General features: G+C 62.3%; 46 protein-coding genes, 2 tRNA genes, 2 pseudogenes and 1 riboswitch (2 of these 51 running past the window's edge). Of the genes and pseudogenes, 26 read left to right on the top strand and 24 right to left on the bottom strand.

The annotated features are described in order from the left end of the window. Window positions 1-123, bottom strand: the 5' portion of a protein-coding gene (locus PRZ01_RS11615) for an ABC transporter ATP-binding protein (protein ID WP_273597038.1). Its footprint begins 663 nt before the window's first position; 123 of the gene's 786 nt are visible here — the first part of the coding sequence; the start codon lies at window positions 121-123; its stop codon lies off the left edge, out of view. 32 nt (window positions 124-155) lie between these two features. Further along, window positions 156-2,102: an AMP-dependent synthetase/ligase gene (locus tag PRZ01_RS11610; RefSeq protein ID WP_273596952.1), complete on the bottom strand. Its 1,947-nt coding sequence runs from the start codon at window positions 2,100-2,102 to the stop codon at window positions 156-158. A gap of 210 nt (window positions 2,103-2,312) precedes the next feature. On the opposite strand from PRZ01_RS11610, the gene PRZ01_RS11605 reads away from it, so the two are divergent. After that, the gene (locus PRZ01_RS11605) at window positions 2,313-3,077 is read left to right on the top strand and encodes a Crp/Fnr family transcriptional regulator (RefSeq protein ID WP_273596951.1); all 765 of its coding nucleotides are present in this window, start codon (window positions 2,313-2,315) and stop codon (window positions 3,075-3,077) included. A 105-nt stretch (window positions 3,078-3,182) separates the two neighbouring features. After that, complete coding sequence (locus tag PRZ01_RS11600) at window positions 3,183-3,965, top strand: substrate-binding periplasmic protein (protein WP_273596950.1); 783 nt, start codon at window positions 3,183-3,185, stop codon at window positions 3,963-3,965. A 21-nt stretch (window positions 3,966-3,986) separates the two neighbouring features. On the opposite strand, the gene PRZ01_RS11595 is transcribed toward PRZ01_RS11600, so the two are convergent. The 3 genes from PRZ01_RS11595 to PRZ01_RS11585 form a co-directional block, all read right to left on the bottom strand. Continuing rightward, window positions 3,987-4,586 carry a glutathione S-transferase gene (locus PRZ01_RS11595; RefSeq protein ID WP_273596949.1) on the bottom strand — a complete coding sequence of 200 codons (600 nt, stop codon included), beginning with the start codon at window positions 4,584-4,586 and terminating at the stop codon, window positions 3,987-3,989. A 67-nt stretch (window positions 4,587-4,653) separates the two neighbouring features. Beyond that, entirely contained in the window at window positions 4,654-6,015 is a 1,362-nt protein-coding gene (locus PRZ01_RS11590) for a metal-dependent hydrolase family protein (protein ID WP_273596948.1), read from the bottom strand. A 190-nt stretch (window positions 6,016-6,205) separates the two neighbouring features. After that, window positions 6,206-6,793 carry a GNAT family N-acetyltransferase gene (locus tag PRZ01_RS11585; RefSeq protein WP_273596947.1) on the bottom strand — a complete coding sequence of 196 codons (588 nt, stop codon included), beginning with the start codon at window positions 6,791-6,793 and terminating at the stop codon, window positions 6,206-6,208. 237 nt (window positions 6,794-7,030) lie between these two features. Here PRZ01_RS11585 and PRZ01_RS11580 point away from each other — a divergent pair, with 237 nt between their 5' ends. The 4 genes and pseudogenes from PRZ01_RS11580 to PRZ01_RS11565 form a co-directional block, all read left to right on the top strand. Continuing rightward, complete coding sequence (locus tag PRZ01_RS11580) at window positions 7,031-7,918, top strand: recombinase RecA (RefSeq protein ID WP_273596946.1); 888 nt, start codon at window positions 7,031-7,033, stop codon at window positions 7,916-7,918. Further along, window positions 7,875-9,284: a Y-family DNA polymerase gene (locus PRZ01_RS11575; protein ID WP_273596945.1), complete on the top strand. Its 1,410-nt coding sequence runs from the start codon at window positions 7,875-7,877 to the stop codon at window positions 9,282-9,284. The genes PRZ01_RS11580 and PRZ01_RS11575 overlap by 44 nt, the downstream gene beginning before the upstream one ends. A gap of 27 nt (window positions 9,285-9,311) precedes the next feature. After that, entirely contained in the window at window positions 9,312-12,449 is a 3,138-nt protein-coding gene (locus tag PRZ01_RS11570) for an error-prone DNA polymerase (protein WP_273596944.1), read from the top strand. 52 nt (window positions 12,450-12,501) lie between these two features. Next, window positions 12,502-12,665: pseudogene (locus PRZ01_RS11565) on the top strand (IS256 family transposase); the annotation flags it as partial. A gap of 31 nt (window positions 12,666-12,696) precedes the next feature. Here the strand turns inward: PRZ01_RS11565 and PRZ01_RS11560 are convergent. The 3 genes and pseudogenes from PRZ01_RS11560 to PRZ01_RS11550 all read right to left on the bottom strand — a co-directional run. Next, window positions 12,697-12,792: pseudogene (locus PRZ01_RS11560) on the bottom strand (LysR family transcriptional regulator); the annotation flags it as partial. Window positions 12,793-12,814: 22 nt separating this feature from the next. Next, window positions 12,815-14,104, bottom strand: coding sequence for an NAD(P)/FAD-dependent oxidoreductase (locus PRZ01_RS11555; protein ID WP_273596943.1), 1,290 nt, complete (start codon window positions 14,102-14,104; stop codon window positions 12,815-12,817). Between the two features lie 35 nt (window positions 14,105-14,139). Continuing rightward, window positions 14,140-15,498, bottom strand: coding sequence for a glutamine synthetase family protein (locus PRZ01_RS11550; RefSeq protein WP_273596942.1), 1,359 nt, complete (start codon window positions 15,496-15,498; stop codon window positions 14,140-14,142). 155 nt (window positions 15,499-15,653) lie between these two features. On the opposite strand from PRZ01_RS11550, the gene PRZ01_RS11545 reads away from it, so the two are divergent. Beyond that, window positions 15,654-16,370: a TetR/AcrR family transcriptional regulator gene (locus tag PRZ01_RS11545; protein WP_273596941.1), complete on the top strand. Its 717-nt coding sequence runs from the start codon at window positions 15,654-15,656 to the stop codon at window positions 16,368-16,370. Window positions 16,371-16,397: 27 nt separating this feature from the next. Here PRZ01_RS11545 and PRZ01_RS11540 read toward each other — a convergent pair whose 3' ends face one another. The 11 genes from PRZ01_RS11540 to PRZ01_RS11490 form a co-directional block, all read right to left on the bottom strand. Then, window positions 16,398-17,828, bottom strand: a complete 1,431-nt coding sequence (locus tag PRZ01_RS11540) for an amidase (RefSeq protein WP_273596940.1) — start codon at window positions 17,826-17,828, stop codon at window positions 16,398-16,400. A 39-nt stretch (window positions 17,829-17,867) separates the two neighbouring features. Then, window positions 17,868-19,388, bottom strand: coding sequence for an aldehyde dehydrogenase family protein (locus PRZ01_RS11535; RefSeq protein WP_273596939.1), 1,521 nt, complete (start codon window positions 19,386-19,388; stop codon window positions 17,868-17,870). A gap of 155 nt (window positions 19,389-19,543) precedes the next feature. Beyond that, window positions 19,544-21,127 (bottom strand): flavin monoamine oxidase family protein, encoded by a 1,584-nt coding sequence (locus tag PRZ01_RS11530; protein ID WP_273596938.1) that lies wholly within the window; start codon window positions 21,125-21,127, stop codon window positions 19,544-19,546. A gap of 8 nt (window positions 21,128-21,135) precedes the next feature. After that, window positions 21,136-22,500 carry an APC family permease gene (locus PRZ01_RS11525; protein WP_273596937.1) on the bottom strand — a complete coding sequence of 455 codons (1,365 nt, stop codon included), beginning with the start codon at window positions 22,498-22,500 and terminating at the stop codon, window positions 21,136-21,138. A gap of 47 nt (window positions 22,501-22,547) precedes the next feature. Next, window positions 22,548-23,963 carry an amidase gene (locus PRZ01_RS11520; protein WP_273596936.1) on the bottom strand — a complete coding sequence of 472 codons (1,416 nt, stop codon included), beginning with the start codon at window positions 23,961-23,963 and terminating at the stop codon, window positions 22,548-22,550. Window positions 23,964-24,024: 61 nt separating this feature from the next. Beyond that, window positions 24,025-25,002, bottom strand: coding sequence for a YCF48-related protein (locus tag PRZ01_RS11515; protein ID WP_273596935.1), 978 nt, complete (start codon window positions 25,000-25,002; stop codon window positions 24,025-24,027). A 90-nt stretch (window positions 25,003-25,092) separates the two neighbouring features. After that, a complete protein-coding gene (locus tag PRZ01_RS11510) occupies window positions 25,093-27,486 on the bottom strand; it encodes an efflux RND transporter permease subunit (protein WP_273596934.1) in 2,394 nt (797 codons plus the stop codon). A gap of 32 nt (window positions 27,487-27,518) precedes the next feature. Continuing rightward, window positions 27,519-29,150: a DUF1302 domain-containing protein gene (locus tag PRZ01_RS11505; RefSeq protein WP_273596933.1), complete on the bottom strand. Its 1,632-nt coding sequence runs from the start codon at window positions 29,148-29,150 to the stop codon at window positions 27,519-27,521. A gap of 27 nt (window positions 29,151-29,177) precedes the next feature. Further along, the gene (locus PRZ01_RS11500; protein ID WP_273597037.1) at window positions 29,178-30,536 is read right to left on the bottom strand and encodes a DUF1329 domain-containing protein; all 1,359 of its coding nucleotides are present in this window, start codon (window positions 30,534-30,536) and stop codon (window positions 29,178-29,180) included. A 196-nt stretch (window positions 30,537-30,732) separates the two neighbouring features. Next, complete coding sequence (locus PRZ01_RS11495; RefSeq protein WP_273596932.1) at window positions 30,733-32,223, bottom strand: aldehyde dehydrogenase family protein; 1,491 nt, start codon at window positions 32,221-32,223, stop codon at window positions 30,733-30,735. Window positions 32,224-32,240: 17 nt separating this feature from the next. Continuing rightward, the gene (locus PRZ01_RS11490) at window positions 32,241-33,446 is read right to left on the bottom strand and encodes a saccharopine dehydrogenase family protein (protein WP_273596931.1); all 1,206 of its coding nucleotides are present in this window, start codon (window positions 33,444-33,446) and stop codon (window positions 32,241-32,243) included. 596 nt (window positions 33,447-34,042) lie between these two features. Here PRZ01_RS11490 and PRZ01_RS11485 point away from each other — a divergent pair. Further along, window positions 34,043-34,360: a hypothetical protein gene (locus tag PRZ01_RS11485; protein WP_273596930.1), complete on the top strand. Its 318-nt coding sequence runs from the start codon at window positions 34,043-34,045 to the stop codon at window positions 34,358-34,360. Window positions 34,361-34,716: 356 nt separating this feature from the next. Beyond that, entirely contained in the window at window positions 34,717-35,016 is a 300-nt protein-coding gene (locus tag PRZ01_RS19305) for an HNH endonuclease (protein ID WP_409993840.1), read from the top strand. A 382-nt stretch (window positions 35,017-35,398) separates the two neighbouring features. Here the strand turns inward: PRZ01_RS19305 and PRZ01_RS11480 are convergent. After that, window positions 35,399-35,475 (bottom strand) — tRNA-Ile (locus tag PRZ01_RS11480). 94 nt (window positions 35,476-35,569) lie between these two features. After that, a complete protein-coding gene (hrcA, locus tag PRZ01_RS11475) occupies window positions 35,570-36,592 on the bottom strand; it encodes a heat-inducible transcriptional repressor HrcA (RefSeq protein WP_273596929.1) in 1,023 nt (340 codons plus the stop codon). 102 nt (window positions 36,593-36,694) lie between these two features. On the opposite strand from hrcA, the gene PRZ01_RS11470 reads away from it, so the two are divergent. From PRZ01_RS11470 to rapZ, 3 genes are read left to right on the top strand one after another with little or no spacing between them, the layout of a single operon-like run. Next, window positions 36,695-37,570, top strand: coding sequence for an NAD kinase (locus PRZ01_RS11470; RefSeq protein ID WP_273596928.1), 876 nt, complete (start codon window positions 36,695-36,697; stop codon window positions 37,568-37,570). Window positions 37,571-37,572: 2 nt separating this feature from the next. Continuing rightward, window positions 37,573-39,303 carry a DNA repair protein RecN gene (recN, locus tag PRZ01_RS11465; RefSeq protein WP_273596927.1) on the top strand — a complete coding sequence of 577 codons (1,731 nt, stop codon included), beginning with the start codon at window positions 37,573-37,575 and terminating at the stop codon, window positions 39,301-39,303. Continuing rightward, a complete protein-coding gene (rapZ, locus tag PRZ01_RS11460) occupies window positions 39,300-40,313 on the top strand; it encodes an RNase adapter RapZ (RefSeq protein ID WP_458296226.1) in 1,014 nt (337 codons plus the stop codon). Before recN ends, rapZ begins: the two co-directional genes overlap by 4 nt. Window positions 40,314-40,337: 24 nt before the next feature. Here the strand turns inward: rapZ and mutY are convergent, their stop codons facing one another. Both mutY and mutM read right to left on the bottom strand, forming a co-directional pair. Beyond that, the gene (gene mutY / locus PRZ01_RS11455) at window positions 40,338-41,426 is read right to left on the bottom strand and encodes an A/G-specific adenine glycosylase (protein WP_409993839.1); all 1,089 of its coding nucleotides are present in this window, start codon (window positions 41,424-41,426) and stop codon (window positions 40,338-40,340) included. Beyond that, window positions 41,411-42,247: a bifunctional DNA-formamidopyrimidine glycosylase/DNA-(apurinic or apyrimidinic site) lyase gene (gene mutM, locus PRZ01_RS11450; protein ID WP_273596925.1), complete on the bottom strand. Its 837-nt coding sequence runs from the start codon at window positions 42,245-42,247 to the stop codon at window positions 41,411-41,413. Before mutM ends, mutY begins: the two co-directional genes overlap by 16 nt. 96 nt (window positions 42,248-42,343) lie before the next feature. Between mutM and PRZ01_RS11445 the strand changes: the two genes are divergently transcribed. The 6 genes from PRZ01_RS11445 to PRZ01_RS11420 all read left to right on the top strand — a co-directional run bounded on the left by PRZ01_RS11445 (window position 42,344) and on the right by PRZ01_RS11420 (window position 47,809). Next, window positions 42,344-44,191 carry a tetratricopeptide repeat protein gene (locus PRZ01_RS11445; RefSeq protein ID WP_273596924.1) on the top strand — a complete coding sequence of 616 codons (1,848 nt, stop codon included), beginning with the start codon at window positions 42,344-42,346 and terminating at the stop codon, window positions 44,189-44,191. Further along, window positions 44,188-44,796 carry an outer membrane lipoprotein LolB gene (locus tag PRZ01_RS11440; protein ID WP_273596923.1) on the top strand — a complete coding sequence of 203 codons (609 nt, stop codon included), beginning with the start codon at window positions 44,188-44,190 and terminating at the stop codon, window positions 44,794-44,796. The genes PRZ01_RS11445 and PRZ01_RS11440 overlap by 4 nt, the downstream gene beginning before the upstream one ends. 54 nt (window positions 44,797-44,850) lie before the next feature. Next, entirely contained in the window at window positions 44,851-45,858 is a 1,008-nt protein-coding gene (gene ispE / locus PRZ01_RS11435; protein WP_273596922.1) for a 4-(cytidine 5'-diphospho)-2-C-methyl-D-erythritol kinase, read from the top strand. 39 nt (window positions 45,859-45,897) lie between these two features. Next, a tRNA-Gln gene (locus PRZ01_RS11430) sits at window positions 45,898-45,974 on the top strand. A 127-nt stretch (window positions 45,975-46,101) separates the two neighbouring features. Further along, a complete protein-coding gene (locus PRZ01_RS11425; protein WP_273596921.1) occupies window positions 46,102-47,064 on the top strand; it encodes a ribose-phosphate pyrophosphokinase in 963 nt (320 codons plus the stop codon). A gap of 118 nt (window positions 47,065-47,182) precedes the next feature. After that, window positions 47,183-47,809 carry a 50S ribosomal protein L25/general stress protein Ctc gene (locus PRZ01_RS11420; protein WP_273596920.1) on the top strand — a complete coding sequence of 209 codons (627 nt, stop codon included), beginning with the start codon at window positions 47,183-47,185 and terminating at the stop codon, window positions 47,807-47,809. A gap of 135 nt (window positions 47,810-47,944) precedes the next feature. Here PRZ01_RS11420 and PRZ01_RS11415 read toward each other — a convergent pair whose 3' ends face one another. Next, a complete protein-coding gene (locus tag PRZ01_RS11415) occupies window positions 47,945-48,898 on the bottom strand; it encodes a CysB family HTH-type transcriptional regulator (protein ID WP_273596919.1) in 954 nt (317 codons plus the stop codon). Window positions 48,899-49,309: 411 nt separating this feature from the next. On the opposite strand from PRZ01_RS11415, the gene PRZ01_RS11410 reads away from it, so the two are divergent. The 8 genes from PRZ01_RS11410 to PRZ01_RS11375 form a co-directional block, all read left to right on the top strand. Continuing rightward, window positions 49,310-50,416 carry an S-(hydroxymethyl)glutathione dehydrogenase/class III alcohol dehydrogenase gene (locus tag PRZ01_RS11410; RefSeq protein ID WP_273596918.1) on the top strand — a complete coding sequence of 369 codons (1,107 nt, stop codon included), beginning with the start codon at window positions 49,310-49,312 and terminating at the stop codon, window positions 50,414-50,416. Window positions 50,417-50,519: 103 nt separating this feature from the next. Then, on the top strand, window positions 50,520-51,524 hold the full coding sequence (locus PRZ01_RS11405; RefSeq protein WP_273596917.1) for a GlxA family transcriptional regulator: 1,005 nt from the start codon (window positions 50,520-50,522) through the stop codon (window positions 51,522-51,524). Window positions 51,525-51,572: 48 nt separating this feature from the next. Next, window positions 51,573-52,262: an aminoacyl-tRNA hydrolase gene (pth, locus tag PRZ01_RS11400; RefSeq protein WP_273596916.1), complete on the top strand. Its 690-nt coding sequence runs from the start codon at window positions 51,573-51,575 to the stop codon at window positions 52,260-52,262. 164 nt (window positions 52,263-52,426) lie between these two features. Then, window positions 52,427-52,792: a hypothetical protein gene (locus PRZ01_RS11395; RefSeq protein WP_273596915.1), complete on the top strand. Its 366-nt coding sequence runs from the start codon at window positions 52,427-52,429 to the stop codon at window positions 52,790-52,792. 37 nt (window positions 52,793-52,829) lie between these two features. Then, window positions 52,830-53,087: riboswitch (cobalamin riboswitch) on the top strand. 95 nt (window positions 53,088-53,182) lie between these two features. After that, window positions 53,183-55,117 carry a TonB-dependent receptor plug domain-containing protein gene (locus tag PRZ01_RS11390; RefSeq protein ID WP_273596914.1) on the top strand — a complete coding sequence of 645 codons (1,935 nt, stop codon included), beginning with the start codon at window positions 53,183-53,185 and terminating at the stop codon, window positions 55,115-55,117. 71 nt (window positions 55,118-55,188) lie between these two features. Continuing rightward, window positions 55,189-55,752, top strand: coding sequence for a bifunctional adenosylcobinamide kinase/adenosylcobinamide-phosphate guanylyltransferase (gene cobU, locus PRZ01_RS11385; RefSeq protein ID WP_273596913.1), 564 nt, complete (start codon window positions 55,189-55,191; stop codon window positions 55,750-55,752). 37 nt (window positions 55,753-55,789) lie between these two features. Beyond that, window positions 55,790-56,731, top strand: coding sequence for an ABC transporter substrate-binding protein (locus PRZ01_RS11380; protein WP_409993838.1), 942 nt, complete (start codon window positions 55,790-55,792; stop codon window positions 56,729-56,731). Further along, on the top strand, window positions 56,728-57,671 hold the 5' portion of the coding sequence (locus PRZ01_RS11375; protein ID WP_273596912.1) for a FecCD family ABC transporter permease. 76 nt of this gene lie beyond the right edge of the window; 944 of the gene's 1,020 nt are visible here — the first part of the coding sequence; it begins with the start codon at window positions 56,728-56,730; its stop codon lies beyond the right edge, outside the window. Before PRZ01_RS11380 ends, PRZ01_RS11375 begins: the two co-directional genes overlap by 4 nt.

The following is a 57,671-nucleotide window of genomic DNA, read 5'->3' as shown; positions in this document are numbered from 1 at the left end:
GATGGCGCGGATTTCATGTACCCGCACATCGAAGCTGATGTCAGTCAGGGCCTTCACCCCACCAAAGTTCAGGCTGATGTTCTTGATGTCGAGAATGACTTCATCGCTCACGCTTTCTGCCATGCCTTGCTGCCCTTGCTGCTGCGCCGCCTGCATCACGCCGCCCTCCGTGCCGGCTTGTAGCAAGTGGCTTCGCTGATCTTCAGTTCCGCCGAGATGGCGCCCGCGCGGCCATCCTCAAAGCGAACCGCCGTCTCGATGAATTGGCTGCTCTTGCCGCCGTACAGGGCGTCGATCAGCACGCCGTACTTCAGCGCGATGGCACCGCGCCGCACCTTGCGCGTGCGGGTGAGTTCACCGTCGTCAGCGTCCAACTCTTTGTGCAGAATCAGGAAGCGGCTGATCTGGCTGCCCGCCAACATCTCGTCCTGAGCCAGATCGGCGTTGACCTTTTCCACGCATTCGCGGATCAGCGCGCAGACCTCGGGCTTTTGCGCCAGATCGGTATAGCCGGCGTACGGAAAATTGCGCCGCTCCGCCCAGTTGCCCACAGCTTCGAAGTCGATGTTGATGAAGGCGCACACCTTGTCACGCCGATCACCAAAGGCTACGGCCTCCTTGATGAAGGCGAAGAACTTGAGTTTGTTCTCTACGTATTTCGGCGCAAACAGAGCGCCGTCGAAGTCCCCGCCCGCCAGCCGCCCAACATCCTTGGCGCGGTCGATGATCTTCAGATGGCCGTGCCCATCGATGAATCCGGCATCGCCGGTGTGGTACCAGCCTTCCGGCGTCAACACCTCGGCGGTGGCAAGCGGGTTTTTGTAATAGGCGGTGAACAAGCCTGGCGACTTCACCAGGATTTCGCCCACGCTACTGAGCTTGACTTCAACGCCCTCGATGGGCACGCCCACCGTGTCGGCGCGGGCCTCATGGTCGGGCTGCAGGCAGACGAAGACCGCCGTTTCGGTCGACCCGTACAACTGCTTCAGATTGATGCCGATGCTGCGATAAAAGCTGAACAGATCGGGTCCGATGGCCTCGCCTGCGGTGTACGCCACCCGCACCCGCGAAAAGCCCAAGGTATTGCGCAACGGCCCGTAGATGGCCAGATTGCCTAATGCATATTTCAAGCGGGAGAACAGGCTCACCGGCTGGCCATCCATCAACGCCGGCCCTACCCGCCGCGCCAAGGCCATGCAGTGATTGAACAGCCAGCGCTTGGGCGCTGAGGCGTCCTCCATGCGGATCATCACGCTGGTCAACAGCGCCTCGAAAACGCGTGGCGGCGCAAAGTAGTAGGTCGGGCCGATTTCCTTCAAGTCGATGTTGACGGTGCTGGCCGACTCCGGGCAATTCACCACATAGCCGCAGGCCAGCCATTGAGCGTAGCTGAAGATGTTTTGCCCCACCCAGGCAGGCGGCAGATAAGCCAGCACCTCCTCATTGCTCGTCAGCTTGTCAAAACGAGCACCCGCCTGCGCGCGGTCGATCAGGCTGCCATGGGTGTGCACCACGCCCTTGGGGTTGCCGGTGGTGCCAGAGGTGAAAAACAGGGCCGCCACATCGCTGGCTTGTCCCTGCGCCACCTGCTCGTCAAAAAACCCGGGATGCTGCGCCATGTGCTGACGCCCCTGGTCGCACAAGGTGTCCAGAGAGGCCAGGCCTTCATCCGCATAGCTGCGCAATCCCCGGGCGTCGTCAAACCAGATGTATTGAAGCTGCGGACAGGCTTCACGCAGTTCCAGCATCTTGTCGACCTGCTCCTGGTCTTCCACGATCGCATAGGCGATGTCGGCGTTGTTGATCGGAAATACAAACTCCGCCGCAACCGCATCCTGGTACAACGGGACAGGGATCGCCCCCAGCACCTGGGCCGCCAACATGGCGGCCGAGAGACGCGGCCGGTTCTCGCCCACCACCAGCACATGCGCGCCCCGCTGCAAACCTGCGTGTGCCAGGCCGTGCGCCAGTTCGCGAACCAAAACGGCAAGCGCAGCCCAGCTCAGCGTTTGCCAGATGCCGTACTCCTTCTCCCGCAATGCAGCTGCGTCCGGGCGCCGGCGGGCATGTTCTTGCAAGAGCCGAGGGAAAGTAGTACTCACCTTGTCTGTCTCCTTGCGCTCAGTCGGGCTGCCGCAGCCCACACCAGGAGGCTGTGCCGAGCTATCTCGTGGACCCATAGTAGGGCGGACTTTGACGCTTAGTTGTCTTTGTAACGACAATCCCAGGGACTTCCTGGGGCGTATTTTCCCGAGGTCTGCACACCTTCTTTTTTCAGCATGCTGTCACTCTGCGTCCGGGAACTCGTCAGCATGCATGCCCATCCAAGCCCCCCTTCCAGCCTGCGCCAACGCGCGCGCGCCGCCACGCCCACGGAGCTGGATGCCATTCCCTGGCTGGCCGTACTGGATACTGCCCAACAGCGCAAGGTTGCGCAGCAGCTGCAGGTTGCCGACGCCCAGGTGGGCGAGCGCATCTGCCGCATTGGCAAGCAGGCTAACTTCTGGTTTGGTGTGATCGACGGGCTGCTGAAGATGAGCAACGACGACAGCAGTGGGCAGGCCATCACCTTCACCGGGGTACCGCCCGGCGGTTGGTTTGGCGAAGGTACCTTGCTCAAACGCGAGTGCTATCGCTACAACATCCAGGTGCTGCGGCCCAGCATCGTGGCGGGCTTGCCGATCGACAACTTTCATGAGCTGCTGAAAAACAGCCTCGCCTTCAACCACTACATGCTGAACCAGTTGAACGAGCGCCTGAGCCAATTCATTGCCGCGCGTGAGATCGACCGCATCAGCGACCCCGACCTGCGCGTTGCGCGCAATCTCGCGGCGCTCTTTCATCCGCAGCTGTACCCCGGCGTGGGCAGCATGCTGCGCATCACGCAGCAGGAGTTGGGCTATCTGGTGGGCTTGTCGCGCCAGCGGGTGAACCAGGCGCTCAACACGCTGGCGCGCCACCAATTGATTCGCATCGAATACGGTGGCCTGCGAGTGCTGAACCTGCAGAGCTTGCGCTGCTTCCCGCAGGCGGTACCGGCCCAAAACCCTGAGCACGCGAACGGATCGCCGCGATAAAGCGCGCAAGCAACCTGACTGGGAAATGCCACTATCTCTCTCCTCTCCGCGCACAAGGCGACGTATGCTCGGAAAGTTATGTTTTTCGCTGCAGGGAGAATACTCATGCGTGCAGATCGGCGAGTCGCATCCCTCTTCAACGCCGTTGGCGTTTTTGGCGCCTTCAACGTCTTTCGCGCCCTGGCCCTGGCAGTCTTCGCCGCGGGCGCCCATTCAAGCCCGCATGCGCAGCGACTCGTTCTTGTCACCGAGGAGTACCCGCCCTACAACATGAGCGATGCCAACGGGCAGGTGACAGGCATCTCCACCGACATCGTCAAGGCCATGCTGGAAGCTGCGGGCTACGACTATGAGGTGGCCGCGTACCCCTGGGCCCGTGCCATTGCCATGGCACGCACGCAGGTGAACACCTGTGTGTACTCCATGTCGCGCACTCCCGAACGGGAAACCTTGTACAAATGGATCGGCCCACTGGTATACAACGATTGGACCTTGTTTGCACGTGTCGGCTCCAGCCGTCTCAATCAACTGGATGAGGCGATGAACATGCGCATTGGCAGCTACCAGGGAGACGCCATCGTGTCCTACCTGCAAACCCGCGGCCACCAGGTTGACGTGGCGCCGTCTGACGATGTAAACCCCAAAAAACTGCTGGCCGGGCGCATCGACTTCTGGGCCACCGGCCGGCTGATTGGCCAGTACCGCCTTCAGCAGCAGGGCATCAGCAATATCGAGCCGGTGCTGAAGTTCAACCGTACCGAGATGTACTTGGCCTGCCAGAAGCAATTGCCCGACGAACAGGTGCGTCTGCTCAACAACACGCTCGCCGGGCTGGACAAAAAAGGCGTGATCCGCAAAATCTACGCCTCATATGGCTACACGCCCTAACGCCCTAACGCGCTGACTATTTCAGAACGCTGCCGCCTGGAAGAACGGCAATTGCTCCGCCGTGGTGGCCAGGGCCGCCACATGCGGAAAGGCCTCAGGTGCAAACACCCCAGGCAGCTTGGCCTGCGTGAAGGTCCAGGACACAGCAGCCGTCAGGTGGCCTTGGTGAAAGGCACTCTCGGCTTCATCAAATGCCGCCAACGCCGCATCCAACCCCTGATAGGCAGCCTGCAATTGGCCTTGCACACGCGTCAACCAAGGCGCGTGCTGCTTGTCGGTGGGGCGCAGGTTCTGTTCGTAGACGATTTGCACGGTCTTTTCGCATGCCGCCAATGCCAGCCCCAGGATGTGCAGCGCCTGCTGGCGCTCCGCCAAATCGCCAGGCATCAGGCTGCGCTCGGACAGCGCCTCCAGATAGTCAAGGATCAGGCCGGACTCCATCAACACCACCCCGTTGTCGCACACCAAGCTGGGCGCCTTGACAACCGGGTTGATCTGCTCAAACGCCTCATAACTGCTGAACACCGAAATAGGTCGGTGCTCGAAGGGCAGACCAAGCAGGTGCATCGAGATGGCAACGCGCCGCACATAGGGGGAGTCCAGCATGCCAATGAGTTGCATGAAGTGTCTTTCTGTCGTTGATGGAAATCAGGGCCACAAGCACCAAAGCCTGCGCGTGGGCAAGGGCTTACAAGCCCTGGTTCTTGTAGATATTGCCATCCTTCATGATGAGCAGGAAATTCTTCGCCGGGTCTGCAATCAGCTGAATGTTCTCGATGGGGTTGCCGTCCACCAGCAGCAAATCGGCCAGCGCGCCTTCCTCCACCACCCCCAGCTTGCCACGGTAAGGGCTGCGCAGGCCCGACAGCGCCAGCAGTTCGGCGTTGGCCGAAGTGGCCATCTTCAAAGCCTCGGCGGGGGTGTACCAGCGCGTCATCCGCGCCAATTGCTCGCCCTGGGTGGCTGCCGCAGCGGCATTGAACAAGATGTCGGTGCCCCAGGCCGTCTTGATCTTGTACTTTCGAGCCAAGGCGTAGGCCGTGTCGGTGCCGCTGAACATTTCCTGCTGCTTGAGTCGGTTAGGTGAACCTTCCGCAAACGATGAATGGCCATCTTCAACAAAGGGCTGCAAGCTCCACCACACGCCTTTTTCACCCATCAGTTTGGCGGTGGCATCGTCCAGCAGTTGGCCGTGGTCGATACATTTCACGCCCGCATCAATAGCCTGGCGCACCGCACGCGGGGTGTAGGCGTGCACGGTCACGTAAGTGCCCCAGTTTTCAGCAGCTTCCACAGCAGCACGCAACTCAGGCACGGTGTACTGGGTGACATCCAGCGGGTCGAACGAAGACGACACCCCACCGCCCGCCATCAACTTGATCTGCGAAGCGCCCAGGGCCAGCAATTCACGTGCACGCAGGCGCACGGTGTCGGCATTGTCAGCAATCGCGGCCGCACCCACCCGCTCGCTGAAGCTGAATTCGCCGGGGCGCACCGGCAACTCATTGGGCAGGCGAAAATCGCCATGACCACCGGTCTGTGAAATGAAAGCCCCCGAAGGCCAGATGCGCGGGCCAGCCACCCAACCAGCATCAATGCCCCGCTTGAGGCCAAAAACCGGCCCGCCCAGATCGCGGATGCTGGTGAAGCCGCGCATCAGCATATCGTTCGCCGCTTTGGTGGCCGCCACATTGATAAAGCCAAGGTCAGCCGTGAGGATCGCCATCTGGGGCACCGTGGCGAACATCACATGGGTGTGCGCATCGATCAGACCGGGCATCAAGGTTCGGCCACCGCCCTGCACGCGTGCAACGGTGACACCTGCGGGATCAACGATCGGCGCACTCGAAATCGTCCGGATCACATTGCCAACGATCAGCACATTAGACGGCGATGACACGCGGTCCGCCGTGCCATTGAAGATGCGCACGTTCTCGAACAACACGCCGCTGGGCTTGGGCGCCTTGTCCTGTGCCTGCGCTTGGGATAAACCCATCACTCCACACAGCAGCAGTCCGCTGAGCCCCTTGCGAAAAATCGTGTGTCGCATGTTTGAGAACCCTGGGTTGTTGGGCCGTCCATGAATCAAGCCCGATTACAAAGGCCGCTGATTATGTGTAATGCAGCGCTTACTGAACAGCAACGTACAAGGATCGACCTAGGGGGATCATCGTCACAGCATCCCATCGATGCGCAGAGCTCGCGCCGGCACCGCTAACCTTCAAACCGTATTGACAACCTTAACCCCCAAAGGGCGTGGGCTCAGGGGTGTGGCGCGGCATCACAGCAAAGTGCGCAGCGGTCATCTCGTACAGAAGACTGGGCGCTTGGCCCGGCACATCCGCCAAAGAACCCTTGAGCCGCATGCCGATGCGCTCCAGGGTTTTGCGCGAGGGCATGTTGGCAGGCCTCACCACCGCCAGTACGGCCGGCGCGTGCACGCGCTCAAAGGCCAGCGCCAGCGCCGCCATGGCCATCTCGGAGGCATAACCTTGCCCCCAAGCCTGCGGGCGAAAACGGAAATAGAGATTCAGGCCCTGCTGACCCTCGATAGGCTGCACCATCACGCCGCCAAAACCCAGCACCTGCTCAGGCTGATCGCGCAGCGTGATCACCCAGTAGCCATAACCATGCGTCTCCCAGTGCGCAGCCCAGTTGTCCAACAAAGCCTGCGCTTCCTGCGGGTTGATCAAGGGCCCGCCAGGACTGAAACGGTTGGTGACAGGATCGGCATGCACCTCGTAGAGAGATGCAAGATCGCTCGCATAGGGCGCCCGCAGACGCAGCCGAGCGGTGTCTTGCACCAGCAATGAATCAAGCAATGCCATGGATATCGACCCCCATCCGGCAATTGAGTGGAAACCCTTATTGTCCACCTTAACATCAGACAAGGTCGGACACCCCCCCCCTCAAATGAACGATTCATGGATTTTCCCCGCACGGGAACGAGGGACACCCGCCACCTGTCGAGGGGTTCCACCCCATCAATAACTGTATAAATATACAGTTATTGATGTATCATCTCCCGACTGCGTTTCACTTCCGAAGCCTGCCGGTCAAACACCATGCCCTCCACCGCGGTCACCACCCCGCCGCTCCCTCTGCACACGCAAGTCTGGCGCGCCAATAGCCTGGGCAGCACGGTACGCCCTGGCCTGCCCAGCGGTTTCGCCGAACTGGATGCACAACTGCCCGGCGCGGGCTGGCCCAGCCAAGCCTTGAGCGAGATCCTGCAAGCGCCCCACACCCATCTGGAATGGCGGCTGCTGGCGCCGGCGCTGCGCACATTGCTCATCAGCACCGCCACGCCCCACCCGCAGCAGCGCCGATCAGGAGAGGCGCCGGCGCGGCCCGGGTCAGCCCCCGTGCTCTTGTTGATCAATCCCCCCCACACACCCCATCTGCCGGGTTTGCTGGCCTGTGGCCTGGCGCCTGAGCAACTCATCTGGATTGAAGCCCACTCGCCGCAACAGCAACTCTGGGCCACCGAGCAGGCCATCAAAGCCCATGCTGCTGCCGCTGTGCTGGCTTGGTTGCCACAGGCCCAGCCCGAGCAGATCCGGCGCTTGCAAAGCCACGCGCTGGGCGCGAACGCCCCCATTTTTCTATTCCGCCCCCTGGCGGTGCAGGCCCAGTCCTCGGCGGCGCCCTTGCGCCTGCACCTCAGCCCCGGCGACGACTGGTGTTTGCAAGTGCACCTGTTCAAACGACGCGGACCGGTGCACGAACACGCCCTGCAACTGCCCGCCCTGCCGGAGGGGCTGCACCAGGTGCTGACACCCCGCATGCGCGCGCAGCCCTGGCCCGCTCGTCCGCACACGCCGGCCGGCACGCCGCTCTCAAGCCAGGGCGCGCATCCCACGCCCACACCAGCCGCCCCGCCAACGCGCTCCGCAGCCGAGGTTCGCCATGCATTGGCTCGCCCTGCTCAGCCCGCCACCAGCCCCCACTGAAGAAGCCCACCCTGGCCCGCGCCCCCAACAGCAGGCGCTGGCTTGGTGGGCCCTGCAGTTCACGCCCCGGGTGGCATGGCTGGAAGAAGCCGTGGTGCTGGAAGTGCAAGCCAGCCTGCGGCTGTTTGGCGGCGTGCAAGCCCTGCACCAACGCGTGCTGGCGCACGCCGGCCATGCTGGCCTGCACTTGCAAGGCGCCGCCTGGGCGGCCACCAGCCTGGGCGCATTGGCACGCGCCCGCTGCCTGCCGGAGCAGCCTGAAACCGGCCTGCGCTGGCCCGACTCGCGCAGCGTAACGGCGCAACTCGACACCCTGCCGTTGCAGGCCCTGAGCGCTGTGCAGGCCCACGCAGCCATGCTTGCCCGGCTGGGCTGCAAGCGCCTGGGCGACGTGCGCCGGCTGCCGCGCGCCGCGCTGGGCCGCCGCTTCGGGCAGACGCTGCTCTACGCGCTGGATCAGGCCTACGGGCACCTGCATGAAGTGCATGCCTGGATCATCTTGCCCGAGCAGTTCAACGCCCGACTGGAGCTGCCGCAGCGCAGCGACAACGCCATGGCCCTGCTGCACCACGCCGAACATTTGCTGCGCCAGCTGTGCGCCTGGCTGGCTGCACGGCACGCTGGCGTGCAACACCTAGAACTGCGTTGGGTGCATGACACCATGCGGGCCCGCGAGATCGCCAGCCACGGCGCGCTGCAGTTGCGCACCGCTGAAGTCACACGCGATTTTCGCCATCTGGCAGGCCTGCTGCACGAGCACCTGCTGCGGCTCAGCTTGCCTGCCGCCGTGGGCGAAATCAGCCTGCACGCCGGCGCTGTGCTGCCCTTGCAGGAGCACAGCGCCACGCTGCTGCTGCCGTCCTCCTCAAGCAGCTCCGGCGCCGCGTCTTCACCCGGTTCAGAGCCGCCCCAAAAATCCCTGCCGCAGTTGTTGGAACGACTCGCCGTGCGTCTGGGAGAAACCCAGGTGCGCTGCGGCCACTTGCATGAAGACCACCGGCTGGAGCGCATGCAGCGCTGGCAACCCTGGCCCGGCCAGCCGCCACGCGCCGGCGCCCGCCCGCCCGAGTCCCCGCAACCCAGTTGGCTGCTGAATCCACCGCTGCGCCTGGTCGTCTACCAAGACCAGCCGCAATACATGGGACCTCTGCGCCTGCTGGCCGGCCCGCAACGCATCGAAGGGGGTTGGTGGGACGACGAAGCCGCCCCACCGTTGCAGCAAGCTCAGGCTCAAACCCAAACCTCACAGCATGTGCAGCGCGACTATTTTCTGGCCCTGAGCGCCGCGGCCGGGGTGCTGTGGATTTTTCAGCAGCGCCTCGTGGGTGATGAGTCGGGCTGGTTTTTGCACGGCGTGTTCGCATAGCCTCAGCTCGAAACCAGGAACCTCTTCATGCGAACGATGACGGCCTATGCCGAGCTGCATTGCCTCAGCCATTACTCCTTTCTGCGCGGCGCTTCTAGCCCGGGCGAATTGGTGGAGCGTGCTCATTTTCAACGTTATGAGGCTTTGGCCCTCACCGATGAATGCTCACTCGCTGGCGTGGTACGTGCCCATGTCAGCGCCAAAGCCCGTGGGCTCAAGCTGCTGATCGGCAGCGAATTTCTTGTCCGTGACGAGGCCGGGCTGCCGCTCTTCAAGCTCGTGTTGCTGGCCCGCAATCTCAAGGGTTATGGCGATCTGTGCCAGTTCATCACTGCGCTGCGGCGCAACGCGCCCAAAGGCAGCTACCGGCTCGACTGGCCCACCTTGCGGCAACAAACCCCGGTTCTCAGTGCCAATTGCCTGGCCCTGCTGTTGCCGCAACGCCAGGCCACCGACGAACAACTGCTGGCCCAGGCCCGCTGGCTGCTGCAAGCCTTTGGCGGCATGGCATGGATCGGCGTGAACCTCCTGCGCGAGTTGGGCGATGAACTGTGGCTGCACCGCTTGCGTGAACTCTCCGCCGCCACCGCACTGCCCCTGGTTGCCACCGGCGATGTGCACATGCATGTGCGCTCACGCAAGCCCCTGCAAGACGTGATGACGGCCACGCGACTGAATCGCCCCATTGCCGACTGCGGCCTGGATCTCCAGCCTAACGCCGAACGTCATCTGCGCAGCCGCCTGCGGCTGGCCCAGCTCTATCCGCCCGAGTTGCTGCGCGCCACCCTGCAAGTGGCTCAGGCCTGCCAGTTTTCGCTGGACGAAATTCGCTACCAATACCCCAGCGAGGTGATTCCGCTCGGCTGCACGCCGGCCCGGCATCTGCGCGCACTGACCGAAGCCGGCGCGGCCCTGCGCTGGCCGCAAGGCACAAACCCTGCGCACCGGGCGGCCATCGAGCACGAGCTGGCCTTGATTCAGGATCTCGGCTACGAGCACTACTTTCTCACCGTGGCCGACGTGGTCAGCTTCGCGCGCGGCGAGGGCATTCTGTGCCAGGGCCGGGGCTCGGCGGCCAACAGCATCGTCTGCTTCTGCCTGCACATCACCGAGGTGGACCCGGCGCGCAGCAGCATGCTGTTCGAACGTTTCATCAGCCGTGAACGCAACGAGCCGCCCGACATCGACGTCGACTTCGAGCATGAACGCCGCGAAGAGGTCATCCAATACCTCTACCGCAAATACGGCCGCGAACGCGCCGCCCTCACCGCCGTGCTGATCTGCTACCGCCCGCGCAGCGCGCTGCGCGATGTGGGCCGCGCGCTCGGCATGGACGAAGCCCTGACTGAGCGCCTGAGCAAAGACCAACACAGCTGGAGCGACGAGGTGCTGCCCGAAGATCGCCTGCAGCAGCTGAGCCGCGAACTCGGTTTCGACCAAACCACGCTCAAGCTGCGTCAGCTGCTGCTGCTCAGCCGTCAGCTGATGGGCATGCCGCGCCACCTCAGCCAGCACCCCGGTGGCTTTGTGCTGACGCAAGGGCCGCTCTCCCGCCTGGTGCCAATTGAGAACGCCAGCATGGTGGATCGCACCGTGATCCAGTGGGACAAAGACGACATCGACGCCCTGGGCCTGATGAAGGTCGACGTGCTCGCCCTGGGCATGCTCAGCGCCCTGCGCCGCAGCTTTGCGCTGATCAGCCAGCTGCGCGGCCGCCCCTTCGGCATGAAAGACGTGCCCGAGGGCGACACCCCCACCTACGACATGATCTGCCGGGCTGACACAGTGGGCGTGTTCCAGATCGAATCGCGCGCGCAGATGTCCATGCTGCCCCGGCTGCGGCCGCGCAATTTCTACGACCTGGTGGTTGAAGTGGCCATCGTGCGGCCCGGCCCCATCCAGGGCGGCATGGTGCACCCCTACCTGATCAACCGGGCCAAACACCCGGACGCTATCGCCTATCCCAAAGACGAATTGAAGGCTGCACTTGGGCGCACCTGCGGCATCCCGATTTTTCAGGAACAGGTGATGCAGGTGGCGATGATTGCGGCCGGTTTTTCCGCCGGCGAGGCGGACCAGTTGCGCCGCGCCATGGCGGCCTGGAAGCGGCCTGGCGACCTGCAATCCTTTCACGAAAAAATCGTCGCCGGCATGCGCGAGCGCGGCTACACGGATGAATTTGCCGAAGCCATCTTCCGCCAGATCAAAGGCTTTGCGTCCTACGGGTTTCCGGAGTCGCACGCCGCCAGCTTCGCCCTGCTGACCTATGTGTCGTGTTGGATCAAATGCCATGAGCCCGCCGTCTTTCTTTGCGCCTTGCTGAACTCCCAGCCCCTGGGCTTTTATTCCCCCAGCCAACTGGTGCAAGACGCCCGCCAGCACAACATCGAGGTGCGCCCCGCCGACGTCAACCTCAGCAGCCCCGCCTGCAGCCTGGAGCCCCGGCCTGGGTCAACCCAGCCCGCCGTGCGCCTGGGCCTGCAACTCATTGCCGGCCTCTCTAACGCCGCCGCCCAGCGCATCGCCGCGGCACGGCTGCACGGCCCCTTCAACAACACGCAAGAACTGGCCGAACGCGCCAGCCTCGATCAGCAAGACCTGCAGCAACTGGCCGCCGCAGACGCCTTGCAAACGCTGGCCGGCCAACGCCGCCAACAAGTCTGGCAAGCCACCGCCCTAACGCGCCTGCCACCCTTGCTGCAAGGCAGCCTGCCGCTGGAAGAACCCCTGCCCTTGCCTGCGGCCCCTGAGGGCGAAGAAGTGCTGTGGGACTACGCCTCCCTGGGCCTGACCCTGCGCAGCCATCCACTCAAGCTCCTGCGCCCACGCCTGGCCCGGCTCGGCCTCCAAACAGCCACCCAACTGCTGCCCTGGCCCAGCGGACGTCAAGCGCATGCCTGCGGCATCGTTACCGTGCGCCAACGCCCGCAAACCGCCAAAGGCACGCTCTTCATCAGCCTTGAAGACGAAACCGGCTGCGTGCAAGTCATCGTGTGGCCGGATATCTACGCCGCCCACCGCACGCTGCTGCGCACCGCCCGCCTGTTGGCCGTGCACGGCAAATGGCAAGCCGAAAACGGTGTCCGGCACCTGCTCGCCCACCACTTCGACGACCTGAGCCCCTGGCTGGGGCGACTAGGTATGGGAAGCCGCGACTTCCGCTGAGGTTGCCCAAGAGGCCGCAACCCACCTCGCGCGCTACGTCATGCTCAGCCTGGCTGGGCACTTCCCCAGCGACGCCGCGGCCACCTGGCTGATCTGGCTGGCCCTGCGCAACATCACCGAGGACTGGGGAGGGCGGCCGACAACTGGAAATCAGCGATGGACCAATTCGCGATCCTCTACGAATACCGGTTCACGAAATCGGTGAAGGTTCAATGAACCAAACACACACAAAAATTCGGACCGGCCCGGCTTGCCCCAAGGCAGATAACACACGCGGCACATGCGCCAGAAAAAGTCTCCCCGCCCGAGTCAGGCGCGTGCGCCGGCTAGTGCGAACGAACATGCATATCAAGCCTGCAACAAGTTCAGCGGAATCGTTCAAGCTGGAGGTAGTACCACATCCCCAGTGACAGCATCTTGCGACCCAACCAGTCACCCACCGGTGCTCGCACATGATGGAATCGCTGAAAGACGTCGAAGGTCTCACTCTCCGCCATCACAGCGCCCGCCATCACTTCTCCGACGATATGGGAGGTGGCTAGGCCATGGCCCGAATAGCCCTGCGCAAACCAAACATTAGGGGCCAGTTTCCCAAGCTGTGGAATGCGATTGATCACAATGCCCATATTGCAACTCCACTGATAGTCGATCGCTACGCGCCGCAATTGCGGAAAAGTACGCTCAATGCAAGGGCGCAGTTCGGCAGCCAGGTCTCGCGATGGCTGGCCCGAATAGTTGGCGCCTCCGCCAAACAGCAAGCGGCCATCGGCTGTCATGCGGTAGTAGTCAAGCACAAAGCGGCTGTCATAAACAGCAAGGTCCTGCGGATTGAGTTGCCTTGCTAGATCGCCCAGAGGTTCAGTGGTGACAATGCCTCCAGGCGCCGGAAAGATCATGCCGCTCAATTTGCGCTGCTCCAACTGGTGATAGACATCACCAGCCAGCACGATTTGATCCGCCACGATGCGCCCCTGGGGCAAGCGCAACGAAGGCGTCGCGCCATGCACGATCTCCAGGACCGGAGAATTTTCGAACACCAACCCGCCAAGATCGCTCAGCGCCTGCGCCTCGCCCAGGCATAGATTAAGTGGATGCAAATGCATATTGCGGCGGTTATAAATACCACCGTGATACAGAGGTGTATCGAGGAATCGCCCAATATCCTTGGCCTGAACCAACTCCACCTCATCGGCCATACCGCGAGCAACCATCTCGGCATAGGCACGGCTGAACTCATCCATCGCCTTGGGGGTGTATGCGGCGTGCAGATGACCCATCTTGAGATCGCAGTCAATGCCGTATTGCTGCACCCGGCGGCGGATGATGTCGTGACCACGCCAACGCAACATCCAGATAAATTCGCCTGCCGCTTGCTCGCTCATTTGGCGCAGCAATTGGCGGCGAATGGCACCGTCTCCCGAAAGACTGCCCGTCACCTGACCGCCGTTGCGCCCCGATTGCCCCCAGCCAATAGACTGAGCCTCAACCAACGCAACTTTTCGGCCACGTTCTGCCAACTCCAGCCCGGTCGCCACGCCCGTAAAGCCGCCACCGACAACAGCCACATCCACTCGAACGTCCCCCTCGAACACCGGATAGCGCCGGTCAGAGTTTCGCGTAGCGTTGTAGTACGACGGCGTGACATGTTCTTGCATAGGGGGAGTAGTTTTATCGTTGGGCCTAGACGGGATTAAGCGAGCTCAAGATAGCGTGCCAGCTCCCAATCGGTCACGCATTGATTGAAGCGCGCCACCTCAGACTGGCGGGTTTCAACAAAGTGGCTCACAAACTCTGGGCCGAACAACTCTTTGGCCAAGGTGGATTGGCTCATCGCGGCCGTGGCCTCCGCCAGGGTGGCGGGCAAGCGCTGCACGCCTTCAGCACCATGATTGGCGCCGTTGACTGCCGGCAACTCAAGCGCCAGCTGATGTTCGATGCCATAAAGGCCCGAAGCCAATGCCGCTGCAATGGCGAGGTAGGGATTGGCGTCCGCGCCTGCGCTGCGCGTCTCCAGCCGCAGCGATGAGGCCGTGCCGGGTATCACGCGCAGCGAAGCATTGCGGTTATCGATCGCCCAGGTCGGTTTGACTGGCGCGAGGTTGTTGTCCACCAAACGCTTGTAGCTGTTGATGAAGGGCGCATACATCGGCAGCAGCAGCGGCAGGCCGTGTAGCTGGCCAGCGATAAAGTGGCGCATGGTGTCACTCATGCCAGCCTCGCCCTTGGCATCAAAGAAAGCATTGCGCCCATCGCGCCAAAGGCTTTGGTGCAGATGCTGGCCGCAGCCGGGATAGTCCACCGAGAACTTGGCCATGAAGGTATTCAAAAGCCCGTGGCGGCGGCCTATCTCGCGCACCGACTCCTTGAACAGCACCGCACGGTCGCCCGCCAGCAAGGCCTCGGTGTAGCGGATCGCAGCCTCAAAATTCCCTGGACCGGCCTCGGTATGCAAAGCCTCCAATGGGACATCCATGGCGTTCAGGCTGGTGAACAGGTCGCGCACAAACGCCTGCTGGGCATCGATGCGAAAGGGGGAGTAATTGGTGGCGCCGTGGGTGGCAGTAGCCAGGTCGCGATAGCCCTTCTGGCGCACCGACAGCTCGCTCTCGGCCAGCACAAACCATTCGAACTCAACCCCAACCTGAGCCGAGAAGCCCATGCGCTGGGCCTTTGCCAGCACTCGCTTGAGCACCTGGCGCGGGCAGATCGGCAAGGGCTGACCATCAGCCTGCACATGTTCACCCAAAATCAGCCAGCGGCCATCATCCCAAGGCAGCTGGCGCGCGGTGGCGGGGTCGAGCCGCAGGCCGATGTCGGGGAAGCCTGTGTGAAAGCCGGTGAAGCTGACGCGGTCGTAGAGGCGATCCTCGATGTCCCAGCCGAACACCGCGCTGGCAATGGTGCCGCCGCCCTCCAATATGCTGGCCATTTTCTCGCCGCTGAGGTGCTTGCCGCGGCAGACGCCGTCGATGTCGGTGACGGCAAATCGCACATAAGGCTCTGTTTCCAAAGCCATCCGAGACAGCTTGTTTGCTGACGCATCAGCCATGAATTGCCTCCAAAAAATTAGCACTCATTGGCAGGGTGTACAGAACCGTGACAAGGGCAGTCGGGCTCGTCTTTGCAGGGCACCCGCATGGTAAAATTGCACACTTGGCCCCGGTGTCGTTATTCATCTGAATTGCTTTCAAAATCACCCTCGCAGTGGATCAACCCGCCCCCATCACACGACCTGCTCACAAGCCGCCCGGCAAGCGCCGCATTCCTCAACAGGAACGCGGCATCAAAACCATCGAAATCATCTTGGCCGCAGCGGGCACCGAGATTGAGCAAGGCGGTTTGGCCAAGCTCACCACCAAACGCATCGCCGCCGCAGCGGGGCTCTCGGTCGGCGGTTTGTACGAATACTTTCCCAACAAAGAAGCCGTGCTCCATGCCCTGGCCAGCCGCTGGCTGGAGCAATTTAAGGATGCCATCGCCGCCATCCATCCGAACCTCACAGGCTGCAAGGATCTATTCCGCTACCTCACCATGGTTTACGAGGTGGTCAAGCCGCTCTACCAACAGGTGCCCGGCGTTAGTGGCCTGATCTCTCTTCTGTCCTCGGTACCAGAACTGAAAGCCTTGGAAGAGGAGATAGATCTCCAGCTGAATGGCCTGTTAGCAGATGCCATCCATTGCCTGGTCCCGAACGTCAGCACTGAGCAATGCAAGGTTGTGGCTCGCACCATCACGATTCTGGATCATTACCTTTTGGTCGAATCGATCTTGCGTGACCCCGACAAGGCAGCGCTCTACGAAGACCACCGCCGCGTTTGTCAATATGCCCTGGTGACCAATATGCTGCTGATGAATGAAAGAGAACGGGCCGCCATGCTTGTGAAGAACAAGGCCGACCTCCCCTCACCAGGCCTCAGCTGAAGGCGGCAGCCGCTCGGCTTAGCCCCATCAAGCCGCCGGCGGAAACTGATCGATGAAGAGGCGCGAGGTACCGGCCAGTGCATGGTTGGAAGCTACCCGGAACACGGTCTCATCGTCATAGGCATTGGCAACGATTTGCATCCCGGTGGGCACGCCAATGTCCGACAACCCGGTCGGCGCCGCCAGCACTGGGTAACGATTGAGCAGGTTGAAAGCCGGCGTCAGCACCCAGCCCAGGTAGGCATCGACATCATGACCATCGAGTTTGAGCATGGGCTCCAACACGGGATCTTGATCGGCGGCCAGATCGGTGCTCAGCATGGTGGCGCAGACAAAGGCTGAATAGCCCTGCCCCCAGACCTTTGCTTGCATCTCGCGGTGCAATTGCTGAGTCAGGATGGCGCTGGGCATGATGGACACCTTCTTATCCAGGGCCTTGTCATGCAAAAACTTGACATAACTGCACAGCTTGTCGGTCTCGGTGGGCGGGATGTCCAGCATGAACTCATCCACAAAGATGGCGCGCAAGCCATCCAGCAACACCTGGTTGATGCGCTCCAAATCCCAGTCCAGCGTGACTTGCTCGACCACCGCCCCACGGCTGCGCAAGCCATCAAGCGCCTGCATCAGATTGCGATGAACGTCGGCGGCCAAGGCCGGGTGACCAAAGGCCGGGCTGTAGGCGATGCGCATGCCGCTCAGATCACCATAAGTCGTCGGCAGGGGTGTATAGGGCAAGGTCGTATAGGACTTCGGATGCGGCCCGGCCAGCACGTTTTGCATCAGCACCAGATCGTCAAAAGTGCGCGCCATCGGGCCTTCCACGGCCTGAACAAAGTACTCATCCGTGGGGGTGCAGGCCAGGCGGCCAAAGGGTGGCTTGAAGCCGTACACACCGCACAGCGATGAGGGAATGCGGATGGATCCCGCCATATCGCTGCCGGTGGCCAAGGGCGCCACGCCGGCCGCCAAGGCCGCGCCCGAGCCGCCGCTGGAGCCGCCACAGGAATGCGCCAAGGACCAGGGGTTGCCGGTCACGCCGTACATCTTGCTCCAGGTGTGGCCGAGCACGCAGAACTCCGGATTGGTGGCCTGGAAATAAGGAATGGCGCCGGCTTCCAGCAGCTTGTCCACGATGGGATGATTTTCGGCCGCGATCCGGTCCTTGAAGACCAAGGACGCCATCGGCCGTGGCCAGCCCTCCACGGCAGTCTCTTCCTTGATGATGACGGGCACACCCTCCAGCGCTCGGGCCTGCCCGGCACGGTAGCGGCGGCTTGATTCCCGGGCCCGCGCACGGGCCTCATCAGCAAAGATGCCGGCCGCGCAGTTGACGCTGGACTGCTGGCTGTGCGCGGTGGCCAGAACGGTCTCCAGATAGTCCACCGGATCAAGGGTGGTGGCCTTGAATCTCGCCAGCAATTCGGTGGCGCTCAAATAGGTGTTTGCGTTGTACATAGTTTTTTCGTTGGGGACAAAAGGGGGAATGGCCTGCGCTCAGCCTTGCTGGGCCGGGAAAAACGCCTCGTCCGGGCGCGGCAGCCACCAGTCATGGATGCGGGGTTGGTGGTCGAGCACCACCATCTTGGTGCGGCGAAACGCGTCAAGGCCGAAGCGGCCGAGCTCGCAGCCCAGGCCGGACATCTTGGCGCCGGAAAAGGGCAAGGCGTCGTTATCGATCAGCGGGTTATTGATCCAGACCATGCCAGATTCCAGCCGATCGGCGGCTTCCATGGCCTCAGCCAGATCGGTGGTGAAGACCGAGGCACCCAGGCCGAACTCGCTGTCGTTGGCCAGGCGCAGCGCTTCGTCAAAGTCGGCGACGCGGCAAATTGCCGCCACAGGGCCGAAGCATTCTTCCCGCATGATGGCCATTTGCGGGGTGACGTCGGTGAGGATGGTTGGCTCATAAAACCAGCCATTCGGCCAGTCGGGTGGAATACGGCCGCCACAGACCACGCGCGCGCCCTGGCTGACGGCCTCCGCCACCAAACGCGCCACCTTGTCGCGCGCGGCCTGGCTGACCAGGGGCCCGATCTCGGCCATGCCCATGCCATCACCCACACGCAGCTGGCGGGTGCGACGGGCAAACTCGGCCACAAAGGCCTCATGCACCTCGTCCACGACAAAGAAGCGCTCCGAGGAGGTGCAGACCTGGCCGCTCAGGAGAAAGGCCGAGTTGACGCAGCCCGCCGCGGCAATCTCGATCGGCGCGTGGCGCGAGATGATCATCGGATCGCTGCCACCCGCTTCCAGCACGCAGGGCTTCATGCGCTCGGCGCAAGCGGCACCCACGGCGCGGGCCGCCGCTACGCTACCGGTAAAGGCCACGGCATGGGTGCCGGGCGAAGCAATCAAGCCCTGGGCGGTTTGCCCATCACCGGGCAGGCAGCTGATCAAGCCGGGTGGCAACGCCTCGAAGTAGGCCATGAAGCGCAGCGTGGCCAGCGAGGTCGCCTCGGCCGGCTTGATGATGCAGGCGTTGCCTGCCGCCAGCGAGGCGGCCACGGTCCAGCACATCAGCAAAAAGGGATAGTTGAAGGGCAGGATGTGCACCGAGACGCCGTAAGGCTCGTAGCGCATGTACTGAAAGGAACCGGTCTGGTTGGTTCCAGCCACCTTGCCGCCATCGTCGCGCGCCATTTCAGCGTAGTAGCGAAACACTGACGCGCAGAGTGAGATTTCGCCCGCGGCATCTGGGTAGGGCTTGCCCATCTCACGGCACAGAAGTTGCGCCAACTCAGCGCGCAACGGGGAGTTTTCAATCGCCTGCGCCACCGCGTGCAACAAGCCCGCGCGCGTCTGTGTGTCGGTGCGCTTCCATTCGCGCTGGGCGCACTGCGCCATGGCGACGGCGCGTTCGATATCGGCCTCGGCGCAGAGCGGGTAGCGGCCAAGCTGCTCGAGCGTAGCCGGATTGATCGAGGTCTTGACGCGCTCAGACAAGGGCGCGCGGTAAGCGCCTTCGAGAAAGACCTGAGCGTGGCGGGCATCAAAGGGGTCGCGATTCGTTGACATATGAGTTTCGAAAGTGAGGCAGCCAGCGGTGCAGTGAAGGCAATACCGTGTGACGTGCAATGCAAGGACATGAACAGCCGTCAGCGGCGGCGCTGAACCGCGGGGGCGGCGCGCGCCCACCCCTGCATCAACAGGCCGCCGAAACCAGACCCGCGTCAGCCCGCGCCGCGCAGGTCGGCCAAAATGGCCCGGGCGCAGTTCTGGCCGGTTTCCACCGCACCATTGAGGAAGCCGGAATGCAGCACAGAGGCATGTTCCCCAGCGAAGTGGCAGTTTTGCTGCCGCACGCCGGCATAGCCGTAGTAAGCGGTGTAGCTACCCACCGGGTGTGCGCTGTAGGCACCCTTGCTCCAGGGGTTGCCGGGCCAGTAGTTCAGCAAGGCCTTGCCATTCCATAGCGGTTTGATGCCAGGGTAGACCAAGTTCAAGCTATCGAGCATGGCCTCGGCCTTCTGGGCGATGGGCCGGTCATTCATCGCCACGGCCACCTTGTCTCCGGTGAAGCTGGTCAAAATGCCTGCCGTGCCGGCTTGGGCGCGGGTGACCTCCCAGCTGATCTGGTAGCCGCCGCTGTCGTTATCACTCAGGCCGGTGTAGCCTTGCTCACGCCAGATGCGCCGATTGAACTGCAGCTGAAACTTGCTGTGCATGCCCATCGTGAAATTCTGGATGCAGGCCACCTTCATCGCGTCGAAGCCCGCGCGGCCGTAGTCCACCGAACTCTGCAAGATCGAGAAGGGCAAGGCCAAGACCACATGGTCGGCCACCACGTTTAGAAGCTGGCCCGCGGCGGTGAAGCACAGCTTGTAAGTCCCATCGGCATTGCGCTCCAGCGCGGTCAGCGCGTGTCCGGTGCGGATCTGCGCCGGGTCCAGCTTTGCCGCCATGCCCTTGACCAACTGATCGTTACCTCCGCGGATGTGGAAGCGCTCGTCCGAGCCGTTGGGCGCAAAGAATTCGACCAAGTCCAAGGCGCTGGCTTTGGACGCCGCCACGCCAGCGGACGCATCCATCAAGAGATGCAGCAACTGCCCCAGTCTAGAGCTGAGGCCACCTGGCACGTAGCGGCTGATGTAGTCGGTGATGGACATATGGTCCAACTCCCAGCCGCGCGGCGTGTATTGCTGGCAGGTTTGCGGGAATGGCGCGGCCTTGTTGTCGGCGTCAAACTGTGCAGAACAGGCAGCGAAGTCATTCACCTGCTCGTCCCAGGTGTAGCGGGCGCCGGCAATCCAGAAGGTGATCTCGCCGCCCTGGGCCGTGTCAAAGGCCGCCAAATCGTCCAACACCAGGCCGAGTTCACGGGCCAGGCCGCGCAACTCACGGTGAGCGGTGTCAATCAACTCACCGCCGTTCTCGGCGACCTGACCGGGGAAGGCGGTTACATTGGACCAGCAGCGCCCCCCCAGTCGTTCAGAAGCCTCATAAACCGTGGCTGTCAGGCCAGCCTTCTTCAACTCATAAGCCGCAGCCAAGCCGCCCAAGCCGGCCCCAACCACGACGATACGAGGCGGAGTGACGGGCGCCACACCGCCCCGTGGCTGCTTCTCTGGCGTGGCTGCCGCCAACAGCGGCGTGGCGCTCAGCATCGCGGCCGAGCCGGCTGCGGCCGTCTTCAGCAGTTGGCGGCGCTCGATCAACAGCGCCTGCGCCTCCCGGTTGGACATGCCATGTTCATTGCGCAATCGCGCCACGTCCATCGCGTTCACCAGGGCTTGCATCAAAGGATTGCGAACCATCTTGACTCCTAAACGTTTTTTTGTGCGGGCTCGGTGGGGTTGGCGATCGTTGCCCCGGGCAGCCCGCTCCGAGACAAGAGTCGATAGAGAAGGCCAAGCAGCAGCCAGACGCCGCCGACGGTCAGGGCCATCGTGCCCAGATGCGTCATGATGGTGAGAATGGTCCCGACGCCGAGCACAGGTGCCAGGACATGGGCCCACCAACGACGCCCGGCATGGCGGCTGAACTGCACCAGCACGGACAGATGCACGAACATGAATCCGGTCAGCGCGCCCACGCTGATGAACATGGCCAACTCGCTGATGCGATCCCGCATCAGCAAAGCGATAACCAGGGACACTGAAGTCGACACAATCATGGCCACATAGGGGTTGCCATTGCGAGGATGAACCTTGGCCAAGACCGCCGGCAAGGTGTTTTCACGTCCCATCGCGAACAGCACGCGGGCCACACCAACCTGCATCGGCAGCACATTGGGCACGCCCACCACGATGACCAGAAACCAGGCCAATGCGATGGCGGCCTGTGGGCCGAGCATCGACGCCAAGAGGTCGTAGATCAGGCGTGCAGAATCAGGCTCCGTAAAGCCAATCAGCAAGTTGCCCAGTACCCAGCCGCTCAGCACAAACAAGCAAGCCGTGATTGCCAGATTGGTCAGGATGGCTTTGCCGACCACGCGGGTGTCGCCATCCTTGATCTCCTCGGCCAAGGTGGACACCGCATCAAAGCCCAGATAGCTCATCACGCAGATCGAGGTGGCGGCCAACACGGCCGTGCCGTCCCATTGCCTTGGCGAGTAAAAGGGCGCCAGAGTCAGCGCGCCGCTGCCCTGCCCCTTTAGCAGCGCCAACAGGCAGATCACCATCACACCAGCCAGCAACATCAGTTGCAAGACCACCGACCACAAGCTGACGCGTGAGGTCACTGAAATACCGAACCAGTTGACGGCGAAAGTCGCCAACACCGACACCAAGACCCAACTGGCCCTGTCGACCCCTGGCAGCAAGGTCTCCAGGCTGACCGCGCAAAGCGCATAGGTGAAGGCCGGCACGAGCAAGTAGTCCAGCAGAATCATCCAGCCCGCCAGAAAGCCGGCAAAGGGCCCCATCGTGCGGCCGGCAAAGCCGTAGACCGATCCGGCGTTGGGCATGGCCCGGGTCATGACGGCGTAGCTGCTGGCCGTGAAGTAAACGCACAAGGCCCCGAGCAGATAGGCCAAGGCGATCAGGCCGCGCGACTCCTCCCAAACAAAGCCAGCCATCGTCAGAGGCGCAATCGGCGCGGTATAGGCCAGGCCGTAAAAGACCAAGTCACGGTAGCTCAAGGCGCGCTTGAGCTTTCCATTCTCGCTGCTGTCGAGTTCGCTGCTCATGTTGGTGGCTCGCTTATTTGGAGGAATGAAGGAAGCACGAAGCAGCTTCAGATTGCCGGACGACGGCGTTGCCAAAGCGCCTGCTCGATGGCCGCACCGATCTGGAATACGGTCGTCTCATCCAAAGTGCGCCCCACCACTTGCACGCCCATCGGCACCCCATTGCTCGCCAGCCCAGAGGGCACGCTGAGCACGGGATGGCGGCTCAAGAGGTTGAAGGGATAGGTCATGGCATCCCTGCGCAGCATCTCGTTGGCGTCAACACCACCTTCGGCCGGGCTGCCGATGCTGGCCATGGTGGGGCAGATCAGCGCGTCATAACTGGCCATCACCTTGGACATCGAGTCATACATGCGGCCGACCACCTGATTGGTGGCCAGGTACTGCTCGCCGGTCACGTTCATACCGTCGATGGCGAACTGGCGGATGTAGTCACTGGTGGGCAAGTTCTGGCGCAGGATGCGACAGGCAAACTCCCGCCCGGTTTCAAAGCCCAGGCGCTGGAACACGGCGTCGGCGCCGTTATCGGTCCAGCCCAGCTTGACCGGCTCAACCATCGCCCCCTGCTCGCGCAGCGCTTGCGCCGCTTGCTCCAGGCCGCGCAGCACATCCGCATGCACCTCGAAGCTATCGAGGTCGTAGGACAAGGCGATGCGCAGGCCCTTGACCGACTCAAATGCCAGCGGTACTTCCAGCTTGGGCCGGATGGCGGCCGGGTCATCCGCGTGCGGGCCGTTCACCACATTGAACATCAGGGCGCAATCGGCCACGGTGCGGGCCATGGGGCCGATGTGGTTCATGGTGTGCAAGGCATAGGCAATCGGCGTCACCGGCACCCGGCCATAGCTGGGTTTGAGGCCGACCACGCCGCAATAACTGGCCGGGATGCGAATGGAGCCGCCTATGTCCGAGCCCGAGGCCATGGCCGTCAAGCCGGCCGCCAGGGCGGCAGCGCTGCCACCGCTGGAGCCACCCGGCGTCAGGGCAAGATTCCAGGGGTTACGGCTCACACCATGGCGCTCGGAGCGCGTAAAGCAGGCCATATAGAACTCAGGCACATTGGTCTGCGCGTGGATGACGGCCCCGGCATCCAGCAAGCGCTGAGTGATGGGCGCGTTGACCGTGTCGGCTTGATTGCCCAGCAACCAAGAGCCCTTGGTGGTGACCCAGCCACAGAGCGTGTGCTCGTTTTTCAGCGCGACCGGCAGGCCTTCGAGGGCGCGCAGAGGGTTCGCGCTCTTGCTATAGCGCTTGCTGTAGCGCTGCTCCGAAAGACGCGCGGCTTCTTGCGCCGCTTCCAAGCGCTGGGCGCTGAAGGCATTGAGCTGTGGCTCCAGCTTTTCGGCCCGCGCCTGGTAGGCATTGAGCAGCTCCACCGGGGATAAGGCGCCCTCACTAAATAGCACTAGCGCTGCCGTGGCAGGCAAATAGCAAAGATCGTCGTGACTGATTGGGTTGGACATTGAATTGGCTTGAGCTGAGCTCAGATGATTGGATTGAGAACGATGCCTAGTGCTCGGCTCGTCAGGGTTGTGAGGTCAAAGGGCCTTGGCCCGAAAACAGCAGTGCGGGCCGGTCTTCATTGGCCAGCACCGCAGCGAGACGCGCCCGGTCCTGGCGGGGCGCGGCCCGAAAGCTGGCGCCGTTGTCGACGCTGAGCAGCTGCAAGCCGTCTTGCCCGACCGCGATGCAACTGCGCTCGCCGGTCTGTGCCCAGGCGGTGATGGCGGCTTTGGACGCCTGCTCGATGCGGCTCCAGCTGCGCCCGTTGTCGCCACTGCGGTAGAGCGCGCCGCGCAGCCCTCCCACCAACAACACACCGTCCGGCAGGGCAAGACCCGACCAGAAAGAACCGCGGTAGCCGGTGCTGAGATAGTCCCAGCTCTGCCCCCCATCGGCCGAGTGCAAGACATATCCCTTTTCGGCCGCGGCATAGAGCCCACCTTCGGGGCCGGCAAACAAGCCAAACAAGTTGAGGTCGGCGCGCTGGTAGCCTGGCGGCGGCGCCAGCTCTTGCGTCTGCCAATGGCGGCCGCCATCACGCGTCAACAGCACCAGGGACCACAGGCCCACGGCCACACCGCGCTCGCGATCAAAGAAATGCACCGCAAAGAGGGGCCGGTCCCGGCTCAGCTCGCTGCGCTGCAGCTGCCAGCGCTCGCCGCCATCCTGGGTGTGCAGCACCACGCCGCCATGCCCTACCGCCCAGCCTTCGCGCTCATTGGCAAAAGACAGCCCCGTCAGCGTCAATTGCGTGGGCACCATGCTGGCCTGGCGCCAGCTGGCGCCACGATCATCCGACAGCAGCACCGTGCCATGCGCACCCACCGCCACGGCACGCGCGCCGGCCCAGGCCGCCGCCAAGATCGGCGCTTGCTGGGCGTGCGCCGAGCGCGTCGCCGGGCGCAGTTGCACCGGCGTCGGCGCAGGCTCGGCAGCTTGGCCGGGCCATGCGGCGGCTAGTGCAGCAGTGATGGCCATCGCGCGGAAAGCGGCGCGCAAAATGGCTCGAAAAGTGGCTCGGAAAGACCCCCAAGCTGCAATTCGCGCTGATTCAAACATTGGCATATTCACTTTGAGTGGCCCGCTGCATCAGTGCTGCATCAGCCCAGGGACACAGACGGCTTGGGTACGCGGAAACAAACGCTCCAGCCAGACCGCAAAAGCGGGCAAGGCGGTCATTGCCATGACCATATTGACAATGAACATAAAGGCCAGCAGCTTGCCCATATCGGCTTGAAACTTCAGCTCGGAGAAGGACCAGGTGGCCACACCCACCGCCAGCGTGACGGCGGTGAAGATGGTGGCGGTGCCCACCTCCAGAATGGCTTGCTCCAGCGCCGCACTGATCTCCAGGCCGCGGGACAGATGCAGCTGCAAGCGGTTGTAGATGTAGAAGGCGTAGTCAACGCCTATACCTACGGCCAGCACCATCACGGGCAAGGTGGCCACCGTCAAACCGATCTGCAGCTCCTTCATGAACCAGTAGCCGATGAAGGTGCCAATGGTCAGCGGCAAGCAGCAAGCCAGCACGGCGCGGAAATCACGGTAGGTCAGCAGCACCAAGGCGACGATGGCAGCGTAGACATAGAGCAGCATGGGCAATTCGCTCTGCTCCAGCGTCTCATTCACGGCCGCCAGCACGCCAGCATTGCCCGAGGCCAAGCGGATTTGCACACCCGGCTCGGTATTGCTGGCGGCGAAGGCCTTGACGGCGTCAATGACCCGGTGGATGGTGACCGCCTTGTGATCGGTCAGGTACAGGTGCACCGCCGTCATGCTGCAGTCCTTGCGCATGGTGCCGCGCCCACGCGAGATCTCGGTGGCCAAGGCAGCGAAGTTGGCAGCATCCAGCGGCACCGACTCCATCTTCGGATTGCCCTCGTTATAGCCCAGGTTGTACTGCTTCATTTGCTCGGAGAAGGCCGCAATCGAGAGCACCCCCTCCACCGGCTGCAGCGCCCACACAAAGCTGTCCTGGTACAGGCCGATGTTGACCTGGCCGCAAAAGCCGATGCCGGGCTCAGGCGCAGCGGCGCCAGCAGCTGGCTTGGCCTCGAAGATGATGGTCAGCCAGTCCAGGCCGGTGTCGTAATTGCTAGCAATCGACACCGCGTCGAGATTGAAGCGTGCATCCGGGCGCAGCTCCGGCGCGCCGGGCAGCACGGTGCCCACCACCCTGCCTTGGCTTTGCCAGACCGCCAGACCCAACACCGCGCCCACAACAGTCAGGCAGATGGCGGCATTGCGCGGCTGCGCGATGCGCGCCAGCTTGCGCAGCCAGACGGCGCGGGCCTCGCGCAAGTTCATGGCGGAGTTGGCATAGTCGGGGCTCATCCGAAAAAATGACGCCAGCACCGGCAGCATGACCAGATTGGTGACGATCTTGAAGCCCACCCCCAGCGAGGCCGCAATCGCCAACTCCCGCACCATAGGAATCGGAATCAGCAGCAAGGTGATGAAAGACACAAAGGCCGTGGCCAAGGCCAAGGTGCCGGGAATCAAAAGCCCCGACAAACTGGCGCGGCAAGCCTGCTCGCAGCTGCGCCCCAGAGAGACTTCACGGACGATGAAGTTGATCTGCTGCACGCCATGCGACACGCCGATGGCGAAGACCAGGAACGGCACCAGCACCGCCAAGGGATCAAGCCCAAAGCCCAGCAAGTGCAGCGCGCCAAACTGCCAGATCAGTGAGGTGAAGGAACACAGAATCGGCAGCAGCGTGAACAGCAGCGAGCGGCAGTACCAATAGACGGCCACGGCGGTCAGGAAGATGGCCAGGGCGAAGTACACCAGCACCGAGCTTGCAGCGTCGGCGATCTCGCCGATTTGCTTGGCAAAGCCGATGATCTCGATCGAGAAGTCCGCGTCCTCGAAGCGCTTGCGAATTTGCTCTTCGAGGATGCGGTTGTAGTCGACATAGTCGAGCTTGTGGCCGTCCTTGTCGGTCTCGATCAGTTCAGCCGTGACCATGGCACTGTCTTGGCCGCGCGAGACCAAGGTGCCGATGAATCCCCCCTGGATCGCAGCGGCCTTGATCTTAAGAATCGCCGCCTCGTCCAGCGCATCCGGCGTGACGCTGCCATCGATCAAGGGGTCGGCACGGAAGCCCTCCTCCGTGATCTCGTTGACAAAGCTATTGGGCGTCCACAGCGACTGCACACCCAGTCGTTCCACATTGGGCAAAAAAGTCACCGCTTGACTCACCTGGTAGAGCCGGTTGAGGCCGGCAGCAGTCCAGATCTGCCCCTTCTTCGCGCGCACCACGATATTGAGCCGGTTGGCTCCCATCACGTCGTCACGATAGGCGTGGAAGGTATCCACATAGGGGTGGTGGGTCGGCATCTGCTTTTCGAAGCCCGCCTCCATGCGCAGCTGCTTGCCGAAGAAGCCCATGGCCACGGTCAGCGCAAGCAGCAGCCCCATCAGCAACTTGCGCCTGCCAAAGCAGAGGGCTTCGAATCGGTCGAGATAGCGGTGAGTCATTGATCGCCTTGCCAGCTAAAGAGTCGTGCAACTCAGAAATTGCGCGAGAGATTCAGGCCGATGAAGTCGCGGTCGCGATAGGGTTGGTCAAAGGCGCTGTCGCCGCCCATGAAGCGGGCGTAGTTGATCGCAAACTGCCACTTGGCCGGGTTCTGGATGAAGCTCACGACGTAGTTGGCTGAGCTAGCACCCTGCATGAACGTGGCGGCACCATTAGGGGTACGGCCCGAGAGTGCGCGGAAGTAGTACACCTCGGGCACCACCTGCCAGCCCGGAATCAGCGTGCCGTCATAGACCCAACTGAAGTCAAAATTGAAGCCCGACGAGTTCTTGCTGCCGACCGCCAGGGGCACTCCCGTGGCCGACTTCTCCTGACCCCAACCCCACCCGCCGGCCGCAATCAAATCATCGCCGTATTGGCTTTTCAGATTGGGGAATCGGATCGCCACGGCCTCAGCCAGCAGCGTTCCTGAATCTGCGCCCAATACTTTCAGCAAGGTCGGCGAAGCGTCAGGACTGAGGCTGAACAATGCCGTCAACGCCATCTGAACGCGAGCGGTGTCGACCGCACATGTGCCGTTCTGCGAGGTACAGCCATTGGCGGCATTGAGGGTTACCGCGTCTTTGGGCCGGTACGACACTTCGCCACCAATGGCCCAGTCGCCGAGTGGGAAGTTGGCAGACAAGCCGTACAGCTTGCGGTCTTCGCCGTACACCCAACCCATCGCGCCATTCGGGTTGTTGAAGGTGAAGGTGGGCGACTTGTCGTGGTAGTTGATAACGTAGGCACCCAGGTTCAGCTGTGTGCCTTGTGGCTGGTAGCGCAACGACAAGCCCCACTGGCCGCTATTGCGCGCCTTGCCCTCTTGCAGGCCATAGGCATCGTGGCCAGCACCCAGGCCATTGGAGACCGACCAGTAGCTGCCGGTCGGCGGCATGTAGTTGGCGTTCCAGCCCAACTGAACATAGGCCTCGGCGTTCAAACCATTGCCCAGCCCGGCGGCCGCGCTGATGATGGGCGCGGGCAGGATGGCTTCCTTGAGCTGGGTGCCGGGTTGCGACAGGCGCATCACATCCACCGCGTTGGTGACGTTGATGCCGCCTGGCACGAACAGGCTTTCACCCCAGCTGATCACCTGATTGCCGACCCGCACTCGCACCGACTGATCGTCGATCTCGAATTTTTTGCTGACCCAGAGGTCCAACAAACGAGCCTTGAATTTCAGATCACTGCGTGCATCGTCGGCCAGATTACCGTCGAGGCCGGGTGGCGTGGTAGCGCTGGTCCAACCGGTGGTACGAGCGGCCGTGAAATCGCGCAGCCAGCTGACCCGCGCCATCGCTGTGATGTTCTCCGGGAACTTCAAAAGCAGCTCATGCGAGCCTTTCAGATAGCTGGTGAAGGCATCATTCTTGGCATAGTTGAGGTCGCCCTGGTCGCCCATGGCGCTGGTGATTGCCAGCTGACCGGCTGGCCCGCCCTGATTGCCCTCGATGATCAAGGCACCACTGGGAGCCTTGGTACGAATGCCTGTGCCAAGGCTTAGTGTGGAGTCAAAGCTACCAGCGAAGTACTCGTTGCTGAAGGTTTCAGCATGGGCACAAGCGCAGGCGGTGGCCGCAGCGGCGGCGAGCACGCCAGCCCCAAAATTTGGCTTTTTCACGAATTTCTCCTTGAGGATGGCGGTGCGTCAACGATCGCTGATGGCGCGCAGGTTTTCGGACGTGTAGAACGAAGCCTTCATGCGCTCGCCGCTGGCCTCGGTCAGCCACCTGGCATCCACGCCGGCACCAACGGTGCTGAAGTCGAAGATGTAACGGCCTTCCGGCAGGTTGTATTGGCTGAATGCGGCCACGTCACATGTGCCCGTCTCGTAGACCGGAATCAAGAAACCTTCGCGCACCTTCCACAGCGCGCCCTGCATGTCATAGTCCTCGGCCAGCACCACGTTCCAGCTGTCCTCGTCGAGGTAAAAGGTGCGCTTGGGCGAGACATGGCGTGCGCCTTTCTTGACGCTGGCTTCGATCACCCAGACCCGGTGCAACTCGTAGCGGCGCGAACTCGCCGCCAGCGCGTTCTTCTGCATCACCTCAGATGTCTTGGCCTTGAAGTCATAAGCCCCAAACACGTTGTAAGGCACCAGCAGCTCCTTCTTGCCGACCAGCTTCCAGTCAAAGCGGTCCAAGGTGCCGGTGAACATAATGGTTTCGTCCAACAGATACTGGTTCTCGAAACCAATCTGGGGCGCGTCATAGGCGTAGGTCGGCAGGCGGCGCACGCGACGTTGGCCCGGGAAGTAGTAGAAGGTGTCGGTGCTGGGGGTATCGAGGTTGACGTTGGCTGACAAGGCTTGGCCAGCCAGCGCCGCCGGCGACTTGTAGCTGAAGTAGGTGAAGTACTCGATATTGCCAATCTCAGACAATTTGTTGGAGCCCTTCTTGCCCCAGGGATAGAACATGGTTTGCTCGAAGCCGGCTTGGATCCAGTCCTCGCTGCCGCGGCGTGGTGACACGAAGGTGAAGCCATTTGGATAGTCGATGCCGACCCCGTGGTAGCGCATCTTCCAGTTCATCATGGCTTGCTCGCCGCTGGCGGGCGTGGGGAACGGGATGCCCGGCACCACGGCTTGCTTCAAGCTCCAGCCATCCTCACCCAGTTTTGCTGTGCCGATATTCTTTCTGGTGTTTTCGGCAACAAAGTCCGGTACCCCACAACTGCGCCGCGTCGGGTAGACCTCCATCTGAAAGCCGGGGTTTTGCTTGAGCAGAGCCAGTTGACCAGGGCTCAGTTGCTCCGCAAATTGGGCCGCATTGCCGGCCGTGATCGAAGCGATCGGCTTGTCGCCCTTGTACTTCCAGTGATCCTTGCGCAGCTTGCCGTAGGACCAGCCCTCCACCGCTTGCGCCTCGTTGACCCAGGCCGGTATGCGCCCATCCTTGCTGGCGGCCACCTCCCCACCGAGCGGTGTGCGCCCGGCCCCAAGCGCGGAGGCGTCCGCGGCGAAAGCGGCGGAGCCCACCACGGTCAAGGCCATGCCCAGCCCCGCCATCAAGCAAGACAGCGACGTTCGGCGCAAGCGAGATGCGCCAGTCCGATGCTCAAGATGCTGAAGAACCATGTTTGATCTCCCGTCTGATTTGTGGAGTTGCCGTCACCGGCGATTGCGTTACATAGGAACGCGTAAGACTGAACTTCGATTCACCCGATAAAACAAAATTCAAGAACTTGCTGATGTCGCCCCCGGCTCACCCTGAGATAGATTTCTCCGGGTACCAGCCCCAGGGCTCATCAGTCACAAAGCTGGTGATCTGCTTGATCTCCATAAAGGCCTCAATGCCGTGTCGCCCGAGCTCTCGGCCAATGCCCGAGGCCTTGTAACCACCCCAAGGCAATTGCGTGAAGGTGGGTTGCGAACAATTGATCCATACCACGCCAGCACGGAGCGCACGCGCAACTCGGCCGCAGCGGTCTAGATCGGCGGACATCACCGCGCCGGCCAGGCCGTATCGGCTGTCATTGGCCTGCGCGATCGCCTCGGCTTCGCTATCGAAGGCATTGACGCAGACCACCGGGCCAAACACCTCTTCGCGCCACAAAGCCTGGTCGGTGGGAACATCGGTGAAGACGGTCGGCTGCAGAAAGTAGCCGTGGGCGAGATGCGCCGGCCGCTCACCGCCACTGACCAGGCGCGCCCCACCGTGCACCCCGGCCGCAATCGCGTCCATCACCCTGGCATGCTGCACGGCGCTGACCAGCGGGCCCATCTGCACGCTGTCGCCATCGCCCGGCCCGATGGTGATCGCCTCGGCAGCAGCCTTCAAGCGTTCCACTAGCGCGGCATACAGTGGCCGCTGCACGAGAACCCGAGAGGTGGCTGAACAAACTTGGCCCTGATTCCAGAAGATGCCGAACTGGATCCACTGCACCGCTTTGTCGAGATCAGCGTCGGCAAAGATGATGAAGGGCGACTTGCCGCCCAATTCCAGACTGATTTTGCGAATATCGCGCGCCGCTGCGGCCATGATCTTCGAGCCGGTTGTCTGAGACCCGGTAAATGCCACCTTGTCGACGCCCGGGTGCGCTGCCAGTTGGGAACCCGCCTCTGGGCCAGTGCCTGTAATCAGGTTGAACACTCCGGCCGGCAAGCCCGATGCGTGTAGGTAACGAGCCAGTTCACCGCACGTTAGTGGGCATAACTCAGAAGGCTTGAGCACTACGCTACAGCCTGCAGCCAAGGCTGGCGCTACCTTCCACGCAGCCATCAGCAATGGGAAATTCCAGGGCGTGATCGCGCCCACCACTCCGATGGGTTCCTTGCGCACGTGACATGCAAAGCGTGCGTCGCCTACGTCCACCGCAGCCTCACCCTCAGCTTCAATCTTTTCAGCCATATCGGCGTAAAAATCAAAGCAATAGGCCGCGTCACTGACATCCCATAACGCTTCTTTCAAGGGCTTGCCGTTGTCACGCACCTCCAGCTGAGCCAATGCATGCTGATCCTGCCGGATGGCGGAGGCCACGCGACGCATCAAGGCCGCGCGCTGCCCGGCTGACATTCGAGGCCAAGGGCCTTGGTCAAAGGCACGGCGAGCTGCCGTCACCGCCGCTTCGACGTCCGCAGCACATGCCGCCGCGGCCTGAGCGAACACCTCTTCGCGAGCCGGATCGATGACGTCCATATAGGCGCCACTGACGGGCTCAACAAAAGCACCGTCGATATAGAGCTGGAGACGCATGGTGGCCGCCGGGGTACTCAAGCCAGCTCACGTGTCAACGAAATCGCGAACTTGCGCTTTCTGGATTCCTCGAAGTAGGCGTCAACATTGAAATAGCCTTCAGGGGCATACACGCCGGGTCGGCGAGGATCTCTTAGCATCAGTTGAACGGCGATGGAGGCATTCATTGACGTCGCTGCGTCTACATAGCCCGCGTACATCGGATCCGGATGAACGATCACCTCACAACGCACCGTTGCGGGCCTGCCGTCAACCCTGCCACGCCCAATGGCGAAGTGGATCTCACTGCTCTTTTGCGCGGGGATCAGCGTGGCCTTCTCGCTGATATTGCGGCTGATAACTGCATTCAAAACATCCAGCGGGCGGACAGCAACACCATTGATATCCACTGGCCGATCAAAGTCACCGAACCCGGCCTTGACCAGTCCGACCCAGGCCTCATGCTCACGCTTAGGAAGATGCAGCTTCCAGGTGAACTCCTTGATGCCCTTTTCGCGAATGCCCTCTGCCAAGGGCACAGTAAGCTGCTCGGAGTGGATTGAGTACATGAACTCGCAGCGCCCCCAAGGCTGCGGCAAATCAATGACCTCGACTCCTGTTTGCGGCGCGCATTCAACATGACGGCCGTCCAAGAACTGAATACATGGATGCGCATACTCGGCCAATACCGTCGACACGCTGTAAGGCGGGACCAAAACCGGGTTCTCAGGTCCGGACAAGGTTGCTGCCCAATAGAGCTTGATGCTGTCTATTTCATCCAACTGATCAGCCACAGCGCGACAGATCACATTTGACATACCGGGATCTGCACCGACGCCAAGAACGGCCACCGCGCCTGCGGCGCAAAAGCGCTCATGCCATTCGAGTTGCTTAACCGTGTAAGTGCCAAGCCCCCCGAGGTCCACATAGTCCACCTTGGCAGCCAAGGCGGCGGCAAAGATGTCCATCTGAAAGCCAGCCAAGGTCGGGATTGAATTGACGCAAATATCCACTCCCCGCAACGACTGAGCCAACGCCTGCGCGTCACACACATCCAGCTCGCACAAAGTCAGGCGAGCATCATTGAGCTCGCGGCTCAACGCGGTCATCTGCTCACGATTTGAGTCGAAGAGCTTGATCTCAGCGATATCGATGATCGCCCGCTCGGACAACAGATCGCGAATGATGCCCTGCCCCATCATGCCCGCCCCACCCAAGATGGCAATCGTTGCACTCTTGCTCAATTGAAGCTCCCTCGTTTTTTGCGATGGCCTCACTTTAAATCCGAACTTTAGATCGGCTTATGGTGGTTTCCCTAGAAAATCGCATGAAAGAAGTCCGCCGAATCCCTCCAGACTTCTTGAAAAACAAGGGGTATTTGCAATGCATCGCCAAGCAACACTTCCAGCCGCCCCGTAAAAACCGACATTTAGTTCAACATACGGCGATTAACCAAATGGATGTGTCGCGCCTCCGACTTGTCGTCCATGCTCGACGGTTCCGACGCCATCTTCATGCGATGCCCCAGCGAAGGAGCTCGCCCCGTGCGCTTCGATGAGCTTCAAAACTTCGACCAAATGCGGCCGGGACCGGCCAATCAGCGGCTGCCGGCTTTGTGGACACTGACCTACAAACAGCCGGGCATCGGCGTTGGGCATCTGTGCATGGTTTGTTCAGTAGGGCATACATCAGGATTCCTCTGGGATGGAAGACTTTTAGAGAAGGGTCGGCGCTGAACGAAATTTTGATGCGCCAATCAAAGAGGCCACAGCTGCATCCAGGCTCTTTCTTGTCTTCACGGTGCGGCAGCGCACAGAAATGCGAGCTCTGGCGAACTAAGGTGGGCAAGCCTGTTTTCAACACAGGCGATGTTCCTAACTACGCACCATTTAAGGAGTTCGCTATGAACCAGCAGCACAGCAAGGATGAGGGCCGGGGCAATTCACACGACGGAACGGCCAATCATCAGATGGCGGCAGAGCACCACGGTCAAGCCGCGGCGCATCACAAAGAAGCTGCCGCAAAACTTGAGAAGGGCGACCCGCAAGGGGCGGCCCATCACGCCATGATTGCTCAGTCGCATGCAAGCAATGCCAAGGATGAATCCTCCAAAGCTTGCCAAAGTTACGCTGCGGCGCCAAAGGCAAAGAAGAGCTGAGCGGCAAAATCCCGCGTTTTTGATGCAAGCGTTGGGGCGGTACGAGTTGCCCTCGATTCACCGCCCCTCGCGTACCTCCATTTCCGCACGCCGCGAAGTCTGCAGGGCAGTTCCCCCCCTCCCATCCTTGTAGTGACGAGGGGCCCGGACGGTTCTCAGCGGCAAGCAAGCCCGCAATCAGCCCATCTTTGTCTGTGCTCCAGGCACTGCCGTTGCGCCGTAAGAAGCTGGCAAACGAATGTTCCGCTCGCAAAGGTCGAGATGCTGGCACTTTCGCTAGAGATGAACCCGCGAACCTAAGCCCTGTCTGCACGAAGTGCGGCGGAACGCGATTCCATACACCATGGAATCGCTGCATGGATTGCCGCAATACAAGAGCGGTAAAGCGCAAGCAAAAAATGGAGGCCAACGGTGGGTCGCATACAAACAGTCAGTGGGAGGCCCTGCTATCCAAGTCGCCAAATTGCGCAGTCTGCGCACGGCCCTGGTGCGAGGTAGCAGCACGCCGGGATTCCCGATACAAGTACGTTTGGACGAAGGGGCACATTCGGCCGGTGTACCACGGCGGGTCCGACGATATTTTGAATATCCAGGCAGAGTGCTACCCATGCAACTTCAAGAAGAATGCCGGCAATCTCAAAAGGGATACCGTTTAGTCCGGATGGCGGCGGTACTTGTCGCGACCACGGCGCTGAGGTGTTCACATGCAGGTAGTAGGTCACACGCCGCGAAGGCCGAGTTCAAGCGCTCGCATCCTTGCCCGGCGACCGGCAGCGACAAGGGCTCATGTCCCGGCTATGTCATTGACCTTGTGAGGCCCCTTTGCGCCGGCAGGCCTGATGTGCCGGCAAACATGCAGTGGCATAGAGCAAGCGAGGCCAAGACCAAGGACTACCAAGAGATGGCAGAGCGCAAAGCCACCAGCGCACGGGCAAACAAGAAAGCCAGACAAGCCTGCCAATAGCCGGCTTGCTCTAGGCCAATGCAAAGATAGAACCTCTGATGACCGACTCTTGCAGCGCCGAGTGTGGGAACAAGTGGTAGGCCGTGCAGGACTTGAACCTGCGACCAAAGGATTATGAGTCCTCTGCTCTAACCAACTGAGCTAACGGCCCCCGGGGGGAAGTACAGACCGGCGTTGCACCGGAAGGCGCGGATTGTATAGGGTGAAGCTTGATGGCGAGGCCGCTGATGCTTGCCGCGCCTCACTCACTTTTGCGACAAGGCCTGGCTGATCATGCGGGAAGTGATGTCGACGATCTGGATCATACGGTCGTAGGCCATGCGGGTGGGGCCGATGACGCCCAGGGTGCCGACGATCTGGCCGTCGACTTCGTAGGGCGATGACACGATAGAGAGCTCTTCGAACGGGACGACCTGGCTTTCGCCGCCAATGTAGATGCGCACGCCTTCGGCACGGCTGGAGACGTCGAGCAGGCGCATCAGCTGTGTTTTTTGTTCGAACATGTCGAACAGACGTCGCAGGCTGCCCATGTCGTTGCCGAAGTCTTGCACGGTCAGCAAATTGCGTTCGCCGGAGATGACCACGCGCTCTTGTTCTTCGGCCATGGCATCGGTGCCGGCTTGCACGGCGGCGCTCATCAGGGCAGCTATTTCGCTGCGCAGGGCGTCGACTTCTGACTTGAGACGCTCCCGCACCGACTCGAGGCTGAGGCCGGCATAGCCGGCGTTCAACCGGTTGCTGGCCTCCGCCAGTTCCGACTGGTTCAGGTCTTGGGCGGTGAAGATGACGCGGTTTTGCACGTCGCCGTCGGGCGAGACCATGATCACCAGGACCCGGCGTTCACCCAGGCGCAAAAACTCGATGTGATGAAAGACGCTGGGCTTGCGCGGTGCAGTGACCACGCCGACAAAATTGGAAAGATTCGAGAGCAAGGCCGCCGCACTGGCGATAACGCGCTGGGGCTGATCGGGCTGAAGGTGCGTGGCCTCGATCGGGCGGGCGTCAGCACCCAACAAGGAGGGTTGCGTGGTCAACATGGTGTCGACAAACAGCCGGTAACCGCGCGAGGTGGGGATGCGCCCGGCGCTGGTGTGGGGGCTGGCAATCAGGCCCAGTTCTTCAAGATCGGCCATCACGTTGCGGATGGTGGCCGGGCTCAGCTCCAAGCCCGAGGCTTTGGAGAGCGTGCGCGAACCCACGGGTTGCCCGTCAGCGATGTAACGTTCAACCAGAGTTTTCAGCAGGGATTTGGATCGCTCGTCGAGCATTCAGCCATTGTAAGGACAGTGGGCGCCCCCTCTGCGGGAGGGCCATGCGAAACCCGGCAATGTCCCATGAAACGGCAGGGCGCTGTGGTGTAATTCCGCCCCATGGCCAAACCCTTCCAACATGTGGCACTCGTGGGCAAGCATCAAGCCCGGGGCATTCGTCCAATTCTGGAAGAAATTGCCGACTTCGTGCTGCGCCAAGGCCTGGATGTTTCGCTGGAACATGACACGGCCTTGAACACCGGCATCACAGCCTTCGACGCCAAATCCAAACTTGAACTGGGCCAGCAATGCGACTTGGCGATTGTTGTCGGCGGCGACGGCACGATGCTGGGCTTTGCACGAGAAATGGCGCACCACGGCTTGCCGCTGGTGGGCATCAACCAGGGGCGCCTGGGCTTCATCACGGACATTTCCATTGAACGCTACCAGGAGGCTTTGAAACCGATTCTGGCGGGCGATTTCGAGACCGAGAACCGCCCCATGCTTGAAGGTGCGGTTTGGCGCGACGGGCGCAGCATCTTTGAAGGCCTGGCGCTCAACGATGTGGTGGTCAGCCGCGGCGCCACCGCGAGCATGGTGGAGTTGCGGGTGGATGTGGGCGACGACTTCGTCGCCAATATGCGGGCTGACGGCATCATCGTTGCCTCACCCACGGGCTCCACGGCGTATTCCCTGTCGGCCGGCGGGCCCATCTTGCACCCCTCGATTGCAGGCTGGTTGCTGGTGCCCATCGCCTCGCACACCTTGTCGAACCGGCCGATCGTGCTGCCAGATACCGGCGAGGTGCGCATGGAAATCGTGGCGGGCCGCGACGCCAGCGTCAATTTTGATATGCAGAGCCTGGCCAGCCTCTTGCACGGTGACCGCATCACGGTGCGGCGCTCGGCCCACCAGGTGTGTTTTTTGCATCCCAAGGGATGGAGTTATTACGCCACACTGCGCCGCAAACTGCGCTGGTATGAAGGAGTGAGCTGACCATGTTGCGGCGCTTGGCCCTGAGGGACTTTGTCATCGTCCCCGAGTTGGAGCTGGATTTTGGGGGCGGGTTTTCCGTGCTGACCGGTGAAACCGGCGCCGGCAAATCCATTCTGATCGACGCGCTGCAACTGGCCTTGGGCAGCCGGGGCGAAGCCGGCGTGGTGCGCGAAGGTGCAAGCCGCGCCGACATCAGCGCTGAATTTGATCGCCCAGCCCACCTGCACCCGTGGCTGGACGAAGCCGGCTTTGACCATGAGGCCGATACCCTGCTGCTGCGCCGGACCATCGACTCGCAAGGCAAGAGCCGCGCCTGGATCAACGGCAGCCCCGCCACCGTGAGCCAGTTGCGTGAGCTGGCGGACAGCTTGCTGGACATTCACGGTCAGCACGCATGGCAAGGCCTGACCCGCCCGGCGTCGGTACGGGCCTTGCTGGACGACTATGCGGGCCTGAACCTGGCTGAACTCAGCGCCGCCTTCAACGCCCTCAAACAAGCGGCTGAAGCCTTGGCCCAAGCCCAAACCGCCCAAGGCGAGCGCTTGCGTGAGCGCGAACGCCTAGCTTGGCAGATCGGCGAAGTCGACCGTCTCTCACCCGGTGCCGATGAATGGAGCGAGCTCAACGCCGAGCACCAAAAGCTCTCTCACGCCCAATCGCTGCTGGACGCCTGCCGCTCCGCGCTGAATGACTTGAGCGAGTCCGAGCCCAGTGCCGACAGCCTGCTCAGCGCCGCGCTTGATCCCTTGGAAAAGGTGCTGGACTTCGACGCCACTCTGTTGCCTGCCGTTGAGGCCCTACGCGGTGCCCAAACCCAGTTGCAAGACGCTGCCCATACGCTCAGCACCTACCTCCACGGCGCCGATCTGGAACCCTCCCGCATGGCGGAGTTGGATGAGCGCGTGTCGGCCTGGCTGAACCTTGCGCGCCGCTACCGCCGCCCGCCGCAGGAATTGCCCGCCTTGCACAGCCAATGGCGCGCCGAGCTGCAAGCGCTGGACGCCGCCAGCGACCTCGACGCGCTGGAAAAAAGCGTGACGCAAGCACGCCAAAACTATCTGGCACAAGCAGGAAAAGTTTCGGAAGCGCGCCGGCGCACGGCCCCTCAATTGGCCAGCGCCGTCACCCAGGCCATGCAGCAACTGGGCATGGCCGGCGGCGTGTTTGACATTCAACTGCAGCCCCAAGATCAACCCCAGAGCTTTGGCCTGGAGTCGGCCGAATTCTTGGTGGCAGGCCACGCCGGCAGCGCACCCCGCCCTTTGGGCAAGGTGGCGTCTGGCGGCGAGTTGTCCCGCATTGCGCTGGCGATTGCGGTCACCGCCAGCCAGCACAACACCGGCGCCGGCCAAGGCGTGGGCACCTTGATATTCGATGAAATTGATGCCGGCGTGGGCGGGGCCGTGGCCGAAACAGTAGGCCGCTTGATGAAGCAGTTAGGTCGCGACCGCCAGGTGCTGGCTGTCACCCACCTCCCGCAAGTCGCCGCCTGCGCCGATCAACACCTGGTGGTGGCCAAGGCCCTGCAAAACGGCCAGACCTGCAGCGACGTTCGCCCCGTCACCGGTGAAACCCGCACTGCGGAAATCGCCCGCATGCTGGGCGGCGAACGGCTCTCAAGCACCAGCCTGGCCCATGCCCAGGAGATGCTGGACCTGTCGGCCAGCGGTGCCAGCACCAACGCCAACCCACCGCCCCGCGCCCCCGTCAAAGCCAAGAAAGCCAAATCATGAGCGGCAACGCCAAGGACGCCTCCATGCCGGACGCACCCACCACAAACCCAGCGCCCGCCCCGGTCTTGCTGCATCAAAGCGATGTGGTGCTGGTCACCGGCATGTCGGGCGGCGGCAAATCCGTGGTGATGCATGCGCTGGAAGATGCCGGCTTCTTCTGCGTGGACAACCTGCCCGCAGAACTGCTGCTGGCCTTTTTGCGGCTGGAAAAGCATCGCGGTAAACGCCATGTGGCGATCGCCGTCGATGTGCGCAGCGCCGGCTCCCTGCCCCTGCTGATCCCGCTGATCAAACAATTGCGCACAGAAGGCGTGGCAGTTCGCTCCATCTTCCTGGACGCCAGTACCGATGCCTTGATGCGCCGGTTCTCCGAGACCCGGCGGCCGCATCCCTTGCGGCAGGACTTGGGCGGCGTGATGCTTGCCGATAACCAAGCCGTAGCAAGCCATGACAACACCATGCTGAGCCTTGGCAGCGGTGATGGCGACGACCAACACCGCGCCCTGCTGGATGCCATCCATCTAGAACGTGAACTGCTGAGCGCCCTGCGCGTGGAGTCAACGGTGTTGGACACCAGCCAGCTGCGCCCGGCGCAACTGCGCGCCTGGGTTCGTGATTTGGTGGTGGTGGACGGCACCTCGCTCACATTGGTGTTTGAATCATTCGCCTTCAAGCACGGCGTACCCAGCGATGCCGACCTGGTCTTTGACGTGCGCGTGCTGCCCAACCCGTATTACGACCGCGAGCTGCGCCCTCTGAATGGCCGGGATGCCCCTGTCGCCGCCTATCTGGAAGCGCAACCTGAAGTCGCGCTGATGATGGGGCAGATCTCCGGCTTTCTGGCCACCTGGCTGCCCAGCTATGCCGCCGATCAACGCAGTTATCTGACCGTGGCGATTGGCTGTACGGGCGGCCAACACCGGTCGGTGTATTTGGTGGAAGCGCTGGCGCGAAAATTCGCCGACCACGGCCAAGTGCTCAAGCGGCACCGGGAACTGGACGCCCGCTGAAACCGCAGAAGCCGCTGAAACCGCTCAACCCATGAGCTTCTTGAGCGGCGCCGGCAACGCATAGTCAGCCAAGCGCTCACGTGCCACCCAGTGGCCGCTGATCTGGGCGTCGGTGGGTCGGCGCTCAAGCTCGGCGCGCTGGGTGTGCAAGGTCCAGTCGAAATGGGTCAAGGCATGCTGAATGCGGGGCATGATTTCCAGCGCTGCACTCTGACCCAAACCTAAGCCCAAACTTTGCGCGGCCTGCTGCAACGCCGCCTCATCGTCGTAAAGCGGCAAGCTCCACAACCCCGCCCACACGCCGGTGGCCGGACGCTGCTGCAGCAAGACCTGACCCTCATGCTCCAGCCACAACCACCAATTTTCGCGCTGGCTGCGTTTGAGTTTTCGGGTCTTTACCGGAAACAAAGTGGGCTCGCCCGTCTCACGCCCCCGGCACAAGGCACTCACGGGGCACGCTGGGCATTGCGGCGCGCGCGGCGTGCAGACGGTGGCCCCCATATCCATCAAGCCTTGGGTATAGGCCACCATGTCAGGCTGCTGGGGCAGTAGTTCGGTTGCCAGCAGCCAGAGTTTCTTTTCCTCAGCACTGCGGGCCAAATCGCCGTCAAAGGCCAACAAGCGCGTCAGCACCCGCTTGACGTTGCCGTCCAAAATCGCCACACGCTCGCCGAAACAAAACGCCGCAATCGCCGCCGCGGTCGAGCGGCCAATGCCCGGCAGGGTTTGAAGCTGCAAAGCGCTGTGCGGAAATTGCCCGCCATGCAACTGCGCCACCGCCTGGGCGCAGGCATGCAGATTGCGGGCCCGGCTGTAATAACCCAGGCCCGCCCACAAGGTCAGCACCTCGTCAAGCGAAGCGGCCGCCAAATCTGTCACCGTAGGAAAACGCGCCAGAAATCGCTGGTAATACGCCAGCACGGTGGCCACCTGCGTCTGCTGCAGCATGATTTCTGAAAGCCACACACGGTAGGGATCACGCGTGTTTTGCCACGGCAGCGTGTGGCGGCCATGGCGGCGCTGCCAAGCCACCAACAAGGGCGCGAAGTCGGCGAGCACCGGGGTCAACCCCGACGATGAACTTGAGGACAAAGGATTTACTTCTTTTGACATTGCGGACAGAAAAAGGTGGAGCGCTGGCCTTGCACGATGCGCCGGATTGGCGTGTCGCAACGCCTGCAGGGCTGCCCCTCACGGCCATACACCTGCACCTGCATCTGAAAACTGCCCGCCACGCCGTGCGCGTCCTTGAAATCCCGCAGCGTGGTGCCGCCGGCCTCCAACGCCTGGGCAAGCACGCCGCGCACAGCCAGAGCCAAACGCTCGGCACGCGGCCGGCTGACCTTCATGGCCATCAAACGCGGGTCAATACCGGCGAGGAACAAGGCTTCACACGCATAGATATTGCCGGCGCCCACCACGATGTCGCCCGCCAGCAAAGCCTGCTTGACAGCCACCCGCCGGCCGCTGAGGCCCGCACGCAGATGCTCGCCATTGAAGCGAGGATCAAAGGGCTCCAGCCCCAGGCTGGCCAGTAAAGGTGCAGCCGGGGGCAGCGCCTGCGCGGGCGACCACACCACGGCACCAAACCGCCGGGGGTCGGTCAATCGCAACAAGCCGCGATCAGTCAGCAGATCGAAATGGTCATGTGGCCCAGCCGCGGGCAAAGACGGGACGCCCGCCGTAAACGCCAGCGAGCCTGACATGCCCAGGTGCATCAGCAATCCACCCGTCTCCAGGGGTTTGGAAACCGGCAGCCACAAATATTTACCTCGGCGGCTGACAGCGCCGACCCGCCCACCCAGCAAGCCCTCCGGCGCCACACCCAGAGGCCAGCGCAGCGGTTTCCCCAGACGTAGCTGCAAGACGGTGGCACCTTCAATGGCCTGCGCAAAGCTGCGGCGCGTGACTTCGACTTCGGGGAGCTCGGGCATGGGGTCATCATATCGGGGCAGAATGGCGGGGCCGCCTCAGCGCCATGCGCCCGCAAAGGACATCGCACCGAGGCTTGTGTCCACGCAGGAGCTTTCATGCCCGAGTTTTGCCCCCGCCGCCGCGGAGATTTTGTCCCTCGTTACCCCTTGCGCGCATTGCTCGGTTTGATCGGGGCCGGCCTGGCCCTTCAAGTGATGGCCGCGCCAGATGCCGCAAATGCCGACGTTGATGCCAGCACCACTGCCAGCCAGCCGATCGCCGCGACCGAGCCTGCGGTGGCGGCCACCCCCGTCAACTCCGACCTCGACGCGCCACTGTTCTACCAATTGCTGGTCGGCGAGATGGAATTGCGCAGCGGCCAGCCCGGCGTGGCCTATCAAGTGCTGCTGGATGCGGCCCGCCGCACCGGCGACGAGGCGCTGTTCAGCCGCGTGGTGAACATCGCCTTGCAAGCCCGCGCGGGTGACCAAGCCTTGCAGGCCACCAAGGCCTGGCGGGACACCCTGCCCCAGTCCGTGGCGGCCCAGCAGATGAACCTGCAACTGGTGGCCCTCTTGAACCGGCCCGCTGAAGCGGCAGACCCCTTGCGTGCCTGGTTAGCCCTGACGCCACCCGATCAACGCAGCAGCATCTTGCTGTCCTTGCCCCGGCTGTTTCAACGCAGCCCGGAGCCCAAGAAAATCCTGGCTGCCCTGAACCCAGTCCTGGATACCGCCGCCAAGTCAGCGCAAACCCGGCTCGCCGCGCGCGCCACGCAGGCCCGCTTGGCCTTGGCGGCTGACGAGCCTGCGGAAGCCTTGAGTCGCACCCAGGAGATCGCCGCTGAATTTCCGCAAGCCGATGAGCCCATGCAACTGGCCTTGGAGCTGATGGGCAAGCTGCCTGCCGCCGAAGCCCTGGTGCAGGCACGGCTTGCCGCCACGCCCCAAAACCACGCCCTGCGGCTGGCCTACGGTCAAGCACTGGTGCGGGCGCAACGCACGGTGGACGCCACCCGCGAGTTCCGCACCGTAACCCTCGCCGCGCCGCAGATTTCCACCGCATGGTTCGGCCTGGGTGCCCTTGAGTTGGATGGCCACCATCCACAGGCCGCTGAAAACGCGCTAACCGAGTACCTGGACCTGCTGGACAAGGCCCCATCCCCCGCCACCGAAGCCCAAGAACAAGGCCAGCGCGAAGCCCGCCAGCAAGCTTGGTTGATGCTGGCACAGGCAGCCGAAATGCGTGGCGACTTGCAAGCGGCCGAATCTTGGTTGAAAAAAATTGACAGTCCCGAACGCCTGACCGAGGCCCGGTTCCGGCGCGCTTCACTGCTGGCGCGCCAGGGCAAGATGGCCGAGGCACGTGTCTTGATCCAGACCCTGCCTGAAGACACGCCCGAATTGCTGCGCAGCAAGCTCCTCGCTGAATCCCAGCTGCTGCGCGACCAGCGCGACTGGCAAGCCGCCTACACGGTACTGGCCCAGGCCAACGAGCGCCTGCCCGCCGACGCTGACTTGCTCTATGAACAGGCCATGATGTCCGAGAAGCTGGGGCGTTATGACGAGATGGAATCGCTCCTGCGCCAGGTCATCGCCGCCAAGCCCGACCACTTCAACGCCTACAACGCGCTGGGCTACTCGCTGGCCGAGCGCAAAATTCGGCTCGAAGAGGCGCGCAGCCTGATCGCCAAGGCACTCAGCTTTGTGCCCGATGAACCCTTCATCCTCGACAGCATGGGTTGGGTGGAGTTCCGCCTGGGCAACAAGGCCGAGGCGCTGCGCCTGTTGCGCCAGTCTTACGCGGCCCGCCCGGACGCCGAAATCGCTGCGCACCTGGGTGAGGTACTTTGGAGCAACGAACAACAAGACGAAGCCCGCAAGGTCTGGCAAGAAGGCCTCCAACGCGACGCCAAAAACGAATCGCTGCAAGAAACCCTGCAGCGGCTGAAGGTCAAACTGTGAAGTCGCCCCTGGGCACGTCCGCCCGCCTTGCTGCCCTTGCTGCCCTTTTGGCGCTTGGCGCCGTGCTGCCCGGTTGCGCCAGCCTGGACCGCAAGCCCACCATGGTGCTGGCCGAAGGCGACGTGAACCTGAACGGCAGACTCAGCGTACAGGTCAACAACAGCGGCAGCGCTCGTGCCACGGGAGGTAACGCCGGTTTTGAGCTGACCGGCAACCCGGCCGCCGGCCAATTGACCTTGAGCACGCCACTGGGCAGTTTGCTGGCGCGCGCCTCGTGGCGGCCCGGTGAAGTCAAGCTCCAAACGCCAGACGCCGACCGCAGCTACACCGACCTGGACGAACTGACCCGTGAATTGCTGGGCGAACCCATTCCGGTGGCGGCCCTGTTCGACTGGCTGCAAGGGCGCCCCTGGCCCCAGGTGCCGAGCCGGCCCTTGCTGGCGCCCAGCCCTGGCTTCTTCCAGTTGGGCTGGCGCGTTGATTTGTCTGCCTACGACGCGGCCACGCGCCAAGGCCTGATCGTGGCCACCCGAAGCGCGGCCGACAGCGAAGGCAGCATGCAAAACGACCCTACAGTCACCCTGCGCGCCCGCATCGAGCCTTGAGGCTCTCGGCACCGCCGCCCGTTTTCATTGTTTTTTTAGTGTTCCCAAAAGTCGATGCAAGCGATTTATGACGTTCCGGCGCCCGCCAAGCTCAACCTGTTCCTGCATGTGGTGGGAAAGCGCCCTGATGGCTACCACCTGCTGCAATCGATCTTTGCGCTGATCGACTGGGCCGACACCCTGCACTTCGAACGCCGCCAAGACGGCCAGTTAGCACGCCATGACCAGGGCGACTCACTGCCCCCGGACGACCTGTGCCTGCGCGCAGCGCGTGCGCTGCAACACCACAGCGGCTGCACCCTTGGCGCCGACATCCACATCGAGAAACGGTTGCCGGCCGGGGCCGGCATGGGCGGCGGCTCGTCCGACGCGGCCTCCACCTTGCTGGCTTTGAACCGTTTGTGGGGACTGAACCTGCCCTTGCAAAAACTTTTATCTATCGGTTTGAGCCTGGGCGCGGACGTGCCGTTTTTTTTGGGTGGAACGCACGCGTTCGTCGAAGGCATCGGCGAAATTCTGCATCCGATCCGTCTGCCAAAACAGCATTTCGCCGTGATCAAACCCAGCCAAAGCATCGCCACTGCAGAAATATTTTCGAGTCCCCTCTTGGCAAGATCAAAATCTGTGGCTATAGTAGCGGGCTTTCCTGCACACAACAAAGAACGCAGCGTTTGTGAAGAAGCTCTTGAGCTTGAACATCCACAAACAAAGCAAGATCAGGTTGTGGCCCTGGACGGTGAAGGAATAGCAAGTTTCTTGCACGGCTTTGGTCGAAACGACCTGCAAAAGCCAGCAGAGGCAAGCTGCCCCGAAGTCGTTCAGGCACTGCAAATGCTTGAAACAAAATTTGGCAACAGCCGAATGACCGGATCAGGCAGTGCCGTCTTCGCAAGGCTAACGCCCGATGCAAGCGGTGATGCAGCAGCAGGAAATGAGAGTCGCATGTTGGCGAAAGCCTCAGCAAAACTTTCGGAGGGTTTACCCCCCAAATGGTGTGCTAGAATATGCGGCTGTTTGGATCAGCACCCACTTCACGGTTGGGCCCAAACGGAAAGTCGCTGAAACAAATATAGGGTGCAGCAGCTCTGCTGTGTCCTGTGTAGGGGAGTCGCCAAGTTGGTTAAGGCATCGGATTTTGATTCCGACATGCGAAGGTTCGAATCCTTCTTCCCCTGCCAAATTTCTTCAGGAAGTCAGCGCTTCAGCGCTTGATTCCACAGGCCTCTAATCTCACCGTTAGGGGCCCTTGCTTTTTCTACCCGGACACGCGGCTGACCACGGGTCCTTTTCCGTAAAGGATGGCTCGTGCTGCTCAATACCGTCCTCTTCACCGGTAACGCCAATCCGGTTCTCTCCCAAGAAATCGCCACGCATCTGGGCCTCGAGCTCGGCAAGGCCGTGGTGGGCCGTTTCTCTGACGGTGAAGTTACCGTCGAGATTCAGCAGAACGTGCGTGCCCGCGACGTCTTCGTGGTTCAGCCCACCTGCGCGCCGACCAACGAGAACCTGATGGAACTGTTGATCATGGTTGATGCCCTGAAGCGCGCCAGCGCTCGCCGCATCACCGCCGTGATCCCTTACTACGGTTACGCCCGCCAAGACCGCCGCCCCCGTTCGACCCGTGTGCCGATCTCGGCCAAGGTGGTGGCCAACTTGCTGGAAACCGTGGGTGTCGAGCGCGTCCTGACCATGGACCTGCACGCCGACCAGATCCAAGGCTTCTTTGACATTCCGGTTGACAACATCTACGCCTCACCGGTGCTGCTGTCAGACCTGAAGGCCCGCAACTATTCCAATCTGGTGGTGGTCAGCCCCGACGTCGGCGGCGTGGTGCGTGCCCGTGCGCTGGCCAAGCAGCTGGGTTGCGATCTGGCCATCATCGACAAGCGCCGTCCGGCTGCCAATGTCTCTGAAGTGATGCACGTCATCGGTGAAATCGACGGCCGCAACTGCGTCATCATGGACGACATGATCGACACCGCCGGCACCCTGGTGAAGGCAGCTGAAGTGTTGAAAGACCGCGGCGCCAAGAGCGTGTTTGCCTATTGCACCCACCCCATCTTGTCGGGCCCGGCGATTGAACGCATTTCCAAGTCCATGCTGGACGAGGTTGTCATCACCAACACCATTCCGCTGAACGACGCGGCCAAAGCCTGCGGCAAGATCCGCCAGCTATCGGTGGCCTTCTTGTTTGCGGAAACCATCCGCCGTATTTCCGACGGTGAATCGGTGACCTCGCTGTTCAGCGAGCAGAACAACAATTTCTGATCTTCAAGCCCGGGTGGCAACACCCGGGCTTGTTTTCATGCGGGCCTGTTGATGTATTCAGGCCATGCTTTACCGGAGCAACCTGGTCGCGGGTGCTCTATCCTTTTTGGAGAAACTTATGAAATTCGTCGCTTTTGAGCGCAAATTGCAGGGGACCGGAGCGAGCCGCCGCCTGCGCATTGCTGGCCGCGTTCCCGCCATCGTTTTCGGTGCTGGCGAACCTGCCGTGATCGAACTGGACCACAATGCCCTGTTCCACGCCCTGAAGAAGGAAGCCTTCCACAGCACCATCCTCGAGATGGAACTGAACGGCGCCGTCACGCAAGTTCTGCTGCGCGACTTCCAACTGCACCCCTACAAGCCGCAAGTCCTGCACGCTGACTTCCAGCGCGTGGACGGCACGACCAAGATCACCAAGAAGGTGCCTCTGCACTTCGTGGGCGAAGAGACCTCCGTGGCTGTCAAGACCGACAGCTGCACGGTCAACCACGTCATCAACGAGTTGCTGATCACTTGCCTGGCCCAACAACTGCCCGAGTTCATCGAAGTGGACCTGAGCGGCCTGACCAAGGGTCACTCGGTGCACGTCAATGACCTGAAGCTGCCCGCCGGCGTGAAGGTTGTGACCCACGGCAAGCCCAACCCCGTGGTTGCCACGCCGGTTGAGCCCGTCGCTGAAGAAGTGATCGTGGCTGTTGCTGCACCTGCCGACGACGGCAAGGGCAAGAAGAAGGGCAAGAAGTAATTCTTCGCCCCTTCGCCCGCCACGATCAGCCCTTGATCGTGGTACCCAAAGCCCCGCTCTGCGGGGCTTTGTCGTTTGCAAGCCTGTATTTCAGCGATGTGCCAAGGCGGTGTGGGGAGGTGGGGGTGAACCAGGCTAGTCAGCGCTGGCGGCGTTGGCTGCGCGGCGCGCTTCGTCCACCGCAGCACGTGTCAAAGGTGCGGCAAAGGTGGCGATGAAGGCGTAGACATAATCTCTCAAATACGCGTCGCGCCGCACCGCCAAGCGCGTCATGTTGTCAGCGAAAAGATGTCGCACATCGACCGCTGAGAGGTGACGGTCGCGGTCTTCGTCATAGGCGATCGACGCCACAATGCCCACACCAAGCCCCAAGTCAACATAGGTCTTGATCACGTCTGCATCCATGGCGGCCAGCACCACGTTCGGGGCGAGGCCAGCCTGCCGGAAAGCGTCATCGATGTGGGAGCGGCCGGTGTAGCCCACCTCATAGGTCACGATGGGAAACTGGGACAACCGCTCCAAGGTCAGCACTTGGCCCTGCGCCGCTTCAAGGGCCAAGGGATGCCCTGGCGGCGTGATCACCGAATGGGTCCAGCGATAGCAAGGCAAGGCAATCAGCCCCGGATATTGCGCCAGCGCTTCGGTGGCGATGCCGACATCAGCCTCACCGTCCAGCAGAAATTGCGCGACCTGTTGCGGCGAACCTTGGTGCAGATTCAATTCCACATCGGGGTGGCTGAGGCGAAAGTCCCGCACCGCCGGCGGAAGCGCATAGCGCGCCTGGCTGTGGGTGGCGGCAATGCGCAGACTGCCGCGGCCGGTGCTGGCATAGTCCGCGCTGGCGCGGCGCAGGTTCTCGGCTTCGTTCAGCAGCTTTTCGACAATCGGCATCACATGCGCGCCGGGCTCGGTCAAACCCGTCAGGCGCTTGCCTGCGCGCATGAAGATTTCAATCCCCAGCTCATCCTCCAATTCCCGGATCTGTCGGCTCACGCCAGGCTGCGAGGTGTGAAGCGCCGCCGCAACTTCAGTCAAGTTGAAGCCACGACGCCGGGCCTCGCGAATGGAGCGGAGTTGTTGAAAGTTCATGAAATTGGCGCGCATTCAAGGCTGTTATCGAATGCTCGCATTGTTATGAGCGCAGCGCATTTCGTCCTCCAATAAAAAGCGATATCGATATGCCGACAACGGCCATGCGCAGTTCCTGCTATTCGCGACACGAGTCAGCGGCAGTCAATTGCCCAAGCTGGGCGATCCACAACGCAAACCTCGCAACATGGCGCCCCGCGAACTTGTCGATTCCGTACAGAACGGACAAACTGCACGCTGCAGCGGCCAAATACGCCCCATTCCGGCCGAGTCCTGCCTGAGAGGCGCAGGCGCTTTCTATAGTGAATGCCCGAAGACTCGGTGACGTGTTTTTTCGCGCGCGGATCTTTTTCCCCGCTTTCGCCAGTTATCTCCCGTTTCTGATCGATTTTTCACACAGGAAAGCCCCCTATGAAAACCAGAGCAGCCGTCGCTTGGAAGGCCAATCAGCCCCTCACCATTGAAACCGTCGATCTGGCAGGCCCCAGGGCCGGTGAAGTGCTGGTGGAGATCAAGGCCACGGGCATCTGCCACACCGACCAATACACGCTGTCCGGCGCGGACCCGGAAGGCTTGTTTCCCGCCATCCTGGGCCACGAAGGCGCCGGCGTCGTGCTGGAGGTCGGCGCGGGTGTTACCTCGCTGAAAGCCGGTGACCACGTCATCCCGCTGTACACACCGGAGTGCCGCCAGTGCAAGTTCTGCCTCTCCCGCAAGACCAATCTCTGCCAGCAAATTCGGGGTACCCAAGGCAAGGGTTTGATGCCTGACGGCACCTCACGCTTTTCGCTCAATGGCCAGCCCATCTTGCACTACATGGGCACCTCCACCTTTGCCAACCACATCGTGGTGCCTGAAATCGCCTTGGCCAAAATCCGCAGCGACGCGCCCTTCGACAAGGTTTGCTACATCGGCTGCGGCGTGACCACCGGCGTCGGCGCGGTACTGTTCTCCGCCAAGGTGGAAGCGGGCGCGAACGTGGTGGTCTTCGGCCTCGGCGGCATTGGCCTCAACGTGATCCAAGCAGCCCGCATGGTCGGCGCCGACAAAATCATCGGCGTTGACCTCAACCCCGAGCGCGAGGCCATGGCCCGCCAATTCGGGATGACGCACTTCATCAACCCCAAAGCAGTGGACAACGTGGTCGACCGCATCGTCGAGTTGACCGACGGCGGCGCCGACTACAGCTTCGAGTGCATCGGCAACGTGACCACCATGCGCCAAGCCCTGGAGTGTTGCCACAAGGGCTGGGGCCGCAGCCTGATCATCGGCGTGGCTGCAGCGGGCCAGGAGATTGCCACCCGGCCCTTCCAGCTCGTGACCGGGCGCAAATGGGAAGGCTCTGCCTTCGGCGGTGCACGCGGGCGCACCGATGTGCCCAAGATCGTCGACTGGTACATGGAGGGCAAGCTGTCCATCGACCCGCTCATCACCCACACGCTCAAGCTTGAAGACATCAACAAGGGGTTTGATTTGATGGCGCGCGGGGAATCGATTCGCTCCGTCGTCGTGTTCTGAGCTCCCGCCCCCATACTTTCATGATTGACGGGGCATGCGCCCTGTCTATGCTTGAGCGCTGTTTTGCCCGCAGAGTCGGGCGAATAAGCTCCCAGGAAAAATCATGAAGTACTCCACGGCCTCCGGGCGCCAGCGCGTCCAGATCATCGTCTACCCCGGCTTCAAAGGCCTGGAGGTGGTGGGCACCTTGAGCGTATTCGACTACGCCAATCGGCAGCTGTTGCAGCGGGGGCAAAAGGAGTTGTACGACATTGCCATTGCATCCACCACCGTGGGCCCGGTGCAGTCTGAAACCCTGCTGCAACTGCAGGCCACGCAGGCGATCAGCGCCAGCCACCTGCCCGAGACGGCCATCATCGTCGGATGCCGCAACATCGAGCAGGCCATGCAAGAAAGCCCCGCCATCATCGACTGGGCCCGCAACGCCGCCCCCCAGATCGAGCGCCTGGTTGCCCTGTGCACCGGCAGCTTCTTCTTGGCGGCCGCGGGCTTGTTAGACGGCCACGTGGCCACCACACACTGGAGCGCGGCCCAACTGCTCAAATCCCGCTTCCCCGCCGTCGACGTGCAGGCCGATGCCATCTACCTGCGCAACGGGCACATCTGGACCTCGGCCGGCGTCACCGCAGGCATCGACCTCGCCCTGGCTTTGGTGGAAGAAGACCTGGGCCGAGAGGTAGCGCTGAACATCGCCCGAGAGCTGGTGGTCTACCTCAAACGCCCTGGCGGCCAGTCGCAGTTCAGCGTTCACTTGGAGGGGCAACGCAGCCAACACCCCAGCGTGCGCGAGTTGCAGGATTGGGTGTTGCAGCACCTGCACCAGCCCCTGTCCATGTCGGAGTTGGCCAGCCGTGCAGCGATGAGCGAGCGTAATTTCCGGCGCGTTTTCCACCGGGAAATCGGCAGCAGCCCGATGCAATTCATTGAAACCGCTCGGCTCGAAGCGGCCCGCCGCCTGCTGGAAGAAGGGCCGCTGCCGCTCAAGAGCGTGGCGGGCCGGGTTGGCTTCTCCAGTGAACAATCCTTGCGAAAACTGTTCGTGAAGCGTTTGGGGGTGGCGCCCCATGAGTACCGCGAGCGTTTTGCCAGCGCCCGCCGAGAAACCTGAAATCGTCAATCCATTCTTGGTGCGCCCCCGGCCCGATAATGCGGCCCCATGATTCGTCTCTTTGTTGGCCTCGGCAATCCCGGCCCTGAATATGAAGACACCCGCCATAACGCGGGTTTCTGGTGGATTGACAGCTTGGCGCGCAAGCTCGGCACCTCACTGCAGGTGGAGCGCAACTATTACGGCTTGTGCGCACGCGTCAACAACGCGCCCGGTGCGGCCGGCCCCATCTGGTTGCTGCAGCCCATGACCTTCATGAACCTGTCGGGCAAGTCGGTCGCAGCGCTGGCGCGGTTCTTCAAAATTGCGCCGGAAGAAATTCTCGCGATCCACGATGAGTTGGACCTCAGCCCGGGCGAGATGAAGTTCAAGCAAGGCGGCGGCAATGGCGGCCACAACGGCTTGAAAGACATGCAGGCCCAACTCGGCTCGGCCAATTTTTGGCGCCTGCGCCTGGGCATCGGGCACCCCTGCCACAAGGCCGAAGTTTCGGGCTACGTGCTGCGAAAGCCGCCGCTGGCAGAGCGCCAGGCCCTTGAGGACTGCATCGCCAAATCCATGGACGCCGTTGAACTCTTGCTGAAAGGCGAGATGGACCGCGCGTTGATGAAGATTCATGCCAAGCCCCCCAGGCCCAAGCCCCCCCAAGCTCCCAAGCCCCCAAAACCCGTTCTAGACGAACACCCGAAGGCCGCCGCAGAATCACCGAATCCAGGCCCTTCCGACAACACCCCGTGACCCCAACCCTGCTGCGCCCATCGGCTTATCGCCACGTCTGCGTCCCCTTGTGGCTCCTGTTGACGAGCCTGATACAGAGCGCAGCAGCCTCCCCGCCGGGTTCAATCGGCAGCACGGTCTACCGCTGTGAGGCAGTTAATGAAGCAGGTCACCCGGCCGTGACCTTGAGCGATTCGCCTTGCCCCACGCCGTCACCCTTGACTCAAGGCCACGTCACCGCATCGAAAAACAGCATGCCCGCGCTGGATGCCGCACAAACACAGGCCGCACGGCAACGGGTGGCCCGCGACGAACGCCTGGCAGATCGCATGGAACAAGCCCGACTGCGCCAGGAGGCCCGCGACCTGCAGCGCAACGGCCGAGCGGCCGGCATCGACGGATTCAAGGGCGTGAACAGCGCAGCGGCGCCCAGCCCGTGCGCCAGCAATGCCAAGCCCTCGAAAGGGCCAAAGCACGCTAAACCCAAGACGCCAAAAGTACCCAAGACGCCGAAGACACCCAAAACGCCCAAGGTGGCCAAAAGCAGCTAGTCAGCGCCCCACGGCCAAGACCGTGGCAGAAGTCGCACTAGAATGGCACTCTGTTGGTGCTCGTGCTGTCATTCAAAACAGCGCAGTTAAACGGGAATCAGAAAGGCGCGCCGCTACGCGGCAAACCCAACCTGAGCTGTCCCCGCAACGGTAAGTGAACGAGGTGCAGCCACTCCATCGGAGTCGTGCTGCAACTCACCTCCTGAACTCATGCCACTGGCGTCCGCAAGACGCTGGGAAGGACTCAGGGGGCTTGTTCACCAGCCCGGATACCGGCCAACAAGGTGATGCCCCACCGCAGCTGCACGTCAGTTGCGACAGGGCATCGATTTCAGTGTCCGTAGCGGGTGAGCTGCGGGCCTGGCTGGATTGATTCCTCTTCTTATTTTCATGTCCACCTCCATTCGACGCCAAGTTCGTCGGTCCGCTACTGCGACCTCCTTCCGCCTTTCCACCTGCGCACAGCTTGCCCTGGCCACCATGGCCACCGTCAACGCACTGCCTGTTCTGGCGCAAGCCGCCAACGGCGCCGGCGCCAACAAGCTCGATTCCGTGACCGTCACCGCCTCCCGCACACCCATGCGTTTGGGCGACGTCATCGCCGACCTTACCGTCATCACCCGGGAAGACATTGAGCGCCAAGGCTTTGGCGATCTGGCCGACTTGCTTCGCAATACCGGTTGCGCCGAAATGACCCGCAACGGCGGCCCGGGCTCCACCACCTCGCTGTACCTGCGCGGCGCCGAAACGCGGCACACCCTGGTGTTGGTGGACGGTGTTCGCATCGACAGCCAAAGCACCGGCGGCGCCCCCTGGGAGACCATTCCACTGGCGCAAGTCGAGCGCGTTGAAGTGCTCAAAGGCCCGGCCAGTGCGCTCTACGGCTCTGACGCCATCGGCGGCGTGGTGCAGATCTTCACCCGTAAAGGTGGCAAGGCCACGCAAGTCACGCTGTCCGGCGGCGTGGGCAATCTGGGCACGGCACGCTTGGGCGCTTCGGTCAGCGGCGCAGCGGGTCTCTTTGACTACGCCTTGAGCGCTTCCGGCGAGCGCAGCGACGGCTTCAACGCCATCGCCAACCCACAAAGCGTTTACTACAACGCCGACAAAGACGGTTGGAAAAAGCACAACGTCAACCTGCGCGTGGGGGCCCAATTCAGCCCCGAGCAACGCGTTGAGCTGATGGCGCTACAAAGCCATGTGGACGCCCAATACGACGGTTACATGTCTACCGCCGACGACCATGCGGTGCAAGACGCCAGCGCCGTGCGCTTGAGCTGGGCCTCGCAGTGGACAGCGGCGCTGCAAACCCGCGTCAATGTCTCTGAAGCCAAGTCCAGCTACGAAACCAAGCCGTCGCCATACAACACAACCACCCGTTTGCGGAGCGCGGCGCTGGACGGTAGCTACCGGCTGGACGAGCATCAGCAGATCAACTTCCTGGCCGAGGTCAAGAAAGACCATCTGGACAACTCCGGCCTGACCCAGGCCGCCACCGTAGGCAGCGCCGAGCGCACCCAAAACGGGCTGGCCTTGGGCTACCTCTGGACCGGCAAAGGCTTTGACGCCCAGTTACAGCTGCGCCACGACGATGACAGCCAGTTCGGCGGTGTCGACACCGGCACCTTGGGGCTGGGCTACCGGCTCACCCCCAGCTGGCGCTTGGTGGGCTCGGTGGGCAACGCCTTCCGCGCTCCGACGCTGTACCAAAGCTTCAGCGACTACGGGCCGAAGCTGAGCATCGCCGGCGTCAAACCCCTGGACCCTGAAAAAGGCCGCAATGCCGAAGTGGGCCTGAAATATGCGCAGGCCGACAACGAGTTCAGCGTCACCACCTACCGCAATCTGATCGACAACCTGATCATCTTCGGCGACGCCGGCACCTGCAACAGCGCCTATGGCTGCTACCAGAACGTCAACCGCGCCCGTCTGCAAGGGCTCAGCTTGTCAGGCAGCACCTTGATCGCCGGCGTGCAGCTGCGCGCCAGCCTCGACCTGCAAGCCCCCAAGGACGAGGACACCGGCAATCTGCTGGCCCGCCGCGCACGCGAGTTTGGCAGCATCAGCGCGCAAACGCAGTGGATGGGCTTTGACCTGGGCGCAGGCGTGGTGGCCTCCGGCAAGCGTTATGACGACATGGCCAACAAGAAAAACCTGGGTGGCTACGCCTTGTTGAATCTGAACCTGGGCTACGCCCTGAGCCAAGACCTCAAGCTGCAAGTCAATCTGGATAACGCCCTGGACAAGCAATACCAGACGGCGAAAGACTACGCCCAGGCGCCACGCACTGTGTTCGTGGGTTTGCGCTACAGCCCCAAGCTGTGAGTTTGCACAAAGCCTGACACCTAACGCTGAAACGCACAGCCTTAAACGTACCGCCCGAAAAGGACTGCCGGATGCCCGCACACTCTCACTTGATCGTCGGCGGCCAACGCAGCGGCAAGTCAGGCCAGGCTGAACGCCTGGCCCTGGCCTGGCTGAATGGCGCCCCCGGTCGACAAGTCACGGTGCTGGCAACTGCGCAGGCCTTTGACGGCGAAATGCAAGCCCGCATCCGCCGCCATCAGCAAGACCGCCCCGCCGGTTTCGGCACTCTGGAAGAACCCCTGGCCTTGGCGGCGGCCTTGCGCGCTAACGCCTCAGCTGAGCGGCTGATCGTGGTGGATTGCCTGACCTTGTGGCTCACCAACTGGCTGATGCCCATGCACGGCGTGGCCGACCTCGCCGCCTGGGCAACTGAGCGCCAATCACTACTGGATGCGCTGCCCGATTTGCCGGGGCAGCTCATTTTCATCTCCAACGAAGTGGGCTGGGGGGTCTCACCGATGACGCCTGAATCCCGCCACTTCGTCGACGAACTGGGTCACCTCAATCAGGCCGTTGCTTCCCGCTGCGATCAACTCACGCTGATGGTGGCCGGGCAAGCCTGGAGCCGCAGCATCACGCCGACCGGGGCATAAGAACGTGCTGAAGATTTCAACGGGATCACGCCAAGCCATGTCACTTCTCATGAACATCCGCGGGGCCCGAAAACTCGGGGGCGCCTTGACCCTCGGCCTCACACTGCTGGCCTGCGGGGCCAGCGCCATGGCGCAAATCACGCTGACCGATGATCGCGGCCACACCCACCAATTTACGCAGGCACCCCGCCGCATCGTCACCCTGCTGCCCTCGCTCACCGAAACGGTCTGCGCCTTGGACGCCTGTGACCGGCTCGTCGGCGTAGACCGTTACTCCAACTACCCCGACTCGGTCAACAAACTGCCCAAGCTGGGCGGCCTGGACGACACCCAAATCGAGACCCTCGTGGCCCTGCGCCCTGATGTCGTGCTGCTCGCGCCCTCGTCGCGGGTGCAAGACCGACTCACCGCGCTGGGTCTGAAAGTCGTGGTGCTCGAAACCCGCAGCCACGCTGACGTCAAGCGCCTGCTACTCAAGGTGGGGCAGCTGCTGGCAGTGCCCGATCCGTTGAAAGTCTGGCAGCGCATTGACGCCCAGGTGGACGCTGCCGCAGCCAGCCTGCCCCCAAGCAGCAAGGGCCTGACGCTCTATTACGAAGTGGACAGCGCCCCCTACGCGGCGGGCGAGTCGTCCTTCATCGGCGAAACCCTGACGCGCCTGGGCGCCCGCAACATCGTGCCGGCCAGCCTGGGGCCCTTCCCCAAGCTCAACCCTGAATTCGTGGTGCGTGCCGACCCGCAGGTCATCATGGTCGCACAACGCAACGCGGTGAATCTGGCTGCACGTCCGGGTTGGAACAACGTCCGCGCCCTGCGCGACAAGCGGGTGTGCGTGTTTCCGCCGGAAGAATCCGAAGTCATGGGTCGCCCCGGCCCCCGCATCGGCGAGTCCGCCCAGTGGATGGCGCGCTGCCTGCGCGAGGTCGCCGCAAAGCCGGGAAGCCGCAACAACAACAGCAGCAACACGCCCGCACCATGACACTTGATCACCACGGCGCACCCGCGCTGCGCCTGCTGCTGGCCCTGTTGTTGATCAGCACCCTGTTGGGGTTGCTGGGCATGGCCGTGGGCAGCACCGGCTTTGTGCTGGACGCCTCGCTGTTCAACGGCCAGGATACGGTTCAACAGCAAATCCTGTGGGACATCCGCCTGCCGCGTTCCAGTGGCACCTGGATGGCTGGGGCCTTGCTGGGCTTGGCTGGCGCGGTTGCGCAGGGCTTGTTCCGCAACCCGCTGGCCGACCCCTATCTGCTGGGTGCCGCCTCGGGAGCCTACCTGGGTGTCGCGCTGGTGCTGGCATTCACGGGCACCAGCGCCGTCACGCTGGTGTGGTGGCAAGGCCTCGGGCTGACCGGGGCGGCCTTCGCTGGCGCGGTGCTGGCCGTCATGTTGACCTTGCTCCTGGCGCGCGGAGTGGAGCAAACCATGCGCCTGCTGCTGGCCGGCGTCATCGTCAGCATGGTGCTGAGCGCAGGCACTGAGTTGTTGATGATCAAAGCCCCTGACATCTTGCGCGCCATGAGGGCCTTTTTGCTCGGCACCACTGGCCTGCTTGGCTGGCAAAGTACCTTCATCATGGCGCCGCTGTTGCTGCTGTGCCTGCTTACCGCCTTTGGCGCCAGCCGCAGTCTCGACGCATTGACCCTGGGCGAAGCCACCGCGGCGTCACTGGGCGTACGCTTGAATTTGATGCGCCAGGTGCTGATCGCAACGCTTGCCCTGGCCACCGGCGCCGCCGTGGCGCAAGCCGGGCTGATCGCCTTTGTCGGGCTGGTCGCGCCCCACCTGGTACGCAGCCGCCTGCACTGCAACCACAGCTGGTTGCTGCTGCTTTCTGCATTGACAGGTGGCGCGCTGCTGCTGGCAGCCGATATTTTGGCGCGTTATGCCATGGCCCCCCAAGAGTTGCCGGTCGGCGT

Source organism: Roseateles koreensis, assembly GCF_028595305.1.
GTDB lineage: Bacteria > Pseudomonadota > Gammaproteobacteria > Burkholderiales > Burkholderiaceae_C > Paucibacter_A > Paucibacter_A koreensis.
This window is presented reverse-complemented; position numbering and strand designations above follow the sequence as displayed.

What these genes read in the sequence shown, in the direction of transcription:
- PRZ01_RS11605 (WP_273596951.1), top strand. Translation starts at nt 2,313, where the DNA reads ATGCATGCCCATCCAAGCCCCCCTTCCAGCCTGCGCCAACGCGCGCGC.
- PRZ01_RS11600 (WP_273596950.1), top strand. Translation starts at nt 3,183, where the DNA reads ATGCGTGCAGATCGGCGAGTCGCATCCCTCTTCAACGCCGTTGGCGTT.
- PRZ01_RS11595 (WP_273596949.1), bottom strand. Translation starts at nt 4,586, where the DNA reads ATGCAACTCATTGGCATGCTGGACTCCCCCTATGTGCGGCGCGTTGCC.
- PRZ01_RS11590 (WP_273596948.1), bottom strand. Translation starts at nt 6,015, where the DNA reads ATGCGACACACGATTTTTCGCAAGGGGCTCAGCGGACTGCTGCTGTGT.
- PRZ01_RS11585 (WP_273596947.1), bottom strand. Translation starts at nt 6,793, where the DNA reads ATGGCATTGCTTGATTCATTGCTGGTGCAAGACACCGCTCGGCTGCGT.
- PRZ01_RS11580 (WP_273596946.1), top strand. Translation starts at nt 7,031, where the DNA reads ATGCCCTCCACCGCGGTCACCACCCCGCCGCTCCCTCTGCACACGCAA.
- PRZ01_RS11575 (WP_273596945.1), top strand. Translation starts at nt 7,875, where the DNA reads ATGCATTGGCTCGCCCTGCTCAGCCCGCCACCAGCCCCCACTGAAGAA.
- PRZ01_RS11570 (WP_273596944.1), top strand. Translation starts at nt 9,312, where the DNA reads ATGCGAACGATGACGGCCTATGCCGAGCTGCATTGCCTCAGCCATTAC.
- PRZ01_RS11555 (WP_273596943.1), bottom strand. Translation starts at nt 14,104, where the DNA reads ATGCAAGAACATGTCACGCCGTCGTACTACAACGCTACGCGAAACTCT.
- PRZ01_RS11550 (WP_273596942.1), bottom strand. Translation starts at nt 15,498, where the DNA reads ATGGCTGATGCGTCAGCAAACAAGCTGTCTCGGATGGCTTTGGAAACA.
- PRZ01_RS11540 (WP_273596940.1), bottom strand. Translation starts at nt 17,828, where the DNA reads ATGTACAACGCAAACACCTATTTGAGCGCCACCGAATTGCTGGCGAGA.
- PRZ01_RS11535 (WP_273596939.1), bottom strand. Translation starts at nt 19,388, where the DNA reads ATGTCAACGAATCGCGACCCCTTTGATGCCCGCCACGCTCAGGTCTTT.
- PRZ01_RS11530 (WP_273596938.1), bottom strand. Translation starts at nt 21,127, where the DNA reads ATGGTTCGCAATCCTTTGATGCAAGCCCTGGTGAACGCGATGGACGTG.
- PRZ01_RS11525 (WP_273596937.1), bottom strand. Translation starts at nt 22,500, where the DNA reads ATGAGCAGCGAACTCGACAGCAGCGAGAATGGAAAGCTCAAGCGCGCC.
- PRZ01_RS11520 (WP_273596936.1), bottom strand. Translation starts at nt 23,963, where the DNA reads ATGTCCAACCCAATCAGTCACGACGATCTTTGCTATTTGCCTGCCACG.
- PRZ01_RS11510 (WP_273596934.1), bottom strand. Translation starts at nt 27,486, where the DNA reads ATGACTCACCGCTATCTCGACCGATTCGAAGCCCTCTGCTTTGGCAGG.
- PRZ01_RS11500 (WP_273597037.1), bottom strand. Translation starts at nt 30,536, where the DNA reads ATGGCGGGGCTGGGCATGGCCTTGACCGTGGTGGGCTCCGCCGCTTTC.
- PRZ01_RS11495 (WP_273596932.1), bottom strand. Translation starts at nt 32,223, where the DNA reads ATGCGTCTCCAGCTCTATATCGACGGTGCTTTTGTTGAGCCCGTCAGT.
- PRZ01_RS19305 (WP_409993840.1), top strand. Translation starts at nt 34,717, where the DNA reads ATGGATTGCCGCAATACAAGAGCGGTAAAGCGCAAGCAAAAAATGGAG.
- hrcA (WP_273596929.1), bottom strand. Translation starts at nt 36,592, where the DNA reads ATGCTCGACGAGCGATCCAAATCCCTGCTGAAAACTCTGGTTGAACGT.
- PRZ01_RS11470 (WP_273596928.1), top strand. Translation starts at nt 36,695, where the DNA reads ATGGCCAAACCCTTCCAACATGTGGCACTCGTGGGCAAGCATCAAGCC.
- recN (WP_273596927.1), top strand. Translation starts at nt 37,573, where the DNA reads ATGTTGCGGCGCTTGGCCCTGAGGGACTTTGTCATCGTCCCCGAGTTG.
- rapZ (WP_458296226.1), top strand. Translation starts at nt 39,300, where the DNA reads ATGAGCGGCAACGCCAAGGACGCCTCCATGCCGGACGCACCCACCACA.
- mutY (WP_409993839.1), bottom strand. Translation starts at nt 41,426, where the DNA reads ATGTCAAAAGAAGTAAATCCTTTGTCCTCAAGTTCATCGTCGGGGTTG.
- mutM (WP_273596925.1), bottom strand. Translation starts at nt 42,247, where the DNA reads ATGCCCGAGCTCCCCGAAGTCGAAGTCACGCGCCGCAGCTTTGCGCAG.
- PRZ01_RS11445 (WP_273596924.1), top strand. Translation starts at nt 42,344, where the DNA reads ATGCCCGAGTTTTGCCCCCGCCGCCGCGGAGATTTTGTCCCTCGTTAC.
- ispE (WP_273596922.1), top strand. Translation starts at nt 44,851, where the DNA reads ATGCAAGCGATTTATGACGTTCCGGCGCCCGCCAAGCTCAACCTGTTC.
- PRZ01_RS11420 (WP_273596920.1), top strand. Translation starts at nt 47,183, where the DNA reads ATGAAATTCGTCGCTTTTGAGCGCAAATTGCAGGGGACCGGAGCGAGC.
- PRZ01_RS11415 (WP_273596919.1), bottom strand. Translation starts at nt 48,898, where the DNA reads ATGAACTTTCAACAACTCCGCTCCATTCGCGAGGCCCGGCGTCGTGGC.
- PRZ01_RS11410 (WP_273596918.1), top strand. Translation starts at nt 49,310, where the DNA reads ATGAAAACCAGAGCAGCCGTCGCTTGGAAGGCCAATCAGCCCCTCACC.
- PRZ01_RS11405 (WP_273596917.1), top strand. Translation starts at nt 50,520, where the DNA reads ATGAAGTACTCCACGGCCTCCGGGCGCCAGCGCGTCCAGATCATCGTC.
- pth (WP_273596916.1), top strand. Translation starts at nt 51,573, where the DNA reads ATGATTCGTCTCTTTGTTGGCCTCGGCAATCCCGGCCCTGAATATGAA.
- PRZ01_RS11390 (WP_273596914.1), top strand. Translation starts at nt 53,183, where the DNA reads ATGTCCACCTCCATTCGACGCCAAGTTCGTCGGTCCGCTACTGCGACC.
- cobU (WP_273596913.1), top strand. Translation starts at nt 55,189, where the DNA reads ATGCCCGCACACTCTCACTTGATCGTCGGCGGCCAACGCAGCGGCAAG.
- PRZ01_RS11380 (WP_409993838.1), top strand. Translation starts at nt 55,790, where the DNA reads ATGTCACTTCTCATGAACATCCGCGGGGCCCGAAAACTCGGGGGCGCC.